The 55,782-nt window shown below is 72.1% G+C and carries 34 protein-coding genes (1 of these 34 running past the window's edge); 24 read left to right on the top strand and 10 right to left on the bottom strand.

Annotated features, from left to right (window positions below; translation table 11 throughout):
- Positions 1 to 74: 74 nt before the first annotated feature.
- Complete coding sequence (locus AB0I41_RS08415; protein ID WP_357103501.1) at positions 75 to 1,106, bottom strand: LacI family DNA-binding transcriptional regulator; 1,032 nt, start codon at positions 1,104 to 1,106, stop codon at positions 75 to 77.
- 324 nt (positions 1,107 to 1,430) lie between these two features.
- Here AB0I41_RS08415 and AB0I41_RS08410 point away from each other — a divergent pair, with 324 nt between their 5' ends.
- The 12 genes from AB0I41_RS08410 to AB0I41_RS08355 all read left to right on the top strand — a co-directional run bounded on the left by AB0I41_RS08410 (position 1,431) and on the right by AB0I41_RS08355 (position 14,318).
- Positions 1,431 to 2,954, top strand: a complete 1,524-nt coding sequence (locus AB0I41_RS08410; RefSeq protein WP_357103498.1) for a sugar ABC transporter ATP-binding protein — start codon at positions 1,431 to 1,433, stop codon at positions 2,952 to 2,954.
- Positions 2,951 to 4,012, top strand: a complete 1,062-nt coding sequence (locus tag AB0I41_RS08405; protein WP_357103495.1) for an ABC transporter permease — start codon at positions 2,951 to 2,953, stop codon at positions 4,010 to 4,012. The genes AB0I41_RS08410 and AB0I41_RS08405 overlap by 4 nt, the downstream gene beginning before the upstream one ends.
- Positions 4,002 to 5,063 (top strand): ABC transporter permease, encoded by a 1,062-nt coding sequence (locus tag AB0I41_RS08400; protein WP_357103492.1) that lies wholly within the window; start codon positions 4,002 to 4,004, stop codon positions 5,061 to 5,063. Before AB0I41_RS08405 ends, AB0I41_RS08400 begins: the two co-directional genes overlap by 11 nt.
- Before the next feature lie 38 nt (positions 5,064 to 5,101).
- Positions 5,102 to 6,184: a rhamnose ABC transporter substrate-binding protein gene (gene rhaS, locus AB0I41_RS08395; RefSeq protein WP_357103489.1), complete on the top strand. Its 1,083-nt coding sequence runs from the start codon at positions 5,102 to 5,104 to the stop codon at positions 6,182 to 6,184.
- Between the two features lie 70 nt (positions 6,185 to 6,254).
- Positions 6,255 to 6,608, top strand: a complete 354-nt coding sequence (locus AB0I41_RS08390; RefSeq protein ID WP_357103486.1) for an L-rhamnose mutarotase — start codon at positions 6,255 to 6,257, stop codon at positions 6,606 to 6,608.
- Positions 6,605 to 7,786: an L-rhamnose isomerase gene (gene rhaI, locus AB0I41_RS08385; RefSeq protein WP_357103483.1), complete on the top strand. Its 1,182-nt coding sequence runs from the start codon at positions 6,605 to 6,607 to the stop codon at positions 7,784 to 7,786. Before AB0I41_RS08390 ends, rhaI begins: the two co-directional genes overlap by 4 nt.
- A gap of 37 nt (positions 7,787 to 7,823) precedes the next feature.
- On the top strand, positions 7,824 to 9,857 hold the full coding sequence (locus AB0I41_RS08380) for a bifunctional aldolase/short-chain dehydrogenase (RefSeq protein ID WP_357103480.1): 2,034 nt from the start codon (positions 7,824 to 7,826) through the stop codon (positions 9,855 to 9,857).
- 28 nt (positions 9,858 to 9,885) lie between these two features.
- Positions 9,886 to 10,092 carry a LuxR C-terminal-related transcriptional regulator gene (locus tag AB0I41_RS08375; RefSeq protein WP_357103477.1) on the top strand — a complete coding sequence of 69 codons (207 nt, stop codon included), beginning with the start codon at positions 9,886 to 9,888 and terminating at the stop codon, positions 10,090 to 10,092.
- Positions 10,089 to 11,519, top strand: a complete 1,431-nt coding sequence (locus tag AB0I41_RS08370) for a rhamnulokinase family protein (RefSeq protein WP_357103474.1) — start codon at positions 10,089 to 10,091, stop codon at positions 11,517 to 11,519. The genes AB0I41_RS08375 and AB0I41_RS08370 overlap by 4 nt, the downstream gene beginning before the upstream one ends.
- A gap of 2 nt (positions 11,520 to 11,521) precedes the next feature.
- Positions 11,522 to 12,295, top strand: a complete 774-nt coding sequence (locus tag AB0I41_RS08365) for a (Fe-S)-binding protein (RefSeq protein ID WP_357103471.1) — start codon at positions 11,522 to 11,524, stop codon at positions 12,293 to 12,295.
- A 17-nt stretch (positions 12,296 to 12,312) separates the two neighbouring features.
- Complete coding sequence (locus AB0I41_RS08360; RefSeq protein ID WP_357103511.1) at positions 12,313 to 13,713, top strand: lactate utilization protein B; 1,401 nt, start codon at positions 12,313 to 12,315, stop codon at positions 13,711 to 13,713.
- Entirely contained in the window at positions 13,710 to 14,318 is a 609-nt protein-coding gene (locus tag AB0I41_RS08355; RefSeq protein WP_357103468.1) for an LUD domain-containing protein, read from the top strand. The genes AB0I41_RS08360 and AB0I41_RS08355 overlap by 4 nt, the downstream gene beginning before the upstream one ends.
- Positions 14,319 to 14,346: 28 nt before the next feature.
- Here AB0I41_RS08355 and AB0I41_RS08350 read toward each other — a convergent pair whose 3' ends face one another.
- A complete protein-coding gene (locus AB0I41_RS08350) occupies positions 14,347 to 16,749 on the bottom strand; it encodes a beta-galactosidase (protein ID WP_357103465.1) in 2,403 nt (800 codons plus the stop codon).
- Between the two features lie 118 nt (positions 16,750 to 16,867).
- Here AB0I41_RS08350 and AB0I41_RS08345 point away from each other — a divergent pair, with 118 nt between their 5' ends.
- The 5 genes from AB0I41_RS08345 to AB0I41_RS08325 are packed head-to-tail and all read left to right on the top strand — an operon-like array spanning position 16,868 to position 23,543.
- Positions 16,868 to 17,902: a LacI family DNA-binding transcriptional regulator gene (locus AB0I41_RS08345; protein WP_357103463.1), complete on the top strand. Its 1,035-nt coding sequence runs from the start codon at positions 16,868 to 16,870 to the stop codon at positions 17,900 to 17,902.
- Positions 17,899 to 19,569, top strand: a complete 1,671-nt coding sequence (locus tag AB0I41_RS08340) for an ABC transporter substrate-binding protein (protein WP_357103460.1) — start codon at positions 17,899 to 17,901, stop codon at positions 19,567 to 19,569. Before AB0I41_RS08345 ends, AB0I41_RS08340 begins: the two co-directional genes overlap by 4 nt.
- A gap of 58 nt (positions 19,570 to 19,627) precedes the next feature.
- Positions 19,628 to 20,623: an ABC transporter permease gene (locus tag AB0I41_RS08335; RefSeq protein ID WP_357103457.1), complete on the top strand. Its 996-nt coding sequence runs from the start codon at positions 19,628 to 19,630 to the stop codon at positions 20,621 to 20,623.
- Positions 20,620 to 21,582 carry an ABC transporter permease gene (locus AB0I41_RS08330; protein WP_357103454.1) on the top strand — a complete coding sequence of 321 codons (963 nt, stop codon included), beginning with the start codon at positions 20,620 to 20,622 and terminating at the stop codon, positions 21,580 to 21,582. The genes AB0I41_RS08335 and AB0I41_RS08330 overlap by 4 nt, the downstream gene beginning before the upstream one ends.
- A complete protein-coding gene (locus tag AB0I41_RS08325; RefSeq protein WP_357103451.1) occupies positions 21,582 to 23,543 on the top strand; it encodes an ABC transporter ATP-binding protein in 1,962 nt (653 codons plus the stop codon). Before AB0I41_RS08330 ends, AB0I41_RS08325 begins: the two co-directional genes overlap by 1 nt.
- A gap of 88 nt (positions 23,544 to 23,631) precedes the next feature.
- Here the strand turns inward: AB0I41_RS08325 and AB0I41_RS08320 are convergent, their stop codons facing one another.
- The 4 genes from AB0I41_RS08320 to AB0I41_RS08305 form a co-directional block, all read right to left on the bottom strand.
- Positions 23,632 to 25,185, bottom strand: coding sequence for an alpha-amylase family glycosyl hydrolase (locus tag AB0I41_RS08320; protein ID WP_357103448.1), 1,554 nt, complete (start codon positions 25,183 to 25,185; stop codon positions 23,632 to 23,634).
- Positions 25,182 to 27,086 carry a xylan 1,4-beta-xylosidase gene (locus AB0I41_RS08315; protein ID WP_357103446.1) on the bottom strand — a complete coding sequence of 635 codons (1,905 nt, stop codon included), beginning with the start codon at positions 27,084 to 27,086 and terminating at the stop codon, positions 25,182 to 25,184. The genes AB0I41_RS08320 and AB0I41_RS08315 overlap by 4 nt, the downstream gene beginning before the upstream one ends.
- A 3-nt stretch (positions 27,087 to 27,089) precedes the next feature.
- Complete coding sequence (locus tag AB0I41_RS08310; RefSeq protein ID WP_357103443.1) at positions 27,090 to 28,943, bottom strand: xylan 1,4-beta-xylosidase; 1,854 nt, start codon at positions 28,941 to 28,943, stop codon at positions 27,090 to 27,092.
- A 345-nt stretch (positions 28,944 to 29,288) separates the two neighbouring features.
- Positions 29,289 to 29,522, bottom strand: coding sequence for a hypothetical protein (locus tag AB0I41_RS08305; RefSeq protein ID WP_357103440.1), 234 nt, complete (start codon positions 29,520 to 29,522; stop codon positions 29,289 to 29,291).
- A 639-nt stretch (positions 29,523 to 30,161) separates the two neighbouring features.
- Here AB0I41_RS08305 and rph point away from each other — a divergent pair.
- Positions 30,162 to 32,759 (top strand): rifamycin-inactivating phosphotransferase, encoded by a 2,598-nt coding sequence (gene rph, locus AB0I41_RS08300; RefSeq protein ID WP_357103437.1) that lies wholly within the window; start codon positions 30,162 to 30,164, stop codon positions 32,757 to 32,759.
- Between the two features lie 182 nt (positions 32,760 to 32,941).
- The gene (locus tag AB0I41_RS08295) at positions 32,942 to 33,361 is read left to right on the top strand and encodes a DUF4241 domain-containing protein (RefSeq protein ID WP_357103434.1); all 420 of its coding nucleotides are present in this window, start codon (positions 32,942 to 32,944) and stop codon (positions 33,359 to 33,361) included.
- Between the two features lie 521 nt (positions 33,362 to 33,882).
- Here AB0I41_RS08295 and AB0I41_RS08290 read toward each other — a convergent pair.
- From AB0I41_RS08290 to AB0I41_RS08280, 3 genes are all read right to left on the bottom strand, one after another.
- Complete coding sequence (locus AB0I41_RS08290; RefSeq protein WP_357103510.1) at positions 33,883 to 35,769, bottom strand: ATP-binding cassette domain-containing protein; 1,887 nt, start codon at positions 35,767 to 35,769, stop codon at positions 33,883 to 33,885.
- A gap of 796 nt (positions 35,770 to 36,565) precedes the next feature.
- The gene (locus AB0I41_RS08285; protein WP_357103432.1) at positions 36,566 to 38,890 is read right to left on the bottom strand and encodes an isoamylase; all 2,325 of its coding nucleotides are present in this window, start codon (positions 38,888 to 38,890) and stop codon (positions 36,566 to 36,568) included.
- A gap of 11 nt (positions 38,891 to 38,901) precedes the next feature.
- Positions 38,902 to 40,554, bottom strand: coding sequence for a carbohydrate-binding module family 20 domain-containing protein (locus tag AB0I41_RS08280; RefSeq protein ID WP_357103429.1), 1,653 nt, complete (start codon positions 40,552 to 40,554; stop codon positions 38,902 to 38,904).
- Between the two features lie 1,017 nt (positions 40,555 to 41,571).
- On the opposite strand from AB0I41_RS08280, the gene AB0I41_RS08275 reads away from it, so the two are divergent.
- The 5 genes from AB0I41_RS08275 to AB0I41_RS08255 all read left to right on the top strand — a co-directional run bounded on the left by AB0I41_RS08275 (position 41,572) and on the right by AB0I41_RS08255 (position 54,602).
- Positions 41,572 to 42,429 carry a DUF4132 domain-containing protein gene (locus tag AB0I41_RS08275; protein WP_357103427.1) on the top strand — a complete coding sequence of 286 codons (858 nt, stop codon included), beginning with the start codon at positions 41,572 to 41,574 and terminating at the stop codon, positions 42,427 to 42,429.
- 5 nt (positions 42,430 to 42,434) lie between these two features.
- The gene (locus AB0I41_RS08270) at positions 42,435 to 47,507 is read left to right on the top strand and encodes a hypothetical protein (RefSeq protein ID WP_357103424.1); all 5,073 of its coding nucleotides are present in this window, start codon (positions 42,435 to 42,437) and stop codon (positions 47,505 to 47,507) included.
- A 119-nt stretch (positions 47,508 to 47,626) separates the two neighbouring features.
- On the top strand, positions 47,627 to 48,817 hold the full coding sequence (locus AB0I41_RS08265; protein WP_357103422.1) for an AAA family ATPase: 1,191 nt from the start codon (positions 47,627 to 47,629) through the stop codon (positions 48,815 to 48,817).
- Positions 48,814 to 52,632, top strand: coding sequence for a DUF5682 family protein (locus AB0I41_RS08260; RefSeq protein ID WP_357103419.1), 3,819 nt, complete (start codon positions 48,814 to 48,816; stop codon positions 52,630 to 52,632). Before AB0I41_RS08265 ends, AB0I41_RS08260 begins: the two co-directional genes overlap by 4 nt.
- Positions 52,629 to 54,602 (top strand): hypothetical protein, encoded by a 1,974-nt coding sequence (locus tag AB0I41_RS08255; RefSeq protein ID WP_357103416.1) that lies wholly within the window; start codon positions 52,629 to 52,631, stop codon positions 54,600 to 54,602. The genes AB0I41_RS08260 and AB0I41_RS08255 overlap by 4 nt, the downstream gene beginning before the upstream one ends.
- Before the next feature lie 904 nt (positions 54,603 to 55,506).
- Here AB0I41_RS08255 and AB0I41_RS08250 read toward each other — a convergent pair.
- On the bottom strand, positions 55,507 to 55,782 hold the 3' portion of the coding sequence (locus tag AB0I41_RS08250) for a hypothetical protein (protein WP_357103414.1). It continues 147 nt past the right edge of the window; 276 of the gene's 423 nt are visible here — the last part of the coding sequence; the start codon falls outside the window, past its right edge; it ends in the stop codon at positions 55,507 to 55,509.

Here is a 55,782-nt window from a genome sequence, read left to right as displayed (position 1 = left end):
GCGTCACTCCCGGCCGCGGCGGCGGGGGGGGGGCCCCGCGCCGGCGCCATCGCGCCTGTCCGCCCGCGCCGGGGTCAGCGCCGGTTTCGTCGCTGCTGGTCGCTGGAGCGGCGCACGACCAGCTCCGGCTGGAACACCACGTGCCGGTGCCGGTGCGTCTCGCCGGACGCGGCCTCCTCCAGCAGCAGTTGCGCCGCGGTGCGGCCGAGCTGCTCGCGGGGTTGACGCACCGACGACAGCGGCACCGCCGCCGCGCCGGCGAACTCGATGTCGTCGTAGCCGACGATGGCCATGTCGGCGGGCACCCGCATGCCCCGCGCGGTCACCTCCTGCAGCACGCCGAGCGCGATCAGGTCGTTGGCGCAGAAGACGGCGGTGGGACGTTGCCGGGCGGGCAGGGCCAGCAGGTCCTCGGCGGCGCGCCGCCCGGCGGCGACGGTCAGGCTGGTGGTCGTCGCGACCCGCAGTTCGGCGCCGTCGCCGCGTTCGTCCAGCGCGGCGGCGGCCCCGGCGTGCCGTTCGGCGACCTGGGCGATGGAGAACGGGCCACCGAGGTACGCGATGCGGCGGTGGCCCTGGTCGAGCAGGTGGTCCATGGCCAGCCGGCCGCCGAGCACGTCGTCGACGGCCACCGAGCAGCGGCTGGCCCGGCCCGAGCCCCGGTCGACGAGCACCACCGGAATACCGCGGTCGATCAGCTTGTCCAGGTTGGGTTGGGAGCCGTGACGGACCGGGGTGATGAGCACTCCACGGACCCGCTGCTCCTCCAGCAGATCCAGGTGCCGGCGTTCCCGGGCGCTGTCCTCGCCGCTGTTGCAGACGACGAGCATGGCGCCGGCCTCCTCGACCGCCTGTTCGGCGCCGCGCACCACGTCGGTGAAGAACGGGTTGGCCACGTCCAGCACGACGATGGCGATGGTGCGGCTCTGTCCGGCGCGCAGTTGGCGGGCGGAGTCGTTGCGGACGTAGCCGAGCTCGGTGATGGCCTCGAGCACCCGCTGGCGGGTGGCGGGGGCGACCGTGTCGGGCCGGTTGAGCACGTTGCTCACCGTGCCGAGGGAAACGCCGGCGTGCCGGGCCACCTCTTTGATGTTCGCCGCTGCCATGGCTCCTCGACGATTGGTGCGGTGGTTGATTGCGGCCCGCGGTCGGGCGCGGGCACCCGGTCGCGGTGTTTCCCGCTGCCGTACCGGCGGGTCGGGACGGGTCCGACCGGGTGACGACCGGCAGTCTATAGCGCCTAAAACGTTTCATCCAGCCGGCAGGCGGTACCGGCGCGCCCCGGGCGCAGGCCGTAGGAGCGGTTCCGGACCCGCCGTGGAGGTCCGCTCGGGCAACAGGCGAGAAATCGCCGGGAAACTCTTGACGGTCGCGAATGCCTGCCCCTACGGTCCATGGAACAACGAATGAAACGATTCAGGAGGGGTCGGATGAACCCCGGCGCACCGGGCGCGGACGGCGCTCCCCTGCTGGCACTGGACGGCGTGACGAAGTCCTTCGGGGCCGTCGCCGCGCTGCGTGGGGTGCACCTGGCGCTGCACTCCGGTGAGGCCCACGCCCTCGTCGGGGAGAACGGGGCCGGCAAGTCGACCCTGGTGAAGATCCTGGCTGGGGCGCACGCCCCGGACTCCGGCCGGATGACCCTCGACGGCCGCCTGCTGGAACTTCGCGGCCCCGCCGACGCTCGGGCCGCCGGTATCGCCGTCATCTACCAGGAGCCGACCCTGTTCCCGGACCTCTCGGTCGCGGAGAACATCTTCATGGGCCGGCAACCACTGCGCGGCCTGCGTCGCATCGACACCCGGGCGATGAACCGCGACGCCGAGCAGCTGTTCCAGCGGCTGGGTGTCCGGATCGACCCGAGCCGGCCCGCCCGCGGGCTCTCGATCGCCGACCAGCAGCTCGTCGAGATCGCCAAGGCGCTCTCCTTCGACGCCCGCGTCCTGATCATGGACGAGCCGACCGCCGCGCTCTCCGGGGTCGAGGTGGAGCGGCTCTTCGGCGTCGCCCGGTCGCTCTGCGAACGCGGCGCCGCGGTGCTGTTCATCTCGCACCGCTTCGACGAGGTGTTCGACCTCTGCCAGCGCATCACCGTGCTGCGCGACGGGGCCTGGGTCTCCAGCGACAGCGCCGCCGACCTCACCGTCGACGAGGTGGTGCGGCGCATGGTCGGCCGGGACGTCTCCTCGCTCTATCCGAAACAGGACGCACCGCTACGCGACACCCTGCTGGAGGTGCGGGGGCTCAGCCAGGCCGGCGTCTTCTCCGACGTGTCCTTCTCCGTCCGAGGCGGTGAGATCGTCGCCCTGGCCGGGCTGGTCGGCGCCGGCCGCAGCGAGGTCGCCCGCGCCGTCTTCGGTGTCGACCGCTACGACGCCGGGGAGGTACGCGTCGCCGGCCGGGCCCTGCCGCCGGGCAGCCCGCGCAAGGCGATCGCCGCCGGCATGGCGCTCGTGCCGGAGGACCGCCGGCAGCAGGGCCTGGTCATGGAGCTGTCGGTGGAGCGCAATGTCACCCTGGCCCGCCGGCGGGCGCTGAGCCGGCTCGGCATGCTCCTCGGCGCCGCCGAGCGGGCCGAGGCCCGGCGCTGGACCCGGCGGCTGCAGGTCAAGACGTCCCGCCTCGCCGCGCCGGTGGCGACCCTGTCCGGCGGCAACCAGCAGAAGGTCGTGCTCGCCAAGTGGCTCGCCACCGAGCCGCGGATCCTGATCATCGACGAACCGACCCGCGGCATCGATGTCGGCACCAAGGCCGAGGTCCACCGGCTGCTGTCCGAACTGGCCGGCGAGGGCCTCGCGATCCTGATGATCAGTAGCGAGCTGCCCGAGGTGCTCGGCATGGCGGACCGGGTCCTGGTCATGCACGAGGGGCGCGTGGTCCGCGAGCTGCCCCGGGCCGAGGCCGACGAGACCTCCGTGATGTTCGCCGCCACCGGTCAAGGAGCGACCGCATGAGCCTCACCGACACCGGCGCGTCCGAACGGGTCGCCGACCACCCGCCGCCCGGCCCCGGCCGGCAGCGCCGCGGTCTCACCGAGCGGCTGCTCGCCGTACGGGAGCTGAGCCTGCTGATCGCGCTGGGCGCGCTGATCCTTGTCACCACCGTGCGCAACGACCGGTTCCTGAGCGCGCAGAGCATCAAGGACCTCCTGCTGGGCTGCGCGATCCTGGTGATCCTCGCGGTCGGCCAGACCCTGGTCATCGTCACCCGCAACGTCGACCTCTCCGTGGGGTCGATCCTGGGGCTGGTCGCCTTCGCCGCCGGGGAGCTCTTCCTCGCCGCGCCCGGCACTCCCTGGCCGGTCGCGCTCCTGCTCGGCGTGGCGCTGGGTGCGCTGTGCGGGGCGGTCAACGGCGGGCTGATCGCGGTGGCCAAGGTCCCGGCGCTGGTCATCACCCTGGGCACCCTCTACGCGTTCCGGGGCGTCGACTACTACTGGGCCGCCGGCCGGCAGATCAACGCCGCCGACATGCCCCGGGCATTCCTCCGGCTGGGCAACCAGACGGTGCTCGGCGTACCCGTGCTCTTCCTGGTCGCGCTGTTCGTGGTCGCCGCCGTCGGTTTCTACCTGCGCTCCTACCGCAGCGGCCGGGAGCTCTACGCGATCGGCTCCGAGCCGGCCGCCGCCCGGCTGTCCGGCATTCCGGTCGGCCGGCGGGTCTTCGCCGTCTTCGTGGCCAACGGGGCGCTCGCCGGCCTCGCCGGCGTGCTCTACGCCGCCCGGTTCGGCACCCTCGACGCCGCCGCCGGCAGCGGCCTGGAACTGCAGGTCGTCGCCGCCGCGGTGGTCGGCGGGGTGGCGATCTTCGGCGGCAGCGGCAGCGCGTACGGCGCGGCGCTCGGCGCCGTCCTGCTCACCACGATCGGCAGCTCGCTGGCCGTCCTGCGCATCGACCCGTTCTGGCAGCAGGCCGTGGTCGGCGCGCTCATCCTCGCCGCCATCGGCCTGGACCGGCTCCTAGCCCTCCGGATGGCGGCCCGGCTCAGAGGGAGAAGCGCACATGGCGCATGACAGCCTGTACGCCGCGCCGCCGTCTGGCGCGGACACCGAGCGGGAGGCGGGCCGCCTGGCCGGTCTGCGCACCGCCGTCGGCTCCTGGGACGCGGCGATCGTGGCCGCCCTGGTGGTGGCCGTGCTGCTGGCGAGCTTGTTGGTGCAGAACTTCGCCTCCGGCCGCAACGTGCAGTTCCTGCTGCTCGACCTGGTGCCGCTGGCGCTGCCCGCGCTGCCCATGACGCTGATCGTGATCACCGGAGAGATCGACCTGTCGGTGGCCAGCATGGTCGGGCTGTGCAGCACCCTGATGGGTCAGATGTGGCTGTCCACCGGGCTGTCGCTGGAGCTGATCTGCGTGCTGGTCGTGGTGATCGGCGCGGCGCTGGGCGCGGTCAACGGCGTGTTCATCACCGGGTTCGGCCTGCCGTCGCTGGCCGTGACGATCGGCACCCTCGCCCTGTACCGAGGACTGTCCTTCGTCGTCCTCGGCGACCAGGCGGTGGCCGACTTCCCGGCCAGTTGGACCGCCGCCGCGGTGCAGAACCTGCCCGGCACGTCGATCCCCGCCGCAGTCGTCCCGGTGCTGCTGCTGGCGCTGGTGTTCGGCGTCGTCCTGCACGCCACGCCGGCCGGCCGGGCGCTGTACGCCATGGGCAACAACGACGAGGCGGCGACGTTCGCCGGCGTGTCGGTGGCCCGGACGAAGTTCTGGCTTTTCGTGGTCTCCGGGGCCGTCTGCGGGCTGGTCGGGATCTTCTGGACCCTGCGCTACGCCAGCGCCCGTGGTGACAACGCCACCGGTCTGGAGCTGACCGTGGTGACCGCGGTGCTGCTCGGGGGCGTGTCGATCTTCGGGGGCCGCGGCGGGCTGCTCGGCGTGGTGGCCGGCGTCCTGCTCCTGGGTGTCCTACGCAACGCGCTGCAGCTCGCGGACGTCGACGCCAATGCGCTGACGATCGTCACCGGAACCCTGCTCATCGCCTCCGTGGTACTCCCCAACGCCGTCGCGGACGTCCGCGCCCGGCTACACCGCCGACGGCAACGCGCGCACGCGACCGCGGCGTGACCGTCTCCGCTTCCCCCATCACCTCCGAAAGGATATCGATGTCCGCGTACAGAAGAGGGCTCAGCGTCGGGGCCACCGCCCTCACCCTCACCGCGCTGCTGCTCTCCGCCGCCTGTGGCGGCACCACCCGCGAGAACTCCGGCACCGACACCGGCGGCGGCGCGCAGGCCGGCGGCACCGCCAACCCGGACGCCCAGATCAAGGAAGGACTCAAGATCGCCTTCCTGCCGAAGCAGGTGAACAATCCCTACTTCACCACCTCGGACAACGGCGGCAAGGAGGCGGTGACCGGGTTCAAGGGGAACTTCAAGGAGGTCGGCCCCTCCGAGGCCAGCGCCTCGTCGCAGGTCAGCTACATCAACACGCTGTCGCAGCAGGGCATGGACGTCATCGTGACCTCGGCGAACGACCCCAACGCGATCTGCGGCGCGCTGAACCAGGCGAAGGCGGCTGGCGCGAAGATCGTGACCTTCGACTCCGACACCAAGCCGGAGTGCCGCCAGATCTTCGTCAACCAGGTGACCGCGCAGGGCATCGCGGAGAACCAGGTCAAGCTCATCTCGCAGCAGATCGGCGGCGAGGGCGAGATCGCCATCCTCTCCGCCACCGCCAACGCGACCAACCAGAACGCCTGGATCGCGCTGATGAAGGAAGAGCTGAAGAAGCCCGAGTACAGCAAGATCAAGCTGGTCACGGTGGCGTACGGCAACGACGACGACCAGAAGTCCTTCCAGGAGATGCAGGGTCTGCTGCAGTCGTACCCCAACCTGAAGGGCGTCATCTCCCCGACCACCGTCGGTGTCGCGGCTGCCGCCCGTTACCTCAGCGGCTCGCAGTACAAGGGCAAGGTCAAGCTGACCGGCCTGGGTACCCCGAACCAGATGCGTGAGTACATCAAGGACGGCAGCGTCGACGCGTTCGCCCTATGGAACCCGGCCGACCTCGGCTACCTCGCCGCGTACGCGGGCGCCGCGCTCGCCTCCGGCCAGATCACCGGTGCCGAGGGCGACAAGTTCAAGGCCGGCAAGCTCGGCGAGTTCAGCGTCGGCAAGGACGGCGTGGTCGTCCTCGGCCCGCCCACCGTGTTCGACAAGAGCAACATCGACCAGTTCCAGTTCTGACCGCCTCCCCCTGGCGGTGCCGGCGCCCGTCGCGCCGGCACCGCCAGGGCGAGGCACCGACGGGAGAACCATGCCCCGCGTCTGCTTCACCTTGCAGGTCGATCCCGCCCGCCTCCACGAGTACCGGGCCCGGCATGCGCGCGTGTGGCCGGAGATGCTCGCCGCCCTGGCCGAGAGCGGATGGCGCGATTACTCCCTCTTTCTCCGTGCAGACGGCCTGCTCGTGGGGTTCCTGGTGACCGACGACTTCGCGGCGGCCCAGGCCGCCATGCAGGCCCGCGACGTCAACGCCCGCTGGCAGGCGGAGATGGCGTCCTTCTTCCTCAACCTCGACCAGGGCACGGCCGACCGTGCCATGCGGCCACTGGACGAGGTCTTCAACCTCGAGGCGCAGCTCGCCGCCCAGACGGGAGAAACACCATGACCCAGAACGACGCGCCGACCGACGAGGGAGTCAAGCAGGCCCTGCGCGCGCAGCGCATCGAAACCCCGTCCTGGGCGTACGCGAACTCCGGCACCCGCTTCAGGGTCTTCCCTCAGGACGGTGTGCCCCGCAACCCGTACGAGAAGATCGCCGACGCCGCGACGGTGCACCGGCTGACCGGGGTGGCACCCACGGTGGCCCTGCACATTCCGTGGGACCAGGTCGACGACTACGCCGCGCTGGCGAAGCACGCGACGGACCTGGGGGTAGCGCTCGGCGCGATCAACTCGAACGTGTTCCAGGACCCGGACTACATGCTTGGCAGCGTCACCAACCCGGACCCGCGGGTGCGACGCAAGGCGACCGACCATCTCCTCAAGTGCGTCGACGTCATGGACGCCACCGGTTCGCGCGATCTGAAACTGTGGTTCTCCGACGGCACCAACTACCCTGGCCAGGACGACATCCGCGCCCGGCAGGACCGCCTCGCCGCCGCACTGCGGGAGGTGTACGGCCGACTCGGTCCGAATCAGCGGATGCTGTTGGAGTACAAGCTGTTCGAGCCCGCCTTCTACACCACAGACGTGCCGGACTGGGGCACCGCCTACGCGCACTGCCTGGAGCTCGGGCCGAAGGCGCAGGTCGTCATCGATACCGGACACCACGCGCCGGGCACGAACATCGAGTTCATCGTGGCGTTCCTGCTGCGTGCCGGAAAGCTCGGCGCCTTCGACTTCAACTCCCGGTTCTACGCCGACGACGACCTGATGGTCGGCGCGGCGGACCCGTTCCAGCTTTTCCGCATCATGCACGAGATCGTCCGCGGCGACGCCCTGCGCCCGGAGGCCGGCATCGCGTTCATGCTCGACCAGTGCCACAACATCGAGCCGAAGATCCCCGCGATCATCCGCTCGGTGCTCAACGTGCAGGAGGCCACCGCGAAGGCATTGCTCGTCGACGCCGACGCGCTCGCCGCCGCACAGCAGGCGGGTGACGTTCTCGGCGCCAACGCGGTCCTGATGGACGCCTACAACACCGACGTGCGGCCGCTGCTCGCCGAGCAGCGCGCCGAGATGGGCCTAGACCCCGACCCGATCGCCGCCTACGTCCGATCCGGCTACTTCGAGCGCATCCGCGCCGAACGGGCCGGCGGGCAGCAGGCCGGCTGGGGCGCCTGACCACCACCCGAGAACGCATACAGGAGGCGTGAGGACGATGCATCCCGAGGTACAGGCGCTCATCGCGCGGAGCAACCGGCTCGGCGCCGACCCGACCACCACCAATTACGCCGGCGGCAACACCTCCGCCAAGGGCGAGGCCACCGATCCGGTGACCGGTGGCCCCGTCGAGCTGGTCTGGGTCAAGGGCTCGGGCGGCGACCTGGGCACGCTAACCGAGGCCGGCCTGGCCGTGCTCCGGCTCGACCGCCTCCGGGCCCTCGTCGAGGTCTACCCGGGCGTCGAGCGGGAGGACGAGATGGTCGCCGCGTTCGACTACTGCCTGCACGGGCGGGGTGGGGCTGCGCCGTCGATCGACACGGCCATGCACGGGCTGGTCGACGCCGCACATGTCGACCACCTGCACCCCGACGCCGGCATCGCGATCGCCACCGCCGCCGACGGGCCCGAGTTGACCAAGGAGATCTTCGGCGACCGGGTGCTGTGGGTGCCGTGGCGGCGGCCCGGTTTCCAGCTCGGCCTCGACATCGCCGCCGTCGCGCAGGCCAACCCGCAGGCGATCGGCGTCATCCTCGGCGGGCACGGCATCACCGCCTGGGGGGCGACCAGCGAGGAGTGCGAGCGCAACTCGCGGGAGATCATCCGCTGCGCGCAGGCGTACCTGGACGAGCGGGGCCGGCCCGAGCCGTTCGGCCCGGTGATCCCCGGCTACGAGCCGCTGCCGCCCGACGAGCGGCACGTCCGGGCGGCGGCGCTGGCGCCGGTCATCCGGGGTCTGGCGTCGACGGACCGCGCCCAGGTCGGGCATTTCACCGACAGCGACGCGGTGCTCGACTTCGTCGCCCGCGAACGGCACCCCGCGCTCGCCGCGCTCGGCACCTCCTGCCCGGACCACTTCCTGCGTACCAAGGTCCGCCCGATGGTGCTCGACCTGCCGGCGAGAGCCCCGCTCGACGAGGCGGTCGCCCGGCTCAAGGAACTGCACGCCGCCTACCGCGACGACTACCGCGCCTACTACGAGCGGCACGCCACTCCGGACAGCCCGCCGATGCGCGGCGCCGACCCGGCCATCGTCCTCGTGCCCGGAGTGGGCATGTTCAGCTTCGGGGCCAACAAGCAGACCGCCCGGGTCGCCGGCGAGTTCTACGTCAACGCCATCAACGTCATGCGCGGCGCCGAGGTGGTGTCCAGCTACGCGCCCATCGACGAGGCCGAGAAGTTCCGCATCGAGTACTGGGCTCTCGAAGAGGCCAAGCTGACCCGCATGCCCAAGCCGAAACCCCTCGCCACCCGGATCGCCCTGGTCACCGGCGCCGGCTCCGGCATCGGCCGGGCCATCGCCCACCGCCTCGCCGCCGAGGGCGCCTGTGTGGTCGTCACCGACCGGGACACCGCCGCAGCCGAAAGGGTCGCCGGTGAGCTGGGCGGGCCGGACGTCGCGGTGGCCGTACCGGTGGACGTCACCGACGCCGAGGCGGTGGCCGTCGCGGTCCGCGCGGCGGTGCTCGCCTACGGCGGCCTGGACCTGGTGGTCAACAACGCCGGGCTGTCGCTGTCCAAGTCGCTGCTGGAGACGACCGAGGCGGACTGGGACGTGCAGCACGACGTGATGGCCAAGGGCTCCTTCCTGGTCTCGCGGGAGGCCGCCCGGGTCCTCATCGATCAGGGGATGGGCGGCGACATCGTCTACATCTCCAGCAAGAACTCGCTGTTCGCCGGCCCGAACAACGTCGCCTACGGCGCCGCCAAGGCCGACCAGGCGCACCAGGTCCGCCTGCTCGCCGCCGAACTCGGCGGCCACGGCATCCGGGTCAACGGCGTGAACCCCGACGGGGTGGTGCGCGGCTCCGGCATCTTCGCCGGCGGATGGGGCGCCCAGCGCGCCGCCGTCTACGGGGTGCCGGAGGAGAAGCTGGGCGAGTTCTACGCCCAGCGCACGCTGCTCAAGCGGGAGGTACTGCCCGAGCACGTGGCCAACGCCGTCTTCACGCTCACCGGCGGCGACCTGTCCCACACGACGGGTCTGCACATCCCCGTGGACGCCGGCGTCGCCGCGGCCTTCCTCCGCTGACCCGGCCTGATGCGGGATGAGGGCGACGATGCTCGTGGAGAATCCGGTGCTCGACGAGGAGGACCTTCGGCTGCTGCGGTTGCTGGCGACGGGGGTGCCGCTGGAGACGGTGGCGCGCCGGTCGGGGATGTCCGAACGGACCGTGCGCCGACGGATACGGGCCATCTGCGACCGGCTCGGCGTGACCGCCTCGATTCAGGCGGTCGTGTGGGCAGCTCGGCGGGGGATGCTGTGAGCAGCGTCCACCTCGCCGCCGTGGACCTGGGCGCGTCCAGCGGCCGGGTCATGCTCGCCCGCGTCGGACCAGGCCACCTGGAGCTGGCCGAGGTGCACCGAGTTCCCAACGAACCCGTGCGGGTCGGGAACACCTTGCACTGGGACATCCTCGCCCTCTATCGGGGCATCCTCGACGGCCTGCGCGCCGCCGGGCCGGTGACCAGCATCGGCGTCGACTCCTGGGCCGTCGACTACGGGCTGCTCGACGCCTCCGGCGCGCTGCTCGGCAACCCGGTGCACTACCGGGACAGCCGCACCGACGGGGTGGCCGAACGGATCGCCGAACAGCTGGGCGAGGAACGGCTCTACACGACCACCGGCCTGCAGCAACTGCCGTTCAACACGCTCTACCAGCTCGCCGCCGCGGCCAGCACGCCGCAGCTGGACATCGCCCGCCGGCTGCTGCTGATCCCGGACCTCATCGCGTACTGGCTCACCGGTCAGCTCGGCGCCGAGATCACCAACGCCTCGACGACCCAGCTGTACGACCTGCGCCGGCGGGCCTGGGCCACCGGCCTGATGGCCGACGCGGGCATCCGCAGCGAGCTGTTCCCGCCGCTGCGCGAGCCGGGCACCCGGATCGGCCCGGTCCTGCCCGACCTGGGTCTGCCCGGCTCGCCGCAGGTGGTGGCCGTGGGTTCGCACGACACCGCCTCGGCGGTGGTGGGCGTGCCGGCGGCGGGGGACCACTTCGCCTACATCTCCTGCGGCACCTGGTCCCTGGTGGGAGTCGAACTCGACGCCCCGGTGCTCACCGAGGCGAGCCGGCAGGCCAACTTCACCAACGAATCCGGCGTCGACGGCACGATCCGCTACCTGCGCAACGTGATGGGTCTGTGGCTGCTGCAGGAATCGCTGCGTACCTGGGGTAGCCCCGACCTGCCCGATCTGCTGCGGCGGGCGGCCCTCGAACCGGCCTTCCGCTCCGTCGTGGACCCGGACGACCCGACGTTCCTGCCGCCCGGCGACATGCCCGCGGGCATCGCCGACGCGTGCCGGCGTGCCGGCGAATCGGTACCCGCCACCCCGGCCGCCACCGTCCGCTGCATCATCGACAGCCTCGCCCTGGCGCACCGGCGGGCCGTCCGCCAGGCGCAGCAGCTCTCCGGCCGGCATGTCGACGCCGTGCACATCGTCGGCGGCGGCGCCCGTAACGAACTGCTGTGCCAGCTCACCGCCGACGCCTGCGGACTGCCGGTGCTCGCCGGGCCGGTCGAGGCCACCGCGCTCGGCAACGTTCTGGTACAGGCCCGCGCCGCCGGTGTCATCGGCGCCGACCTGGCCGCCCTGCGGGCCGTGCTGCGCGAGACCCAGCACATCGTGCGGTACGAGCCGCGCGGCGACGAGGCGGTCTGGCGGGCCGCCGAGACCAGGATGGGTGGGTGAACATGCGCATCGCCCTGTTCGTGACCTGCCTCGCCGACACTCTCTTTCCCGAGGCGGCGAAGGCGACGGTGCGGTTGTTGGAGCGTCTGGGGCATGAGGTGGTGTTCCCGGCCGATCAGACGTGCTGCGGGCAGATGCACGTGAACACCGGTTACCCGGACGAGGCGTTGCGGCTGGTGCGCCGGCATGTGCGGGTGTTCGCCCCGTATGACGTGGTGGTCGTCCCGTCCGGCTCCTGCGTCGCTTCGGTGCGGCACCAGCACGCGATGGTGGCCCGCCGGGCCGGCGACGAGCGGTTGGCCGTTCGGGCGGAGGAGGTTGGCCGGCGCACGTACGAGTTGTCGGAGTTGCTGGTCGACGTGTTGGGGGTGACGGATGTGGGGGCGTACTACCCGCATCGGGTGACCTATCACCCGACCTGTCATTCGTTGCGGATGCTGCGGGTGGGGGATCGGCCGTTGCGGTTGCTGCGTGCGGTGCGGGGTTTGGATCTGGTGGACCTGCCGCAGGCGGAGCAGTGTTGCGGGTTCGGTGGGACGTTCGCGGTGAAGAACGCGGACACCTCCACGGCGATGCTGGCGGACAAGATGCGTCATGTGTTGGCGACGCGGGCTGATGTGTGTACGGCGGGGGATGCGTCGTGCCTGATGCACATCGGTGGTGGCCTGTCCCGGCTGAGGGCGGGGGTGCGTACGGTGCATCTGGCGGAGATCCTGGCCAGCACGGAGGGCTCGGAGACGGCGGGGGAGCGGGACCGGTTGGAGGTGCGATCGTGAGCCGCACGTTTCTGGGCATGCCGGCGACGGCGCCGCGCGGGGTGGGGCACCTGCGTGGCGACGAGCCGTTCCCCGTGGCGGCCCGGCGGGCGTTGGGTGACGCGCAGCTGCGCCGCAACCTGCGCCACGCCACCACCACCATCCGAGCCAGGTCGGGGGCGGTGATCGACGAGGTGCCGGACTGGGCGGAGCTGCGTGCCGCCGGATCGGCGATCAAGGCCGACACCATGGCCCGTCTGCCGGAGCTGCTCGAACAGTTGGAGGCGGCGGTCACCGCGGCCGGTGGCACCGTGCACTGGGCGGCCGACGCGGTCGAGGCGAACCGGATCGTGACCGAGCTGGTGGCCGCGACCGGCAGCGACCGGGTCATCAAGGTCAAATCGATGGCGACCCAGGAGATCGGCCTCAACGAGGCGCTGGAGGCGGCCGGGATCGAACCGGTGGAGACCGACCTGGCCGAGCTGATCGTGCAGCTCGGCCGGGACCGGCCCAGCCACATCCTGGTGCCGGCGATCCACCGCAACCGGGCGGAGATCCGGGAGATCTTCCGGCGGGAGATGCCCGACGTCGACCCCGGGCTGACCAACGAGCCGGCGGCCCTGGCCGCCGCCGCCCGCCGCTACCTGCGCCGGATTTTCCTGAGCAGCCGGGTAGCCGTGTCCGGGGCGAACTTCGGTGTCGCCGAGACCGGCACCCTTGCGGTGGTGGAGTCCGAGGGCAACGGACGGATGTGTCTCACCCTCCCGGAGACCCTGATCACCGTGATGGGCATCGAGAAGGTCATCCCCAGCTGGGCGGACCTCGGGGTGTTCCTGCAACTGCTGCCGAGGGCGTCGACCGGGGAACGGATGAACCCGTACACCTCGATGTGGACCGGGGTCACCCCCGGCGACGGGCCGCAGCAGGTGCACCTGGTACTGCTGGACAACGGCCGCAGCGCGGTGCTCGCCGACGAGGTCGGCCGGCAGGCGCTGCACTGCATCCGCTGCTCCGCCTGCCTCAACGTCTGCCCGGTCTACGAGCGCACCGGCGGGCACGCCTACGGGTCGGTCTACCCGGGGCCGATCGGGGCGGTGCTGTCCCCCCAGCTGACCGGGGTCGCCGACAACGCCTCCCTGCCGTATGCCTCATCGCTCTGCGGCGCCTGCTACGACGCCTGCCCCGTGATGATCAACATTCCGGAACTGCTGGTCCACCTGCGCAGCCAAGCCCCCCACCCACGCGCCGAAGCGGCGGTGATGGCCGCGGCCGCGTACACGATGGACCACCCGGCGCTGTACGCGGCCGCGCAGCGGGCCGCGGGCCTGGCCCGGGTCGCCGGCCGCGCCCTGCCCCCACCGCTGAACGGCTGGACCAGCAGCCGCGACCTGCCGCAGCCGCCATCGCAGACCTTCCGCCAGTGGTGGGCCGAGCGGTGAACTCACGCCAGCTTGTCCTCGGCCGGATCCGCGCCGCCCTCGGCGACACCCCGGCGACACCGGTCGATGTCCCACGCGAGTACCGGCCCGCCGGCTCCGCCGCCGTCGACCTCGACCTGCTGGTCCACCGGCTGACCGACTACCGGGCCACCGTCCACCGGTGTGCCGACGGCGAGGTCGCACAGGTGATCGACCGGTTCCTCGGCGGCCGGCGCATCGTGATCCCGCCCGGACTGCCCCGGCACTGGCTGCCCGACACCGTTGCCGCGGTGATCGACGAGAACCTCACCGCGGAGCAGATCGCCGCCGTCGACGGGGTCGTCACGGCGGCCGCCGTGGCCGTCGCCGAAACCGGCACCATCGTCCTCGACGCCGACCCGGACCAGGGCCGCCGGATCATCAGCCTGCTGCCCGACGTGCACGTCTGCGTGTTGCGGGCCGACCAGGTCGTCGCCAGTGTGCCGGACGCCCTCGCCCGGGTTGCTCCGCACCGGCCGCTGACCTGGATCAGCGGGCCCTCCGCCACCAGTGACATCGAACTCAACCGGGTCGAGGGCGTCCACGGGCCCCGACAGCTGCACGTCGTGATACTTCCCCCCGCTTAGTAGATCGATGGGGAAAGGGGAGCCGCGGTCAGCCGATGCTGACCCGGACCGGTTCGCCGTCCGGGGCCCGGACGGTCAGGGTGGCCCGACCGTCGGCGACGGTCACCTCGCCCCGGTCGGCGCGTACCGGCCGGTTGGTGGCGAAGACCGCGACATCCTCGGCCTGGGTCGGCCGGAGCAGCACCTCCGAGCCGTTCCGGGCGACCAGTTCGCAGCTGCTCTCCAGCAGCGTGGCCGGCCCGACGCGGACCCCGGCGGGCAGCATCAGTCCGGCGCGGGCGCCGATCCGCAGCCGCCGGCCGGACAGTACGGGCTCGCCCCGGTGCCACAGGCCGAACTCGATCGCCGACGGCGCGACGTTGACCAGGTGCAGCAGCCGCTGGCCGGAGCGGTCCACGGTCGAGGTGAGCAACAGCCCGGTTTCGCCTGCGTCGTGCCGGAGCCGGGGCCGTACCCCGAGCCGGTCCAGCGCCGCTCGCCAGAAGTCCAGGTGGCACGGGTAGTCGGTGGCGATCACCACGGCCAGGCCGGCGCCCACGGTCACCTCGGCGCCGCACGCCCGGCCGGAGCCGACCTCGGTGAGCAGCCGTTCACCGGACCCGGTGAGCAGTTGGGCGTAGCCGACCCGGACTTCGGCAGGGCCGGCTGCCCAGTCGCGGCCCACCACCGACGGGAAGTAGTGCGGGCCGCCCTCCAGCCAGCCGTCCGCCCGCAGCCCGAGTGCGTCGGCCAGCAGGGTGCACGGCGTGCCGTCGTGGTCGCGGGTTGGCAGCGGTCCGTGCAGCAGCAGCCGGCCGCCGGCCCGCAGATGGTCGACCAGCCGCTGCTGGACGTCCGAACCGAGGGTGGGGGCGGTGGCCAGCACCAGCACCGGCGGGGCGCCGCCCGGCGCCGGAGCCTGCAGGTCCACCGCGGGGAACGAGTAGCCGGCGAGCAGCAGCGCCCGTGCCAGCACGTCCCGCGAGCCCATGCCGCGGAACCGTTCCAGCTCGGCGACCTGCTCCGCCCGGTTGGTGGACGCCGGGTGGTGGTACTCGGTCAGGTAGTGGTCGGGAACGAAGCCGAGGGCGAACCCGTCGTGTTCCTCGTCGCCGTCGGCGAGCAGGTCGGCCACCCCGCGTACGGCGTGCAGCGCCCGTCGGGCCGCGGGGTACGTCGGGTTGAGGCGGCCATCCGGGTCAACCGGGGCGGCGAAGCCGTGCCGCTCACCGGTGAACGCGATCCGGTCGTTGCCGTCGCCGACCGGCTCGGCCAGCAGCGGGTTGTGGCCGCCGGCGAACAGGTAGAGGTTGAGCAGCCGGTTGCCCTGCGCCACGCACAGCCGGGTCTTCAGGTCAATCGCCTCGGGCGGGTACAGCGTCGACAGGTCCTCACCGTAGTCGCCGTTGCCGGCCTCGAACTCCAGGCAGGTCAACGGCTGATCGCCGTCGTGCGCGGCGGCCAGGAACGCGTTGGACACGTACAGGTCGGCGACGTTGGTGACGGTGAGGTCGCCGAGGTAGTAGTCCGAGCCGGAGGTGAGCTGCGGCTGCCCACGGTACGACTCCATGAGCTGGCTGATCCCGATCGGGAAGGTGCGCCCCCGCCCGCCGCCGGTGCCGTGCACGTTGACCAGGAACGGCACCCCGGTCACCCCGTACCGCTCAGCGCCGGCCCGCAGCGCCGTCACGTACCGGCGGTAGCGGTCCCGCATGTAGCGGCCCAGGTCGTCGTGCAGCGCCAGGGACCGCTCCTCGCCCGGGGTACGCAGGGCGGCGGCCCACGCCGGCGGATCGGTCGGGTCGGCGCCGATGCGCGCCGCGGCGGCGTCCTTGCCGTACCGCTCGACGGCCCACCGGGCCAGGTCGGCGCAGAGCCCGTCGGTGAGGTCGGGGGAGTTGGTCACCCAGGACAGCATCCCGATCTCGTTGTCCAGCTGGACCGCCACCACCGGGCCGCCGCGTGGCGCGAGGCGCTCCGCGATCAGCGGCATCACCTGCGCGTACCAGCCGTCGGCCGCGGCGAGGAACTCCGGCGCCAGATAGTCGATGGTGCGGGTACTGGTCGGCGCGCCGTCCCAGGTGGTCGGCAGCAGGTGCGGGTGCTCGTCGTACACCCGATAGGGAATGCCCTCGTTCTTGACCTCCGCCATGATGAACGGCCCGGGACGCACCACCGCCCGCAGCCCGCGCTGGTGCGCGAGGTCGAGGAAGCCGGCCAGGTCGCGTTGCTCGTGGGTGCGCCCAGTCAGGTCGACCGAGCCGTTCGGCAGTTCGTGCCACAGCCACGGCACGTACGTGGCGACGGTGTCGCCGCCGCAGTCGCGGAGCCGGTCGAGCCGGTCCGCCCAATCGGCCCGGGCGAGGCGGAAGTAGTGCACCTCACCGGCGAGCAGCAGTTCGGGGCGGCCGTCGACGAGGATCCTGCGATCCCGGAGTAGCACTTCTGACATATGGGGCAGAGCTCCTCACGCCGGAGATTGTGGATCTGAGACTTGTGAACTTCGTCTCGGCTGCCTATGGTCGCTGAAACCGGTTTCTGTTAACCGCACGTTACGGATCGAGGGAGCGATGAGCAACAGCCGCATGACGGTTCGCGAGATCGCCAAGCTCGCCGGCGTCTCCGTGGCCACCGTCTCCCGGGTCTCCAACGGCACCGGTCAGGTCTCCGACGAGATGCGCTGCCGGGTGCTGGAGGCGATCGAAAAGCACGGATACCGTCCGGGCCATCTCGGCCGCGCCCTGGCCGCCGGCCGGCACGGCGCCCTCGGCCTGGTCTTCCCCGGCCTGTCCGGCCCGTACTTCACCGAACTGATCCAGGGCTTCGAGTCCGAGGCGGTGCCGTCCCGGGCCAGCGTGCACATCCTCTGCACGCACCTGCGCTCCGACTCGGACGACCAGGTGCTGGAGATGGGCCGCCGGGTGGACGGCGTGGCCGTCATCGGCGGCACCATCTCCGACGACGCGCTGCTCCGGCTCGCCGAGATGGTCCCGGTGGTGGTGGTCGCCGGCGAGGGACCGGGCGACATCGCCTCGGTACGCGCCGAGAACCCCGGTAGCATGGCGGCGCTCACCCGGCACCTGCTCGCCGACCACGACCTGCGCGACCTGGTCTTCGTCGGCAACCCGGAGGGCTCGCCCGACGTCAGCGAGCGCTGGGCCGGCTTCCGGCAGGCGCACCACGACCTGGGCATCGCCCCGCCCAACGAGCCGGTCGCGATCGGCCTGCAACAGGCCGACGGGGTGCTCGCCGCCGAGCGGCTGCTGGGCGGCGACAACCCGCGGCCCGGCGGGGTGGTCTGCGCCAACGACGAGGCCGCCCTCGGCGTACTGGTCGGCGCCCTCGGCCGGGGCCTGCGGGTGCCGCAGGATCTGGTCATCACCGGCTTCGACGACGTGCCGGCGGCCGCCATCGTCACCCCCGCCCTGACCACCGTCCGGCAACCCGTCCGCGAGTTGGCCGCCGAGGCGGCCCGGCTGATCCTGCGTGCCGTTGACCAGCCCGGCAGTACCCCCGAGGGCAGCCTCGTGCTGCCCACCGAACTCGCCCTGCGCAGCAGTTGCGGCTGCCCGGCGAACCCCCTGACTGGAGGTACCCGCAAGTGAGAAGATCCACGATCATCCGCGCCGTCGCGCTCGCCACGGCCGCCACCCTGGCGGTTGGGGGGTGCACCGGCACCGAGCAGCAGTCCTCCGGAGGCACCGACGGCCGCGTCGCCTTCCTCGACTACGGCGATTTCGGCGGCGGCAGCAACCCGCAGGCCAACTACAACCCGTACCTCGACGCCACCCGACTCGGCGCGACGGATTACGTCTTCGAGCAGCTCATCGTGTACGACAAGTTCGCCTGCGAGGCGAAGCCGTGGTTGGCCACCGAGTACGCGTGGAAGGACCCCAAGACGCTGGTCTGGACGCTGCGCGATGGGGTGAAGTGGAACGACGGCAAGCCGTTCACCGCCGACGACGTGGTGTTCACCTACGAGCTGCTCAAGCAGCACAAGGCGCTGGACACCACGGGAATCTGGCGCTACCTCGGCGCGGTCCAGGCCACCGACCCGAAGACCGTCACGATGACCTTCACCGAGCCGGGCGCCGCCGCGTTCACCCTGTTCGGCGAGATCAAGATCGTGCCCAAGCATGTCTGGTCCGGTGTGCCCGATCCGGTGACCTTCACCAACGCCGAGAAGCCGGTGGGGACCGGGCCGTTCACCGTCAAGGCGTTCAACCCGCAGCAGCTCACCCTGGGCCGCAACCCGGACTACTGGCAGGCCGACAAGGTGCGGGTCGACGAGATCCGGTTCCACAAGGCCGACGGCGGCGGCCAGGTCGACCAGCTCAAGCTCAGCCGTGGCGAGTACGACCACAACGCGATGTTCGTGCCGGACATCAAGAAGGCCTACGTGGACCGGGACCCGGAGCACAACCACTACTGGTACCCGCCGGGCGGCTCGATCAGCTTCTACATGAACCTCACCAAGGTGCCGTTCAACGACACCGCCTTCCGCAAGGCGCTGCTGACCGCGTTCAACCGGCAGGAGATCGCCGACAAGGCCCAGCTCGGGTACGTCAAGCCGGCCAGCCAGACCGGGCTCGTGGTGCCCGGCCAGGCCGACTGGATCTCCAAGGACATCCCGGACCAGGGCGTCCTGGGCTTCGACGCGGCCAAGGCCGACGCGGCGCTGGCGGCCGCCGGCTACCGCAAGAACGGCCAGGGCAAGCGGCTCGGCAAGGACGGCAAGCCGATCGCCTTCACGTTCCGGACCCCGGGTGAGTGGACCGACTGGGTGCAGGCCGGCAAGATCATCGTCGGTAACCTGACCGCGCTCGGCTTCGACGTGCGCCAGGAAGGCCCGACGCCCGAGACGTACGAGGCCGACCGGGCCGCCGGCAACTACGACACCCTGCTCGGCGTACACGGTGGAAGCTGCAACATGTTCCGCAACTTCCAGGAGCCGCTGGCCAGCGACCAGTCCGCGCCGATCGGCCAGAAGGCGGCGAGCAACTTCGTCCGGTGGAACGACCCGCGTACCGACCAGCTCATCGACACGCTGCGTACCGCAACCGACGAGTCCGCGCAGAAGGCCGCAGTCGCCGACCTGACCAAGGTGATGGTCGACGAGGTGCCGATGATCCCGCTCTGGTACGGCGCCAAGTGGTTCCAGTACCGCACCGCTCGGGCGGTGGGCTGGCCCAGCGAGGAGAACCCGTACGCCGCGCCGGGCGACAACCTGCTGATCATCACGAACCTCAAGCCCGCGACCGCAGCTAAGTAACTCCCCGGCCGGCCGGCGCCACCCCGCGCCGGCCGGCCCCCGCACCAGGGAGGACCCGGTGGCCTACTTCGCCAGGCGTTTCGCCTTCTTCCTCGCCACCCTGTGGGCGGCGGTGACGCTCAACTTCCTCATCCCCCGACTGCAACCCGGCGACCCGGCCGAAGCCATCGTGTCTCGGATCAGCGGCAAGGGCCAGACAGTCGACCCGGCCCAGCTCGAGGCCGTCCGGACCATGCTCGGGGTGCCCGGCGGCAACCTTCTCGAGCAGTACGTGCGGTACCTCGGCGCGGTGTTCAGCGGCGACTTCGGGGTCTCCTACAGCTACTTCCCGTACTCGGTGACCCACATGATCGGCCAGGCGCTGCCGTGGACGCTGGTGCTGGTCGGGGTGACCCAGATCCTGTCGTTCGTCATCGGCACGCTGCTCGGCACCTGGGCCGCGTACCGGCGCAACACCCGGGTCGACTCGGTGATCACGCTCGGCTCCACGTTCGTCGGCACCCTGCCGTTCTTCTGGATCGCCCTGCTGCTGATCTACGTCTTCGCGATCACCCTGCGGTGGTTCCCCGAGCGCGGCGGCTACGGCGGCGGCAGCAGTCCCGGCTGGGACTGGCTGTTCATCTCGGACGCCTTCCAGCACAGCGTGCTGCCCGGCCTGGCGTTGCTGATCACCGGCCCGATCGGGTGGATCATCGGGATGCGCAACAACATGGTGCAGAGCCTCGGCGAGGACCACGCCCGGCTGGCCGTCGCCCGCGGCCTGCCGGAGCGCCGCATCGCGATCACCTACGGCGCGCGCATCGCGATCCTGCCCAACGTCACCGGCTTCGCCATCGCGCTGGGCAGCATCCTCGGCGGCACCGTGCTGGTGGAGACGGTGTTCAACTATCCCGGCATGGGCCGGCTGCTGCTCGAGTCCGTGTCCAACAAGGACTTCCCGCTGATGCAGGCGATCTTCCTGTTCACCACGATCGGGGTGCTGGTCGCCAACTTCCTGGCCGACATCCTGTACGGCTTCCTCGACCCCCGCGTGCGGAAGGCGGAAAAGTCATGAGCACCCCCGCTCCCGCCGTACCCACCCCCGGCCGGGACACCGAGTCCCTCCAGGTCGCCGCAGTCGAGCTGGGCCGGCGTAGCGGGACGCCCGGCCGGCTACCGGGCCGCCTGGGCCGGCCGCCCGGCTGGTTCGTCATCCTCTGGCGCAACCGCAAATGCCGGATCGGCCTCCTCATCCTGGCCGGATTCGTCCTGGTGGCCCTCTTCGCCCCGGTGCTGGCGCCATACGACCCCCGGGCCGACGAGTATCCGACCTCGCTCGGCCCAACCAGCGACCACTGGCTGGGCACCACCGTCCAGGGCGAGGACGTCTTCTCGCAGCTCGTCGTGGGCGCCCGCACCTCACTCATCGTCGGCCTGGCGGCCGGCCTGCTCTCCACGCTGATCGGGCTGGTGATCGGGCTGACCGCCGGCTACCTGGGCGGCTGGGTCGACGAGATCCTCTCGTTCCTGATCAATCTCGGTCTGGTGGTGCCCGCGCTGCCGCTGATGGTCACCCTCGCCGCGTACTCTCCGGTGCACGGCCTGTGGCTGATCATCTTCGTGATCAGCGTGACCGGCTGGGCGTACGGCGCCCGGATCAAGCGCTCGCAGATCATCACCCTGCGCACCCGCGACTACATCACCGCGGCCCGGTTCGCCGGCGACGGCACCGCCCGGATCATCGCCCGGGAGATCGTGCCGAACATGACCTCGCTGATCGTGGTCGGTTTCATGGGCGCCGCCCTGGCCGCCATCGGCGGCGAGGCCGGCCTGGCCTTCCTCGGCCTCGGCGACCCGCTCACGGTCAGCTGGGGGACCATGCTCAACCAGGCCAGCCTGGGCGGCGCCATGATCACCGGGCAGTGGGCCTGGCTGATCGCCCCCGGTCTGGCACTGGCCCTGCTCATCACGTCGTTCACCCTGATCAACTTTGGGATCGACGCGCTCAGCAACCCTCACCTTCGGGAGGACTAGTGGCTGACCTGCTCGAGGTAGACCAGCTGTCGGTGACGTACACACCGCGGGACCAGCCGGCCGTGCGGGCGGTCCGGGACCTCTCGTTCACCATCGCCGACGGCGAGTTCGTGGGGCTGCTCGGCGAGTCCGGCTGCGGCAAGTCCACACTGGGCAACGCGCTGCTGCGGCTGCTGTCGCCGCCCGCTCGAATCAGCGGCGGGCGGGTGCTGTTCGACGGCGCCGACCTGGCCACCCTGGACAGCCGCCGGCTCCGCGAGCTGCGCTGGACCAACCTGTCCACGGTGTTCCAGAGCAGCATGAACTCGCTCAATCCGGTGATCCGGGTACGCGAGCAGTTCGCCGACACGTTCGCCGCGCACCGGGTCACCGACGACCTGGACACCCGGGCCTCGGAGCTGATGGAGCTGGTCTCCCTGGACCGGCGGGTGCTGCGCGCCTTCCCGCACGAACTCTCCGGCGGCATGAAGCAGCGCGTCGCGCTGGCCCTCGCGCTGGCGCTGCGGCCGAAGCTGGTGCTGCTCGATGAGCCGACCACCGGGCTGGACGTCGTGGTGCAGCGCAGCATCCTCGACCGGCTCGCCGAGCTGCGCCGGGAACTCGGCTTCGCGGTGCTGTTCATCAGCCACGACCTGGGCGCCGTGCTGCAGATGGCGGACCGGGTGCTGGTGATGTACGCGGGTGAGCTCGTCGAGGACCGGCCGGCCGGCGAGCTGCGCAGTGACCCGCGGCATCCGTACACTCGCGGGCTGCTCGGATCGTACGCCGATCCGCGGCTGCCCGAGGTGCGGATCACCTCCATCCCGGGCCGGCCGCCGGACCTGTCCGTGGAACACTCCGGCTGCCTGTTCACCCCCCGCTGCCCGTACGCCGAGGACACCTGCGCGGGCACCCATCCCGCCCTGCTGCCCGACCACGGCGGCCTGGTTCGCTGTCTGGTGGCGCAGGGCGACCGGCTGCCCGCGACACCGCCCGGACCGCTCACCGGCGCGACCGTCGATCCGGCCTTCCTGGCCACTGGCGGTTCCGAGGTGGCCAGCGTGCCCCCCGGTGCCGTGGGCGCGACCGGTGTCGGGTCGCCCGGCGCCGCCGATGCCGAGTCGGCCGTCGGGACGTCGAGTGCTGTCGATGGCGGGTTACCCGGTGCCGGCGAGACGGGCCCGGTGCTGGTGGTCGACGACGTACACAAGCGCTACACCACCCGCAAGGGGCTGCGCACCAGCACCGTCAACGCGGTCAGCGGGGTGTCCCTGGCGCTGCGCCGCGGCCGGGTCACCGCGCTGGTCGGGCAGAGTGGCAGCGGCAAGACCACCATCGCCCGGCTGGTCACCGGCATCGAGCGGCCCACCACCGGTACGGTGCGGTTCACCGGCGGTGGGAACGGGGACGGCGACCCGATTCGGGTGGACCGGTTGCGTGGCCGGGCGCTGCGCGACTACCGCCGGCACGTGCAGATGGTGTTCCAGGACCCGTTCGCCGCGCTCAATCCCACCCGGACGGTGGCGTACGCGTTGTCCCGACCGCTGGTCAACTACGCCGGCCTGCGCGGCGGCGCGGTGCGCGAGCGGGCGGCGGAGCTGCTGGAAAACGTCGGACTTTTCCCGGCCGGGCAGTTCCTCGACAAGCTGCCGCACCAGCTCTCCGGCGGCCAGCGGCAGCGGGTGGTCATCGCCCGGGCGCTCGCCCCGGATCCGGAAATCCTGATCGCCGACGAGCCGATCTCCATGCTCGACGTGTCGATCCGCGCGGAGATCCTGGAGCTGCTCGCCGACCTGGTCCGTACCCGCCGGCTGGCCATGCTCTACATCACCCACGACCTGCTCAGCGCCCGACTGCTCGCCGACGAGGTGCTGGTACTCAATCGGGGTGAGCTGGTGGAGCGCGGCCCCACCGCCGAGGTGATCGGAGCCCCCCGCGACGACTACACCAAACTCCTGCTCGACTCGATCCCCCGGGTGTAGGACGGCACACGGCGTCCGGCTGCGGCCGTACGTGTCAGCTGCGGTCGTACCCCTCAGGCCGAGTGGCAAGCCACCGGTCGCGGAGGCGTCAGCGGAGCCAGGCCGTGCAGCGCGGCGGCAGCCATCCGTCGCTGAGCGGGGCGCTGGCCAGCAGCACCCGATCCCCGTACCGGCGCCACGGCACCGGCCGGTCACCCAGGTTGGCCAGGCACACTGGACCGTCCGGGCCGCGCCGGAAGGCCAACACCCCGTCCGGTCCGTGCCCGCCGCCGTCCGAGCCAGCCAACCAGCACAGCTCCGCGGGCCGGCCGCGCCATTCGGCGGTACGCAGCCGCAGTGCCGCCCGGGTCAGCGCCAGCGTCGAGGCCGGATCGGCCGCCTGCCGGTCCACCGCGTACCCGCCCCAGCCGTCCGGCTGCGGCAGCCAGGGCTCCACCCTCGGCGGCGCGAACCCGTACGGCGGTGGCCCGTCGGTCCACGGCAGCGGCACCCGGGCGCCGTCCCGCCCCCGGTCCGCCCCGCCGGAGCGGCGGAACACCGGGTCGCGGATGGCATCGTCGGGCAGCTCCACCTCGGGCAGCCCGAGCTCGTCCCCGGCGTACAGGTAGACCGAGCCGGGCAGGGCGAGCATCAGCAGCAGCACGGCCCGGGAACCGCCCGCGCCCCACCGGCTCGCCGCCCGGCGTACGTCGTGGCTGCCGTGCACCCAGGTCGGCAGCCGGCCGTGCCGGAGCGTCGCGGCCAGCAGCGCGTCCACCCCGACCCGCCACGTCGCCGCGTCCAGCGGCCAGAACAGCGGATCCATGGCGAACGCCTGCCCCAACTCGTCCGGGCGCAGGTACGGGCCCAGCACCTCCGGCCCACCCCAGGTCTCGGCCACCCCGAGCCGGTCACCGGGATACCTGGCGAGCACCCGGGCCCAGCGCCGGTAGATCGCGTGCACCCCGTCCCGGTCGCTGTACGGCGCCGGATCGCCGGATCGCCACCCGGCCGGCAGGTCCGGATATTCGGCATCCTTGACCAGCGACCCGGCCGCGTCGAACCGTACCCCGTCCACCCCGCGGTCCAGCCAGAACCGCAGCGTCGCCTCGGCGTCGGCGGCCACCTCCGGATGGTCGTGCCGCAGGTCGGGCTGCTGCGCGTCGAACAGGTGCAGGTACCACTCGCCGTCGCCGAACGGGCTCCACGCCGGACCGCCGAAGATGGACGGCCAGTTGGTCGGTGGACGCTCGCCGGCCGGTCCGCGTCCCGGGCGGACATGGAACCGGTGGCGCTCGGCCGAGCCGGGGCCGGCGGCACGCGCCGCCCGGAACCACGGATGCCCGGCCGACACGTGGTTGAGCACCAGATCCACCACGACCCGCAGTCCCAGCGCGTGCGCCTCGGCGAGCAGCCCGTGGACGTCGGCGAGGGTGCCGAACCGGGAGTCGACGGCCCGGTGGTCGAGCACGTCGTACCCGGCGTCGTGATCGGGGGACGGGTAGAACGGCGTGAGCCACACCGCGTCCACCCCGAGGTCGCGCGGGTATTCCAGCCGGGACCGGGCGCCCGGCAGGTCACCCAGCCCGTCGCCGGTGCCGTCGGCGTACGAGCGCAGGTAGATCTCGTACGTCACCGCTTCCCGCCACCAAAGTCCGGTCATGCTGGTATCAGCTCCAGCAGCGAGATTGCCGGCAGCGGCAGGTCGACCAGCAGCACCGCCTCGCCGCCGCAGGGGGACACCTCGACCGGCCCGGGCAGTTCGGCCAGCCGGTCGGCGGCCCGCAGAGCGCGCCACTGCGCCTCGTCCGGCCAGCCGGTGACGCCGAGCCGGCGGGCGGTGGCGACCAGGTTGGACGTGGCGTCGTCGAGCCGACGGTGGCGCAGCCGGTAGCGGCGGGCGGTCAGTCCGGCCAGCCGGACGGTGACCTGCCGGCGCAGCCGGGCCCGCAGGGCCGGCCGGTCCAGCACCCCCTGGTCCAGGGTGCCGTTCCACACCACCACGGCCACCCGGCCGGTGTCCGGGTCAGCCGACGGCCACGCCTGGACCAGCGAGCCGGCCCCGTCGCCGGTCAACTCGGCGGCCACCTCGGTGCCGGCCAGCCGTTCCAGCATCCACAGTGCCCAGAACCGGGGCTTGGCGAGCGTGCCGACGGACAGCAGGCCGAATCCGCCGTGCAGCAACGCCGGTGGCCGGCCGAGTTCCTCGAAGTGGTCGCTGGCCACCCAGCAGGCCAGCGCGTCGAGCCGGCCGGCCGCAGAGCGCATCCCGGTGGCGACGAACGTCGCGCCCAGCACCGAGTCGTTGACCGGGGCGAAGTGGGTGGGGGAGGGGCCCCACTCGGTCCAGAGCAGCGGCGTACCGGCCCGCCCGTGGGCGGCCAGCAGCGGCCGCAGGTCCAGCGGCGGGCTGCCGTACACGTGGGTGGAGAGGAAGTCCAGCGGCGCGCCGGTAGCGGCAACGTGCCGCAGGAACGGCGCGATCCACCGGGTGGCCGCGGTGGCCGGGCCGCCGACCGGCAGGTCCGGGCACGCGGCCTTGACCGCGTACGCCGTCACCTCGTACATCCGCAGGTAGTCAGCCTGGCTGCCGGTCCAGAAGCACTCCAGGTCCGGTTCGTTCCACACCTCCACGGCCCAGCGGCGCAGCTCGGTGTCGCCGACCCGGCGGCGCAGGTGCCGGATCAGGTCGCCGACCAGGCCCGCCCACCGGTTCCAGTCCTTCGGCGGGCTGGACGCCCCGGCGGCGGTGACCACTCTGGACGGATCGCGGGCCAGCGCCCGGGGGACGAACGACAGTTCCAACACCGGCCGCAGCCCGGTCGGCGCGAGCCGGTCCAGCACCGCGTCGATGCCGGCGAAGTCGTGCACCGGTGCCCCGTCGACCTCCCGGTAGACGCCCAGGTCATCGCCGAGGATGCCGTGCGCGCGGACCCGGGACACGCCCAGCTCGGTGTGGACCCGGCGCAGCGCGGTGGCCAGCCCGACGCCCATCTCCTCGCCGCCGACCCGGTCCCGGTTGAGCAGCAGGCTGAGGTGTTCGGAACCCGTCATGTCCCGCCACGGCCGGTGTACCGGCCCGACCGGGTGGTCGACGCGTACCAGCAACTCCACCCGGCCCACTGCGGCGCCGCCGGGACCAACGGCGCCGGGCCCGCCGTCCCCGCCGGGTTGGCCATCCCCGCCGGGCCTGGCGGCGCCACCGCCGCCGAGCCGGCCGGACCGGCCGTCCGCCCAGTCCCGACGGGGCGGCGGCCGCCCGTCGAGCGCGGCGACCGGCGCGGACAGCGGCCCGAGCGGGCCGTCCGACGGCCGGTCCGGGTCCGGCACCGGCCGGATCGCGTAGCGCACTGGCCGTCCCGGTGCCACCGTGGTGTCCGCGTACGGCGGGCCGGGCACCGCCAGCAGGTCACCGCCGCGGTGGTCGACGGTACGCGGCGGCGCGTCGCCGTCGGCGCGGCAGACCAGGTACCCGGCGACTCCGGGAACCGGATCCCAGTCGACGGTGACCTGGCCGAGTCCGGGGTGAAGCCGGGGCGCCCCGACCGGTTCGGTGGGCGGCACGCCTCAGGCCCCGGTGACCTCGACCAGCACCGCCCCGGGCTGCGGCAGGTCCAGCTCGATCACCGCGGCCCCGGCCTCGGTGACCGGCTGCACCTTCTCCACCGGGAGCTGGTCGGCGGCGCGCAGCGCGGCCCACTGCGCGTCGGTCGGCCAGTCGGCGACGCCCAGCCGGTCTGCGAGGGTGGTGATGTCGCCGTGCTCCCGGTCGAGCCGGGAGACCAGGGCGGGCCGGTCGGCCGCGCCGTCGATGACCAGCCGGATCCGCCGGGCCAGCGCCGGATCACCGTCCCGCTTGTCCTGGTCGAGGGTCGCTGCCCAGACCAGGATCGCGAGGCTGCCATCGGCGCGCCGGCTGGCCCAGGTCTGCACCAGGCCGTCGGCGCCGTCGCCGGCGGCCCGTACCGGCAGCTCGGTCTCGCCGAGCTGGGCGAGCATGCGCAGGGCGTGGTAGCGCGGCTTGGCGATGCCGCCGACGGTGAGCAGGCCGAACCCGCCGTGCAGCAGCCTCGGCGGCCGGCCCAGTTCCTCGAAGTGGTCGCTGGCTACCCAGTAGGACAGCGCGTCGACCCGGCCGGCGGCCGACCGCATGCCGGTGAGTAGGAAGGTGGCGGCCGAGGTGCCGTCGTTGACCGGGTGGAAGTGGGTGGGGGTGACGCCCCACTCGGTCCACAGGATCCGCGCGTCGGGGAAGCCGAGGCGGACCAGGGTGGGCCGCAGGTCCAGCGGCGGGCTGCCGTACGTGTGGGTGGAGACGAAGTCCACCGGCGCCCCCGACCGGGCGGCGTGCTCCAGCAGCGCGTCCACCCAGCCGGCGGCGGCCGACGAGGGTCCGCCCACCGGGATCCGCGGGTCGACGTCCTTGACCGCGCGGGCGGTCACGTCGTACAGCCGCATCCACTCCGCCCGGCTGCCGGACCAGAAGACCTCCAGGTTGGCCTCGTTCCACACCTCGAAGTCCCAACCGAGAACCTGCTCGCCGTACCGGTCCAGCAGATGGGCCACCAGCGTCCGGACCAGGTCCGCCCACCGGTCCCAGTCCCGGGGTGGGGAGATGATGCCCCCGTATTCGAAGACCGTGCGGTCCGGGTCGCTGGCCAGGTCGCGGGGCATGAACCCGATCTCCACCACCGGCATCATGCCGATGCCCAGGAGCAGGTCGTAGACCTGGTCCACCCGGCTGAAGTCGTACACCGGCTCGCCGTCGACCTCGCGGTAGACGCCGAGGTCGTCGTGCAGGATCGAGTGCGCCCGCACGGTGGTCACGCCGATCTCGTCGCGTATCCGGCGGAGCGCGGCCAGCAGTTCGGTGCCGATCTCCCGGCCGCCGGAGCGGTCCCGGCAGAGCAGTTGGGACAGCCGCTCGCTGCCGATCATCGGCTGCCAGGGCCGATGCAGGGTGGTGCCCACGGCGTCCGCGTCGAGGTGCAGCGTGATCGTGGGCGGTTCACCGGCGGCCGGCAGGGCGGCCGCCGGGACCGGGTCGCTCAGCGCGCCGGTCACGGTCACCTCGGGTACGGCGGCCACCGCGTACGCGTACCGCTCGCCCGGGGTGCCGGTGGTGTCGACGTACCAGCTGTCGGGCACGGAGAGCACGTCACCGCCGAGGTGGTCCACCGGGGTGAACGGCCCGGACAACAGGTCGCCGTCCAGCGTTGCACGGTGCACCAGGTAGCCGACCGCGCCGTCGACGGGCTGCCAGGAGAGGCGGACATGTCCGCGCCCGGGGGTGGCAGTGAGCCCGGCCGGCGGTGGTAGGTCGGGTAGCGCGGCCGTGCCGCCTTCATCGCTGCGACGGGCGATGCGGGTTTCCCAATCGGTCCGGGCGTCGGACGGCTGGGGTCCGCTGGCGTTCGTCACCGGGTACCTCCTGGCGGTCGTGGTTGATCCGGTCCGGGCACTGTAACCGGTTACCGTCGGACGGGCGATCCGGTTACCGCCTACCCCACCGGTGCTGGCACGGCCAGCCGATCACCACGACGAACATGCCCTCCAACACCGCGGCTACGGCCGTCGTGTCTTGCAACGCCCGCGACTGCAACCGATGTGCAAGCGACCGGTCTCCGAGCAGGGTCGCATGCCAGAAATGGCCCTGCAGCCGTGGTCAATCCGCTTGCCCGCCCCGTCGCCATGCCCGCAGAATACGACCAGCCACAAAGGTGCCTTGAGGTGCAGCGACGACCTCATCCAGCCGCTGATGGCGCGTCACGTTCGGTGACTGGTTCGCGATGCGCTCAGCTCCTTGTACTGTCGATGAGCGGATGTGCGGTCAGGTAGGACCGGTGATCTTTGCCATTGCCGGGTCGCTCGGAACGGCGCTGGGGTGAAGCGCAGGAGGCTGGCGCTGAGCACGAACCACAGCATGTCCCAGCCCCCGATGGTCCAGAGCACCAGCGGCGCTGGCGGGCCGCCCGAGGCGATCATCACCGGAATCAGCACGAGGATGGTGTACAGGCCGAGCGTGAGCGGCAGGAACCGGGACGGCCGGGCCCAGACTCCCGCTCGGCCGCGGCGATGATGAGCTGACCGACGATCGCGCTGGCCAAGCCCACCCGGGCGACGCGGCCGTGGCCACCGGCGTCTGAGAGTGCCAGGGCGCTGCGGCGGTCGTGGGGGCCCGGCACCCGCCGGAGGTACCCGGCACGGCTCCAGGCGGTCGAAGGATCTCAGCCCGCGGCGGACGACAAAGGCAAAGGCAAGAAGATCTCACTCCTTGCCACTTCTAACGTATAGCGCACTGGGGGGCTTGCGGCAAGACCCGGGTCTTGCCGCAGAATCGGCGGCCGGACACAGCACCGACGAGGAAATGGGGGGGCACGACGTGGGTGTGTTGTCGATGTACGGGGGACGCGGCGACCTCGAACCGCTGACGAGATTGGCGGTGCAGTTGCGGGCGCTTGACGCGGAGGCGCGGGGGAGCGCGCCGCCCGACCGGGCGCAGCGGCCGGCCGACTCGTCAGAGGGAAGCCAACCAGAGATGAGGACGTGCCCAACAAGAGGTTCGACACAGCTCGAGGCGCCGGTGATTCGATCGGCCAGTGCAGTGCGACGGAGCACGGCTGCCTCGGAGGTGTCGCAGTGATCGAGCAGTACGTGTTGGATCTTCAAGAGGTTGACGAGACGCAGGTCGCGGTCGTTGGCGGCAAGGGCGCGCACCTGGGCGGGCTGTCGCGGATCGAAGGCATCCGCGTGCCGGCCGGGTTTTGCGTGACGACGGACGCCTTCCGGCGGATCATGGCGGAAGCGCCGTCGATCGACGATCGGCTCGATCAGCTGTCGCGCCTGAACCCGGACGACCGGGAGGCGATCCGCACGCTCAGCGCGGAGATCCGCCGGATCATCGAAGGGATCGCCATCCCGGGCGATCTCGCGGCGGCGATCACCCGCGCGTTCGCCCAGTTCGGCGAGCAAGCCGCCTACGCCGTGCGATCCAGCGCGACGGCAGAGGACCTGCCGACGGCCTCCTTCGCCGGCCAGCAGGACACGTACCTGAACGTCGTGGGGCCGGCGGCGATCCTCCAGCACGTCAGCCGGTGCTGGGCGTCGCTGTTCACCGAGCGGGCCGTGACCTACCGCCAGCGCAACGGCATCGACCACCGTACGGTCCACATGGCCGTGGTCGTGCAGCAGATGGTCTTCCCGTACGCGGCCGGCATCCTGTTCACGGCCGACCCCGTCACGGGCAACCGGAAGGTCGCCACCGTGGACGCGAGCTTCGGCCTCGGCGAGGCCCTGGTCTCCGGCCTGGTGAACCCGGACGTCTTCAAGGTGCGCGACGGCGGGATCGTCGCCGAGGCGGTCGCCGCCAAACAGCTCGCCATCCACGCGCTGCCGGCGGGCGGGACGCAGGAAGTGGCGATCGACCCGCAGCGGCAGGAGCAGCCGGCGCTGACGGATGCGCAGGTCGTGCGGCTCGTGCAGCTCGGGCGGCGGATCGAAGCGCATTTCGGCCGCCCGCAGGACATCGAATGGTGCCTGGTCGACGAAGACTTCCAGATCGTCCAGAGCCGGCCAATCACCACGCTGTTCCCCATCCCCGCGGCCCGCGACGCAGAGAACCACGTCTACGTCTCCGTCGGCCACCAGCAGATGATGACCGACCCCATGAAGCCACTGGGGGTCTCCGTGTGGCAGCTGACGGCCATGGCGCCGATGCACGAGGCCGGCGGGAGGCTGTTCGTCGACGTCACCCGGCGCCTGGCCTCGCCCGCGAGCCGCGCCGGCCTCCTGGAGATGGCGGGGAGGGGCGATCCGCTGATCAGGGACGCGCTGGAGACCGTCCTCGACCGCGGCGACTTCATCCCGACGCTCCCGGACGCGGGTCCCGGCGGGCCGCCGGCCAGCGGCGTGTCCGCCCCGATCGAGACCGATCCGGCCATCGTCACCGAGCTGATCGAGCGCAGCCAGGCCTCCATCGCCGCCCTGCGGCGCGACATCCGGACGAAGACCGGACCGGCGCTGTTCGACTTCCTGCTGGAGGCCTTTCAGGAGCACAAACGAGTCCTCGGCGATCCGCTGAGCATGCAGGCGATCATGGCGGGGATGGAAGCCACCTGGTGGCTCAACGACCAGCTGCGGGAATGGCTGGGCGAGAAGAACGCGGCCGACACCCTCACGCTGTCCGCCCCCGGCAACGTCACGTCGGAGATGGGACTGGCGCTGCTCGACGTCGCCGACGTGATCCGCCCGCATCCGGAGGTGGTGGCGTTCCTGCAGGGCGTCGAGGACGACGGCTTCCTGGACGAGCTGCCGAAGTTCGCGGGCGGGACCGAAGCGCGCGACGCCATCGAGGCCTACCTCGACCGGTACGGCATGCGCTGCGTCGGCGAGATCGACATCACGAGGCCGCGTTGGCGCGAACGCCCCACCACGCTCGTGCCCGTGATCCTCGACAACATCAAGCTCTTCGATCCGGGCGCCGCCGAGCGGCGCTTCGAGCAAGGACGGCAGGAGGCGCAGAAGAAGGAACAGGACGTGCTGTCATGCTTGCGGGCCCTGCCGGACGGGGAGCAGAAAGCCGACGAGGCCAAGCGGATGATCGACCGGGTCCGGACCTTCATCGGCTACCGGGAGTACCCGAAGTACGGCATCGTCAGCCGCTACTTCGTCTACAAACAGGCCCTGCTGGAAGAGGCCGAGCGCCTCGTGCGGGCCAACGTGCTCGCTGAGAAGGAGGACATCTTCTACCTCACGTTCCAGGAGCTCCACGACGTCGTGCGCTCGAACCAGGTGGATGACAAGCTCATCCAGCAGCGCAAGGACGCGTTCCGGTCGTACCACGCGCTCACGCCGCCCCGGGTGCTGACATCGGATGGCGAGGCCATCGCCGGGGCGTACCGACGCGACGACGTGCCGACCGGTGCCCTGATCGGCCTACCGGTCTCCGCCGGGACCATCGAAGGGCGCGCCCGCGTCATCCTGGACATGGCCCAGGCTGATCTCGAACCGGGTGACATCCTCGTCACGGCCCACACGGACCCGAGCTGGACGCCCCTCTTCGTCGCCATCACAGGCCTGGTGACGGAGGTCGGAGGATTGATGACACACGGCGCAGTGATCGCACGGGAGTACGGCCTGCCGGCTGTCGTCGGTGTGGTAGATGCCACCCGGCTGATTCCCGATGGGCAGCGGATCCGCGTGCACGGAAGCGACGGGTACGTCGAGATTCTGCCTTGACGGACCACTCACCGAGAAGGCCTGTCTGCCTTGCCAACGTGCCGGATCTTGATTTGGTGTTGACCGCCGGGTACCGCGTCGAGAGTGATGGGATCGCCTACCGTGTCGAGCCGTACGAGCTTGGGCCGGTGGTGCTGCCGTCCGGGAAGGTCGTGGGGTGCGATCCGCTGGTGGCGCACGCCATGCCGTTCGTCGACGCGGTGGCGCCGGGCCGGTACCAGCTGCGGGCTTGGGTGGCGGTGTTGCACAAGGACGGCCGCGAATGGCAGCGACGGATTGCCGCCGTGCAGTTGATGGTGGTGGACGAGCCGGTCGCGGCGTGGAGCATGGCGCTGCTTCCGGGCCAGGACACGGCCTCACTCGGCGACGAGGACTTCTTCGGTTACGCGGTCGACACGGGTACCGGGACGCTGGCCGACCAGGTCGCCATCGAGGCACTGAATGAGTGGGACTACGAAAGGGTCGACGAGCTCTTCATCCCGGCGCAGATCCCGGACGACCCGATCGACGCCGTCGTCGCCGGCGTGGTGGAGGGAGCGGACCGGGGCCAACGTGTACGTCGTCGGCTCGGGATGGGGCGACGGCGTGTGCCACCTACGTAGGCCACCTCCCGGACGGCGACCGGCCCGGCCGGGTGTCCGGTGCCTCATCCGGCTCCACGGCGACGGCCGGCGGCTGCCAGACAACGCTGACGTACCAGTACCGCGGCGAGTGGGTCGACCGCGCCTCGGACTGGTACAGCGTCACGCTTCCCCCGGCGCCGTCCCGCCACAGCGTGTACCGGACGGTGCCGTCGGCTCCACTCCGGCTCGTCCGGGTGGCGAATCTGGGAGATCTCCGCCACCGCGGCCTGCAGCGCGACACGGGCCACGACCGGGTCGGTCGCGTCGTAGACGGCGAGCGCGACTCCGGAGGAGTTCTCTGCGACGTATACGGCGAGCGCTGGTTCATCGGGATGCGGCACGTCGGCGTCAGCCCGCACCTAACGCTGCACTGCGACCGTCTGCCGACGGGCCGCCCTCAGGCGAGGGCTTGATCTTCCACCAGAATTCCGCAGGTTCTGATATCCGGCTGTCCCAATATCGCTCGTGCCGGTCGGGATGATCTCCATCATCGGTGTCCTTCAGGCCGACGCCGCTTGGCGGGGCAGCGGCGCGGGGGTCGCTGCGGTGGTGTCGTAGCCGGCGGCCTGGAGAGTGAACAACTCCGCGTACCGGCCGCCGGCGGCCATCAGCTCGTCGTGGCTGCCGGCCTCGACGAGCCGGCCTTGGTGCAGGACGTAGATCCGGTCGGCGTGGCGGACGTTGGCGAGCCGGTGGGTGATGAGGATGGTGGTGGCGCGGCCTTGCCGGTCGCGGATGGCTTGGAAGAGGGCGTCCTCGGCGCGGGGGTCGAGGGCGGAGGACGGTTCGTCCATGATCAGTAGTTCGGCGTCGCGGAGGAAGCCGCGGGCGGCGGTGATGCGTTGCCACTGTCCGCCGGAGAGGTCCTGGCCGTTGGCGAAGGTGCGGTCGAGCAGTGTCTCGTACCCGTGCGGCAGTTCGGCGATCATGTCGTGGGCGACGGCCCGGGCGGCGGCGGCCTCAATGCGGTTTTGGCAGGGCTCGGCGGCGATGTCGCCGATGGCGATGTTCGTCGCGGCGGTGAAAGGCCACTTGTGGTACTCCTGGGTGACGACGGCGATGCGGGCGCGTAGCGCGTCGACGTCCCAGTCGGACAGCGGCTGGCCGTTCCAGCGGATGGTCCCCGCGGTGGGAGTCCGGAGCATGGCGATCATCGCGGCGAGGGTTGACTTGCCGGATCCGTTCTCGCCGACGAACGCCACTGTCTGCCCCGCCTCGATGGTCAGAGCCACCTGGTCCACGGCGGGCGTGTCTCGGTCGGGGTAGCACAGGCTCACGTCCTCGACACTCAGCTCGCGCAGCCGGTCCGGGGCCGCGCTCGCGGTCCGGTTGGTCTGGTCGGGTAGGTAGGCGACGGCGCGGGTCATGAACCCGGTGTAGTCGCGGAAGTGCTGGCCCTCGGTGTAGACGCGGTCGACCTGGAAGGTGACAACGGCCAGCGAACGCTGCGCTGACTGCACCGCCACCACGCAGGTCGCGGCGGCGGCGAGGGGGATCTGCCCGTCGACCAGCAGTAGCCCGAGCAGCACGTAGACCACGGTGGTGGCCACCCCCGCGATCATCGACCCCACGGTGGTGGTCGTGGTGACCCGCCGGGCCAGGGCGAGCTGGATGCCGGTCTCCACGCCCATGACCCGGTCGTACTGGTCCAGCAGAAAGCGCCGTAGCCCGTAGGAGCGCAGCTCGGGCGCGGAGTCCCGTTCGGCCATCAGCCGGTGCAGCAGCCACAACCGGCGCCGGCGTACCGAGCCGGCCGCGTAGGTCTGGTAGCGCAGGTGCCCGGCACGCAGTGACGCCCAGGCGTTCGGCACCGTGGCCACCAGCAGCGCCGCCAGCAGCAGCGGGTGGATCACGACCACGGCGACGGCCACGGCGAGCAGCCCGGCCAGCCCGGCGAGGAGGTTCATCGACGACTGCACCAGCGACGTGGTGGAGTCCGCGCCGCGGGAGGCGCGTTCCATGTCGTCGGCGAACGCGTCGGCGTCGAACGCCTCCAGCCGCACGGCGGTGGTCACCTCGAACAGGCCACGCTCGACGTCCCGGTCCACCTTCGGATTCAGGCCGTTCTGGGCGTATCCCATGGTGGTGGCCATGCCAGCGCGCAGTGCCGTCACCACGGCCAGCGCTGCCAGCGCCGGCAGCGCCGCGACCACCTTGTCCGCGGTCGGTCCCCCCGCGAACAACTCTACGAGCACCCGCTGCGTAGCGAGGAGCCCGAACGCTGCCATCACCCCCGCGCCGACCGTGGTGGCCGCTACCACGAGCGTGCGGACGCGGTCGGCGCGCCAGCTGACCTGTAGAGCGGCCCAGACCAGCCGGGGTAGCTCGGCGAACACAGCAAACAGGCCTGCCTGCGCCCGTGCCCGGACCCCCGTCTCCCACCACATCGCCCGCAGCTCCGGCAACACCGACTCCACCGACGAAGAACCTGGTCGTTCAGCGGCAGTGTCTCGCACGGTCGTGGTCGCGGTCTCTGCCATGGACGTACCTCCCAGGGATAGCGGACTCACTGTGGCGGCGAGGTGGCCAGCGACTGGCGACCGACACCCACGCTGGTGGCTCCCAGTATTTGCCCCAGCACCGACAGTCAACGTCATGGACGTGGCGACGGGCGACCACCTGAAGGGCGACGGAGGCCGGTGGCGAGGCATGCCGGCGGTGAGGTCAAGGCATCCGGAGGGCATGAGTGGACCGTAGGACCCCTGGAGTCCGACACGCCCGCGACACCGCGCGCCGACATTGTCGGCAGACGCCGACACCAACTCCGACAAACTTTGGCACCGTCCGCACTCCACCGGGGTGGAGTCGGCGATGCGGACCGGGTGCTGCCACAGGTCGGTGTCCAAGGTCAGCAGCCGGATGAAGTGGGTGATCTGCGAGGTCAGGGTCCGCAGTCGCTTGTTGTATCCGGGCTGTTGGGGCAGGTCGGAAGACAGGTGCCGCGACAGCGTTCGCGCAGGCGCCCAGCCTGCGGCGCGAGAGATAACATGCAGCGCTCTGCCCTGTCGCATCCGCTGTCCTTCCCGGTGCCCACCGGGACTGTCGGAGTTGACCTGCCAGTCCCGTCTGGTGCGGCCGCGTAGGTCAGGCCGTGTCCCGTCAGGAAGGCCCCGGGTGATGGCAGCCCGGAGGTCCTGACGGGACACGGCGTGCTGGCCGGCGGAAGGTGACCGGCGGACCGGCTTACTTGGCTATCAGCAGGAGCAGTCCGCGGGCCCGCAGCACGTACGTGGTGGAGGTGCCACCGATGAGGGCCTCGCTGCCCGGGTTGGCTACCTGGTTGGGTCCTTCGGCCCAGGTGGAGGTGTCGGTGACCCGGTACCACTGTTTGCCTGCGGGTGGTGTGGGCAGGGTGAAGGGGACGTCGCCGGACCAGCCGTTGTAGGCGACGTAGACCCCTGACGCGCTGTCGCCGAACTCGCTGCCGTCGACGCGCCAGGCCAACGCGTGGTTGTTCGCGTTGCCCCAGTATGTGGAGTCGGGTGTCGTGCCCGCCGGGGTGAACCATTCGAGCTGGCCGAGCCCGTTGCCGTTGGTGTCGGCGGCGGTGTAGAAGTTCGCCGGCCGCAGGGCGGGGTGCGCTTTGCGGAAGGCGAGCAGCCGGTTGGTGAACGTGAAGAAGTTCGTCTGATTCGTGTCGGGGGTCCAGCTCAGCCAGTTGGTGCTGGAGTCGAGGTTGTACGGGTTGTTGTTGCAGTTGATGGTGCGCAGGTATTCGTCGCCGCCGGTCATCATGGGGGTGCCGGCCGACAGCATGAGGAACGCTTGTCCGTTGCGTGCGGCTGTGCGCTGGTCGGTGGTCACGCCGCCCTGGTTCCAGGAGATGTTGTCGTCGGAACCGCCGTCGGACGGCCCGTACGGCCAGGGTTGGCTGTTGTTCTTGCTGTTGCAGGAGTACAGGTCCTTCAGGGTGAAACCGTCGTGGGCGACCATGAAGTTGACCGAGTTCCACGGCCGCCTGCCGTCGTCGCCGTAGAGGTCGGACGAGCCGGCGAAGCGGTTGGCGAGGTCGGCCGGGGTGACCACGTCGATGCCCATCTTGTTCTGGTCTCGGCGCAGGGTGTCGCGGTAGATGCCGTTCCACTCCGACCAGCCGGCGGGGAAGTTGCCGACCTGGTAGCTGTTGCCGCCGATGGCCCACGGTTCGGCGATCCAGTCGACGCCGGAGCCGCCGCCGGCGGGGCGGGCGGCCATCTCGGCGACGAGGCGGTTGAGGGCGGTGCCGGAGTTGGTCCGGCTGTAGTTGAAGCATCCGTGCTGGCAGGTGTTGCCCAGGACGGATGCCAGGTCGAACCGGAACCCGTCGACGCCGAGGGTGTTCTTCCAGTAGGCGACGGAGTCGACGATGAGGTTCTGCGCGACGGGGTTGAAGGTGTTGTAGTTGCCGCCGACGCCGGTGTTGTCCCACGGGCTCTGCCGGTCGCTGGTCAGCGAGTAGTAGGTGGGGTTGTCCAGGCCGCGCCAGGAGAGCAGGTTGTAGGTGTTCTTGTCGCCCTGCAGTCCGTCCTCGCCGGTGTGGTTGTACACCACGTCGACGAGCACCTTGATGCCGGCGTCGTGGAAGGCCTTGACCATGGCCTTGAACTCGACAGTCGGCCCGCCGGGGGACTTGTCGTAGGCGTAGCGCCGGTCTGGTGCGAAGTAGTTGAGCGTCATGTACCCCCAGTAGTTGTCGCCGGCGGTGCCGGTGGGGTCGACGTCGTTGGTGTCGTTCTGCGTCTCCTGCACGGGGAGGAACTCCACCGCGGTGACTCCCAGCGAGGCGAGGTAGGGGGCTTTGAGGCCGGCGCCCTTGTAGGTGCCGCGGTACGCCGATGTGATCGTGGTGTCGTTCTTCGTCAGCCCGCGCACGTGCACCTCGTACACGATGTCGTCCTTGAACGCTCGGGTGGGTTTCGTGCCGAACCCGCCGGCCGCCGGGGTGAAGACGATGCCCTTGGGGGCGAACGTGCCGGTGTCAGCCGCGCGGTTGGCGCCGGAGCGGTAGCCCGTCATGTCAGTGTGGCTCGGTGTCTGGGGGTCATGGCTGATCTCCCGCGCGTACGGGTCGAGCAGCAGCTTGTTGGGGTTGAACCGGTTGCCGGCCGAATCGATGTCGGAGATGAAGCCGACCGTCGACCCCTTCGTCCAACCGGCGTTGTAAGGCCAGTTCGAGCCCCAGGCGCGGTAGCCGTAGAAGACCGTGCCGGTGATGCCGTAGCTATTCAACTCGGCCACGCTCACCGTGTGGGCGAAGAGGTCGTTGGTCTCCGTCAGCACGTAGCTGACCTTCTCCTGCGCGCCAGTGGAAGCGCTGTAGAGGTAGACGGCGATGCGGGTCGCCTGCGACGAGTAGACGCGGAACGTGATGGTGGAGGCGGTGCCGTCGTAGCGTGCGCCGAGGCTCTGCGTATCGATGCCGGCCTGCGCCGGCGGGGCCGTCAACGGGTTGGCGGCGAAGATGCCGGTCAAGGTGAACAGCATGGTGATGGTGAGGGCGACGCGCGCCCAGATCGGGTATGTCTTCACGGCAGGCTCCTTCAGCTGCGCCAGACGTCGTTGAAGGTGGCGGTGCATGAGCCGTTCGTGGAGCGCACCCGGTTCGCGCCGGATTCCCAGACCACGTAGCCCGATTCGTTCTTCTTGATGTACTTGTATTCGAAGGTGATGTCGTGCGGGAGCTGCACGGTGCCCCGCCAGATGGGGTACGTGGCCGCGGACAGAGCCACGCCGCTGTTGGTGTTCCAGTTGCCGAGTTCCGGCCGGTTGCCGACGACGAAGATGTTCTCGCCCCAGACGGTCTGCGCGTCGACCGTGGAGGTCACCGCGACCGTGCTGCAGCCGCCCCCACCTCCGGCCACCCGCGCGGGGATGTGCAGGGCGAGCATCGCGCCGGCCGGCACGCTCGCGGTGAACCGGCCGGAGGCGTCGACGATGTATGCGGCGCCGGTGCAGGTGCCACCGCTGACGTCGCCGTTGGCGATGTCGCAGTAGGTGCCGGCGGGCAGGCTGGTCTGGAAGGTCCTGGTCAGCGGGCCGCCGTCGCGGTTGAAGACGACGTACCCCTTGCCGTCACGGCCGAATGCGAGCTGGCTCGAGCCGTTGCTCCACCAGTTGCTCACGCCCGTGCCGGCGACGGAGTTACGGAAGCCGACCATGTTTGCCGTGGTGCGCCAACGGTGCTCGCACACCCAGCCGGTGCCGCAGCTGGCCTGGTTGGTGATGCCGCTGCCGTTGGCGGGCGGCCCCCGATCGCTGCTGCTGAACGTGAAGCTGGACATGACCTGCGGTACGCCGTACGGCCAGGCCGGCATGAATGCCTCGGCGAGGGCATAGGTGGAGCCGTACTTGTAGGTGAGCCGGGCACGCCCGTTGCGCTGGGTGTCATGGTTGTCGACGAATGCGACCGCCTGGGCGGAGCTCAGCAGCATCGAGTTGGCGAGGTTGTTGAGGTTCGCCAGGTTGCCGTCGCGGAAGGCGTTACCGACCGCGTCGCCGTAGCGGAACTCGGTGACGTCACCGATGCCGGTGTACTCGGTCGGGCTGATCTCGCCCGGGCCGCCCTCGATGACCTCGTGGTAGACGTACGGGCTGCCGCTGACCGCGGTCAAGATGGCCTGCAGGTCGCTGACCGGCAGGTGCTTCGCGGCGTCGATGCGGAATCCGTCGACGCCGAGGCCGCGCAGGTCGTTGAGGTAGGCGGTGAGCTTTCCTCGCACGTAGGCCGACTCGGTCTTGAGGTCCGCCAGGTCCAGCAGTTCGCAGTTCTGGACCTCCCACCGGTCGGTCCAGCTGCGGATGTCGTCGTCGCCGTTGCGACCGCAGTGGTGGAAGTCGGCGTTGGCGTTTGGCACGGCGGGGTAGCTGTACTGCGTGTAGCTGGAGCCAGCGCTGCCCGGGCCGGTGGACGTCCCGCCGGCCATGTGGTTGACGACCGCGTCGACGTACACCTTGACGCCGGCGTTGTGGCAGGTCTGCACCATAGCGGCGAAGGCCGCCCGGTCGCCGCGTCGGGACACCAGCTGGTAGCTGACAGGTTGGTAGTCCTGCCACCACGGGTAGTTCCGGGCGGGTAGGACGACGTGCTCCTGCGGTGGGGAGACCTGGACCCCGCCGAAGCCCTTGGGGCCCAGTACGTTGGTGCATTCGCTGGCGACTGATGCCACCAGTGTGGAGCGGATCCGACGGCGCATCGTGATGACCTCCTCGCGAGGGACGGGGGAGTGGTGCGAGGGGTGCCGAGCAGGCCGGGCCCTGCCTGTTCGGCCTTGTCGATCAATGCAAGGCCTTGCAATGTTTTCGACAAGCTAGCATCTTGTTGCATCGAGGTGAAGACGTTGACAAATACATGAACCCCCGCTCATCGACGTCTGGTAGGCCCGGACGGCGGCGCTGGGAAGGGAAAACGTCAACAGCGAACACCGAGCGGGGTCGACGGGATGGTCATGGGGGCGATGCTGGTTCCTTGCAGGAGCCACCGCCACCGTGCGGGTGACACTGAGGGCTGCTCTCACATCTTGCATGCATCTTCCAACGCTGTTATGTTGGCGCGCACTCGTCCAGCGAAGGGTATAAATATGCGAGTGCTGGCCAGGGCTGCCGCGGCGGCCACGGCGGTGGGCATCGTGCTGGCCGCGCCTCCCGCCGCTCAGGCCCAGGTGGTGCCGCGCGAGCTGGGCCACAGCCCGTGTCCGTCGCACCGGGACCAGTCCACCATGAGCCGGCCGGCTGTCGATTCCTCGCCTTCTGGCAGTGGCAGTACGCCCCGCACTGGCGCGCCGCAACCGCCGCGGTGATCCATTTGCCGCGGAACCCGCCCAACAGCACGCCGGGACCGATGCCCGTAAACCGAAGTCTGCTGGACCGCCTTGATCGGGCTGGGCTCGGCTGACAATCCGGGACGGTTCGGTCAACGGCCGCCGCCCTTGGCGGCGGGACCCTGGCCACCTAACCGCTGACCGTCCTGATGTGACCTAGGTCACCACCTCGCCTCCCATCGGGCCACGCCTGACCATTCAAAGTGCACTCGGACTGGCCGGACCTGCGACTCCCGCAGGCCCCATCTTTCTCGTCCCCTCGGCCCTGGCCCCGGTACCCACGCCGATGGGTCCCTGTCGTGTCGGTCACTACTGTTAGCGTGCCCTGCGTTGTCGATCGCAGCCGATTCCTCACGAAATCTGGCTAATTTGCCACTGCGGAGGGTGTTCCTGATGGGCTGGCTACCGGTGGGAGACTCGTACGAGATCTCTCTCATGGACGGAAAGGTGGTGGCCCGGTCCAGCGGCCCGCGGGCCACCGGCCGTCCACTGAAGACTCTGCCGAAGGCGTTGCGGAACAACCCCGAGGTGGACCGATTGCGCCAGCTTGCCCAGTGGCTTGACCGGCACAGCGCCGAATGCCTGGCCCGGGTTGACGCCTGGGTGGTGTCCTCGCTGCCGGTGCCGACCGGGCTGCTGGCCCGGGTCTGGCCGGACCCGGCCTGGCGGGACGCGCTGTGCGACCTCGTGGTGCTCGGGGACGACCCGGCCGAGCCGGGCTTCCTGCGGGACGTCACCGACACCGGTGACCTGCGCGTGGTCAACCTCGACGGGGACACCGTCCGGCTCTCGCCGGCCACCGCCACACTGCCCCACCCGGTGCGCCTGCCCGACCTGCCCGACCTGACCGAGTTTGCCGACGAACTGGACGTTACTCAGCGGATCGAGCAACTGCACCGGGGCACCTGGGGCAAACCCGCCAGCCTGAAGGACCGTGACACCACGATCACCGACTTCCGCGGCACCACGGTCCCCAACCGGCTGGCCGCCCGGGCCGCCACGCTCGGCTTCCGGGTCTCCGGCTCGCAGGTCAAGTGCCGGGTCTGGGAGGCCGGCCACACGGTCGAGGCTGCCATGTGGTTCGACGAGGACTACTGGGACTCCGAGGCGACCCTGGGCACCCTCTCCTGGTCGGTCGTGGACGGACCCACGCTGCGGTTGACCGAGGTCGGGCCGGTGGCCTGGTCGGAAGGAATGCGAATGGCGACGGCCCTGTCCGGCGCCGTGACTGGAACGGGGAAGAAGGCGTGACCGGGATGACGACCATGTCGGGCGAGGATTCGGCCGAGAGCCTGCTGACCGCCGGCGCGGTGCTGCCGACCGACACCGCCGGGGCCGGCGACCGGGCGGTGCCCCTCACCGCCCGCACCTACCGGCACCCGGCCCTCGACGACCGGCTGGTGGTCCGCCTGGTCGACGCCGCTCTGGGCGAGGGCGAGGACATCGCCGTCGGATTCCTCGGCCTGGCAACGGGTGCCGAGCCGGCCGTCGTCGGGCTGGGCCCGCGTCGCCCGTTGGCCTTCCCGGAGTGGGTGCTGGTACACCACCCGGCGGACGGCCCGCACGCGTTGGCGGTGGTGCCGGAGTTGCAGAAGCTGGCCAAGCAGGTACGGTCGCGGCCGAAGGCCGCCCTGGACGGGCACCAGACCGTCGCCGACCGGTTCGCCCGTGCGCTGCCGCACTTCCTGCCGACGTTTTTCGAGCAGGCGGCGCGGGTGTTCCTGGCCGCCGGGCAGGACACCTACGCGACGCAGCTGTTCAACAAGGCGCGCAAGGCGGAGGCACAGCACGGCCTGCCGGTCGACCTGAACCGGCTGGACGAGGTCTACGTGGAGTTCGCGTCGGCCAAGGTGGTGTCCGCGACCGCGCTGGCCGGTTACGCGAAAGAGCTTTCCGCCCAGTTGCCGGCCGACGAGGCGCTGGACCGGTTCTGCCGGCTGGCGCTGCGGGCCGCGGCCGCCGGCGTGGTTCCGTCCACCCAGTCGGCCAACGCGGTGAACCGGCTGGTCCGGACCGCCACCAAGGCCGCTGGCAAGGGCGGCGCCGCCGCCGTTGCCGACCGTGAGGCGGCCTACCTGACCGGGCTGCTCCGGCTGCCGGTGGCCGCCGAGGCGCCGGCCGGCTGGTGGAAGGCGCACCTGCCGGCGGTGTCGGCGCTGGCCGGACACGACCCGGCGATCCGCGGCAGCCTGCTCGACCTGATGCCCGCCGACCGGGACAACCTGGTCACGTGGCTGACCCTGTTGACCGACACCGGTGCGCTCGCCGGACTGTTCGACCCGGACGTGCCGGACACGGCCCGCCCGCAGGACGGCTCCGTCGGCTGGCTGCGCCGCTTCGTGAGCCGGGTCAACTCCGGCCACCGCCGCCGCCGGCTGCCGGAGCTGTACCCACTCGTCGAGCGGATGGCCGACCGGCTGCGCGCCGAACTGGCCGACAGCGGTGAGACCCTCACCGCCGACGGCGACCTGGACCTGCTCGACCTGCTGCTCGCCCGCAACCTGCCGGTGGCCCCGCCGACGGAGCGCGACACGCTGGACCTGGCGCAGTGGGTCACGGTTGGGGGAGAGCGGGATCTGCTCGCCGTGGCCGGCGACGACCGGTTCACCGGGGCCCTGCGCCGGGGCCTGGACCAGCTCGACGGTCAGCAGCCCGCCCTGCGCCGGATGGCCGCGACGCCGGGCATCCGGCCGTTGCTGACCGACTGGCTGCGGGCCCGGATCCGCGACCGGTTCGCCGCCGGACTGCCGTACCTGCCGGAGTCGGTGAACTGGTTGGGCAGCCTCCCGGTCGAGGCGCTGCGCCTGGTGTCCGACGACCTCGACCGGCCCGGTGAACCCGGCCCGGGCGGCGACCTCGGCCAGGTCCTCGGCGTGGACCTCACCGAGCAGGTCGCCCGCAGCCTGCGCGGCGGGATCATCGAGGAGCTGGGCTGGCCGGACTGGGAGCTTGCCTGGCAGGAGGTGACCGGCGGCGACCACCGGGTCGAGCTGACCCGGCAGGAAGCCTGGCCGTACGTGATCCTGGGCGGGCCGACCACGGTGCGCGTGCTCGGCGCCGAGGGCATCGTGCTCCGCCACGACCTGCGCATCCCGGCCGGCGACATGTGGGGCCAGCCCGGCTACCACTACGTCGACGGCCAACTGCTGGTCTACTGGCGTTCCCAGGCGCTCGGCTACGACCTGCGCGGCTACTGGCACTCGTCGCCCGGCGAGCCGCAGCCCATCCATGGCTATCGCCACGGCAGCCAGCCGCGCACGAATAACATCACCCTGCCGTTGGCCGGCGGCGGGCGGACCACCGGCGACGGCGTGCTGCACGTCGGTGACACCGCTGTCCCGGCGGAGCTGCCGGTCATCACCGACGGCACCTCCCACTGGGTCTACCGCTCCAGCGAGGAGGACGGCAACTACGGCTGGCGCGAGTACGACCCGGCCAGCAACACCCACGGCCGGCGCAGCCTGCCCCGGTTCCTGGCCGACCTCCCGGTCGGCGGAAGCCACCTCCAGGAGTCGGGCAGCTGGTTGCGGCCAGCCCTGTCCGACCGGGCCACCCCGGCCGCCGTTCCGGTGGACGGTCTGCTCGGCTGGCGGGTGCTCACCCTGCCGGACGGCTCGGTACGCGGCGAGGACCTGGCTGGTCGTACCGTCACCGTGGCCCCGGGACAGGAGCCGATCGCGGCGCTGGTGCTGCCCGGCGACGACCGGCCGCGGGCCGTCCTCAAGGGTTTCGTCCTGGTCGACCCGGACGGGGTGGTGTCGGCCGCCAGCGGACCGCCGTCCAGCCGGAACTACACCCCCGACGCGGTCCCGCTGCCGGGACAGAAGTTCCTCGGCAACATGCTGCCCCGGGACCCGGCCGGGTCCACCGCCCTGCGCCGGATGGACCGGGACACCGCCGCCGCGCTGCTCAAGGCAGCCCTCGACGAACGCCACGCCGCCCTGGCCGAAAAGGCCGCGCGGGCCGCAGCCCAGGCGGCGACCCGATCCGGGTTGACCGCAGCCACGCAGGCCATCACCGGCCTTCCCGTCGCCGTCCCGGCGTCCATGGTCGGCGCACCGGCCGGCGCCTCCGGCTCCGGACCATCCACCACCGGCACCACCGTCGGCGAGGACGACCAGGACGCGCTGGTCGAGCTGGTCCGCTCGACGTTGCCGGCGGTCAGCCACGACGCGGTGCTGGCCGGGGTGGCCGGGGTGCTGCGGCTGGCCGCCCGGACGCGCACCGACCTGGACGCGGTGACCGAGCGGCTCAGCAGGTCGTTGTCCGCCCCGAAGGCGGTGGCGCCGGTGGCCACCGCGACCGGACCCACCGACCAGCAGCTCAACCTGGCGCTGGACGGTCTGCGTGGCTCGGCCTACCGGGTGAGCAGCTCGACCCACGCCTTCACCCAGTTCCAGGCGTTCGCCGCCCAGCGGTCCGCCACCACCGGGAGCGAACCCGCCGTACGGCTGCACCTCGACGGACCGTCGCTGCCGAACGCTCTGGACTGGTGGCCCCTGCTCGGCGGTGTCGCCGCCGTCGCCTACCGGGCCGTCGCGGCGGTCACCCCCGACGAACACCGGGAGACGCTGCGTGCCCTGCTCACCGAGCTGGACCGGCTCGACCTGAGCGCGGCGGCCGAACCGAGCCGGTGGCACCGGTTCACGTTGCACCTGCTGGACGACGACCTGAACAACCCCGACGGCACGCGCCGGTACCCCAGGCCGGGCATTCTGCCGTTGCCCGACGGGGCGTTCATCGCCGTCCTCAACTCCAGCGGCACGGCCACCGGCTACCTCTTCGACGCGCTGTACCACGATCCGGCCGGCGTGTTCGCCGGGTCCGAGCCGTACACAGTGCAGTCCTCGGCGCCGGTCGGTGACGAACGGCCGGGTGGCTGGCTTGCCGGCTTCCTCACCGAGTGGGCCGCGCGCGGCCCGCTGCCCTGGCGGCCGGAAGCGGCCGAGCAGTTCGCCGAGCTGACCGGCGTCACCCCCACCGCCGCGAAGCTGGTGCTGGCCGGCCTGCCGTACGCGGACTCGGCGCACACCGTGCCGACCGAGCTGCGCAAGGCGCTCGGGGTCAAGCAGGTCGGCGAGGCCAAGCTGGCCTTCGGGATGCTGAACGAGGCCAGCCCGGAGGTCCGGCGGGCCGTGATCTCGGCGCTGCTGCCGGACGACCCGGCCCGGCTGTGGACCGACGGTCCGGACGTGGCCGCCGCCGCAGCGGTCTGGAACGCCGCCCTGGGGCGCCGGGTGGTGGTGCCCGAACAACTGCTCGCCGAAGCGGTGCGCGCGATCCGAACCGGCTGGGGACCCGCGAAGGCGTTGCCGGCGCTGCTCGACCCGGCCCGTTCGGTCGAGCTGAGCACCGACCTGGCCTTCCAGATCAGGGGCGACCGGGCCCGGCCGGTCGACGGCCGGGCAGCGGGCTTCACCGGTGAGGTGCTGCGCTCCACGGTTGCCCTGGCAGCCTGGGTCGCCCACAACACGCCGGCTGGCGACCCGTGCCGGGTCGCGCTGCCGGCCGCGCTGGCCGTGATCCGGGACCGGCTGGCCAACCCCGACCTGCTGCTCGACCTCGACCAGTACGTCTCCCTGCCCGCGTTCCGCCAGGTGGCGGGCAACCCGTCGGAGACCGGCCCGGGCTGGGAACGGTACGGCGCCATCGTCCTGGCCACCCACGACAGCCAGCCGTCGCCCGCGCTGCGGCCCGACCTGCTCGACCCCGACGGGACGGACCCGTACCTGCCGGCGCTGCGGGAGGACGCGGCCAAGCCGTACCCGACGGAGGTGGCGCTGCGCCTGATCCGCGACCCGCGGTTCGCGGCGCTGCTCGACGATCTGCGGGAGCCGGGCGGCGGCGAGCGGGCGGCGGACGGGACCTGGTGGCCGCAGGATCCGACCCGGTCGGTGCCCGACCTGGTCGCCGAGGTGGCCGGGGAACACGGCCTGGGCGCCGACACGGCGGCGGTGTACCTGATGCTGCTGGCCATGCCGGACCCGACCGACCGCAACACGGCGAAGTGGACCGGCTGGAAGCCGGTCCGGCTGAAGGCGGCCCGTGCCGAACTGGCCGGCACCGACCTGGTCATCGAGGCCAGCCGGTCCCGGGCCGGCCGGTCGCTGTTCCTGCCCGGCCCGTGGTTGGAGCGTGGCAGCGGGCAGGCACCGATCGAGGGCTGGAAGGCCGCCCTGTTCGACCTCGCACCCGACGGTACGGCCGGCCTCGGCGTGACCGTGCCGTTCGAACCGGCCGCCGACCTCTACCGGCGGGCCTGGCAACGCCTCCGCGACGGCGGCCGGCCCCGGTTCGACAACCTGCCCACCCGCGGCACCCACCGCTGACCCCCGACCCCGGAGGGCGGTTGTGTCGGCGACGACCGCCCTGGCCGTCGCGGCACCGGCCCGCCGCCGACCCCCGTGCCGAACACCCATCCGAACCAGAGAGAGATCGAGGAACATCAGTGACTGTGACGGAACAGGTCCGCCCCACCGCGGCACCGGAGATCGCCGCCCAGGTCCTCTCCGCCGAACAGCGGTACGCCGACGAGCTGGCCTTCCTGGCCGCGTACGACGACGGGGCCCGGCCACCGGGCTGGGCGCTGACCCCGCGCGCCGTGGTCACCTTCATCCAGGGCAGCAACGGCGAGGCGTTGAAGGTGCCCGCCGACCGGCGCACCGGTCCGGACGGCACCGAACTGCCGGCCAGCATGACCATCCCGCCGAAGTTCGTCGGTGAGCGGAGCCTGGTCGAGCGGTGCGTGGTCACCCTGGCCGGTGAGCGGGGCCTGCTGCTGGTCGGCGAGCCCGGTACCGCCAAGTCGATGCTGTCCGAGCTGCTGGCCGCCGCGGTCTGCGGCACCAGCGCGCTGACCGTGCAGGGCACCGCCGGCACCACCGAGGATGCCTTCCGGTACGGCTGGAACTACGCCCTGCTGCTCGCTCAGGGCCCGACCCCGCAGGCGCTGGTCGACTCGCCGGTGCTGACCGCGATGCGCACCGGCCGGGTGGTCCGGATCGAGGAGGTCACCCGCTGCCTGCCCGAGGTGCAGGACGCGCTGGTGTCCATCCTGTCCGACCGGCGGATGAACGTGCCGGAGCTGGCCGGCACCGAGGGCGGCCTGATCCGCGCGGTGCCCGGGTTCACCGTGATCGCCACCGCCAACCTGCGGGACCGGGGCGTGTCGGAGATGTCCTCGGCCCTCAAGCGCCGGTTCAACTTCGAGACCATCCACCCGATCTCGGACGCGGACACCGAGACCGATCTGGTCCGCCGGCAGGCCACCGCCGCCGTGCAGCGCGCCGGCGCGGCGTACACGGTGGACGACGCGGTGCTGGACGCCCTGGTCAGCGTGTTCCGCGACCTGCGTTCCGGCCGGTCGGGCGAGGGCTGGGACGTGGAACGGCCCGGCACGGCGATGTCCACCGCCGAGGCGGTGCAGGTGGCGGTGTCGCTCGGCTTGGCCGCCGCGTACCTGCCCGGCGGGGACGCGCTCGACCTGGTGCCCGGGCACCTGCTCGGCGTCGTCCGCAAGGACGACCAGAACGACCACGCCCGGCTGCTCGGCTACTGGGACGGCCCGGTCCGCCGCCGCGCCGAGGACGGCTCGGCGATGTGGCGCCGGCTCTGGGACCTGCGGGAGAGCCTGCGATGACGACCCTCTCCAGCACGTCGACCGGTGCGGCCCCGCCGACCGCCGACCCGGTGGCGGCCGGCCCGTCGACGGCCGGCCCGCGAGCCGTGGTCGACGCGCTCGCCGGTTCGGTCCGGCCGTACCTGATCGGGGTGCGGCATCACAGCCCGGCCGTCGCGGCGGCGGTCCCGGCACTGCTGGACGCCGCCGGGGCCGAGGTGGTCTGTATCGAGCTGCCGGCCGACTTCCAGCGCTGGCTGCCGTACCTGTCCGACCCGGCCGCCCGGGCCCCGCTGGCCCTGGTCGGCAGCCACGGCGCGGACGGGCCGATGGGCTTCTACCCGTTCGCCGACTTCTCCCCGGAACTGGCCGCGATCCGCTGGGCCCGGCAGCGCGGCGTCGAGGTGCTCTGCTGCGACCTACCACTGGCCGACCCCGGCTGGACCGCCGGCACCACCGACCCGGCCACCGACTCCGGCCCGACTGCTGGTTGCGAGCCGACCGCCGATGGCGATCCCGCCCCGGACGCCGGTGAGCCGGTGCCCGGCCCGCGCCGGTCCGGCTACGCCGCCGCGCTCAGCGCCAGCGGCACCGGCCGGGACGGCGACGACCTGTGGGACCGGGTGGTCGAGGTGCGTGCCCCGGGCTGCCCGCCCGAGGCGGTCCGCCGGGCCGCCCTCGGCGTCGGCTGGGCGATGCGTACCGACAGCGCCAGCGGCGACGGCGTACCGGCCCGGGACCTGGCCCGCGAGCGGCACATGCGCCAGGTGCTGGCCGAGGCCGGCGCGGACGGCCGGCGGGTCGCCGCCATCATCGGCGCCTTCCATGCCCCGGCTCTGCTCGCCGCCCCGTCGACCGACGCCGACGCTGGCGACGGCCCGGCCCGGACGGCCAGCACGGCCGGCGGTGCCACCCCGGAGTCCGCTGCGGATGACGGCAAGGATCTGACGCCCGGCCCGGTCGGCGGCGATCCGGCGTCGACCGCCGATGTCGCCGCCGCGTCCACCCGGCCCGTCGCCGCCCCGACCGGTCCGGTCCGGTCCGTGACGACCCAGCCCGGGCCGGCCACCACCACCAACGGCGGCGGCACGGCGATCACCTCGCTGGTGCCGTACGCGTTCGACCTGCTCGACTCCCGGTCCGGCTACCCGGCCGGGATCCGCGACCCGCGCTGGCAGCAGTCCGTCTTCACCGCCGCCGGCGACCCGGAACGGATCCGGGCCGCCGCGGCCCGGGCCGTCACCGACCTGTGCCGGGAACTCCGCTCGGCCGGTCACACCGCCGGTACCGGCGAGGCCGCCGAGACGGTACGGCTGGCCGGCGACCTGGCCCGGCTGCGGGACCTGCCCGCCCCCGGTCGGGGCGAGGTGCTGGAGGCGGTGACCACCGTGCTCGGCCAGGGTGAACTGCTCGGCCGCGGCCGAGCGCTGGCCAAGGCGCTGGAGACCGTGCTGGTCGGCGCCGAGCGGGGCCGGATCGCCCCCGGTACGCCGCGGTCCGGGCTCGGCCCCGCGGTCGAGGCGGAACTCACCGCGCTGCGGTTGCCCAACCCGGACGGCCCGAAGTCCCGCGAGGTCCGGCTGGACCCGCTGCGCACCGAGCTGGACGAGCGGCGGGAGATCCTGCTGCAACGCCTCCAGGTCTGCGGCGTCGGCTACGGCGAGCCGATCGCGGTGTCCGGCACCGGCGATGGTGCCGCCCTGACCACCCGCTGGCAACTGTCCTGGACGCCGTCAGTGGCAGCCCGGCTGGACCTGGTCGGCGTACGCGGGGTGACCGCGGCGCTGGCCGCGGCCGGCACCCTGCGGGAGCGGTTGCGCCGGGAGGTCGCCGACGGCGGCCCCACCGCCGCGCAGCTGCTCACCGGGCTACGCGACGCCGCCCGGTGCGACCTGCCCGAGCTGGTCACCGACCGGCTCGAGCTGGCCGCCGCGGTGCTGCCGGGAACCGGCACGCTGCCCGAGCTGCTGGCCGCACTGGACCTGCTGGAGGCGCTGCGCCGGGAACACCTGCCCGGCACCACCGCCGGCGGCCGAGCCCGGGCGGCCGAGCTGGCCGTCGCGCTGCTGGACGCGGCGGTCCGCGGGCTGCCCGGCCTGGCCGGCAGCGACGCCGCGGCCGACGCTGCCGCGTTGGTCGACCTCGCCGTCCGGGCCGGCGAGGACCGGATCGGCCTGCGCCTGAACGAGGCCCTCGGCTACCTGGCCCGGGCCGGTTCGTCGCTGATCCAGGGCGCCGCCCTGGCCGCCCGGGTGCTCCTCGACCTGACCGATCTGGAGATCCTGGGCACCCGGGTGGCCGGCTGGATCGACGCGGCGACCGGACCGGACACCCGGCGGCACCTGCACCGGGTGCTCGGTGGTCTGCTCACTGCGGCGCACCCGCTGCTGCAGTCCGCCCCGGCCGCGCTGGACCCGCTGCTGGAGCGGATCGAGCGGCTCACCGACACCGAGTTCCTGGACCGGCTGCCGGCGCTGCGTGGCGGGTTCGACGTGCTCACCCCGGCGGCCCGGGATCGGCTGCTGCACACCGTCGCCGAACGGCTAGGCGACCGGCTCGATCTGGCCTTGTCCGCCCCGCCCGAGCTGCTGGCCCGCTGGGCCGCCGCCGACGCGGCCGGCCGGGCCGCCCTGGTCGCCCGCGACATCCCGATCCCGGGCACGCCGACCGGCTCCGCCGACGCCCCCGCCGGCGCCGAACCCGGGCCGGACACGCCGGCCGCCGGGCTCACCCCCACGGACCGGTGGCGGCTGCTGCTCGGCCGCCAACCCGACCGGTTGCCGGCCGACGCCCGCCGCTACGCCCGCGCCTTGGACGAGCTGTACGGGGCGGGTCAGGGCGAGGGCGTCACCGATCTCGGCCAGGCGGCCGGCGGCGGCCAGGAAGCATCCTTCCCGACCGCGCGCGAGTGGGCCGACGAACTCGAGGCGCTGTTCGGCACCGCGGTACGCGAGGAGGTCATCGCCCGGGCGGCCGAGAGCGGCCGTACCGATGTGCTCACCGAGCTCGACCCGGCCGCGGTACGCCCCTCGATGGAGCTGCTGACCTCGGTGCTGTCGCTGGCCGGTGGCCTGCCCGAGGGGCAGCTGGCCAAGCTACGACCACTGGTCCGGCGGTTGGTCGAGGAGCTGACCAAGCAGTTGACCACTCGCGTGCGTCCGGCGCTGACCGGGCTGACCAACCCGCGTCCGTCCCGCCGTCCCGGCGGCCGGATCAACCTCGCCCGTACGCTTCGGGCGAACCTGGCGCACACCCAGCGGCTCGGCGACGGCCGGACGGTGGTGGTGCCGGAACGCCCTGTCTTCAACACCCGGACCCGCAAGGAGGCCGACTGGCGGCTGGTGCTGGTGGTCGACGTGTCCGGCTCGATGGAGGCGTCGGTGGTGTGGTCGGCGTTGACCGCCGCCGTACTGGCCGGGGTGCCTACCCTGTCCACCCACTTCCTTGCCTTCTCCACCGAGGTGGTCGACCTGACCGACCGGGTCGACGACCCGCTGTCGCTGCTGCTGGAGGTGCGCGTCGGCGGCGGTACACACATCGCCGCCGGGCTGGCCCACGCCCGCTCGCTGGTGACCGTGCCGAGCCGCACCATCGTCGCGGTGGTCAGCGACTTCGAGGAGGGCTACCCGCTGGCCGGGCTGCTCGGCGAGGTCCGCACGCTGGCCAGCTCCGGCGTGCATCTGCTCGGCTGCGCCGCGCTGAGCGACAGGGGAGTGCCCTGCTACTCGGTACCGGTCGCCGAGCAGCTCGTCGCGGCCGGGATGCCGGTCGCTGCTCTCAGCCCGCTCGAACTCGCCCGCTGGGTGGGCGACCGCATCCGCGGAGGATCACGTTGACGGACCGCACACCCACCGCCGCGGACATCGACCGGTTGCCGCCGGTGCTGCCGGGGGTCGCCGCTGCGGCGGTGGTGGCCCTGCCACCCCGGCTGCACAAGCGGCTGGACGTCACCGTCGAACGGCTGGCCGGTGTACCGGTCGGCCGGGTCGACGGCGGCGTGTCGGTCGACTGCGGCGCCGAGGCACTGGTCACCCTGACGCCCGGACCGACCGGCGCGGTCACCGACCCGCACCAGGCGCGGTGCAGCTGCCTGCTGGCGCCCCGCTGCCTGCACCGGACCGCGGTCCTGGTCGCCTGCCCGGTCGCCGACCCGGCCACCCATCCCGATCCGGCGTCGACCACCACCGCATCGTCCACTTCGGACAGCACTGGCGCGGCCACCGGCCGGACCGGGCGTACCGGCAGGATCGGGCGTACCGGAAAATCGGCTGGCGCGGCTGGCGCGGCGGGCGCGGCGGGCGCGGCCGCCGGTCGTACCGGCCGGAACACGGCACCGACGAAGGCGCAACGGGCCGCCGCCGGCGCGCTGTGGCGGGCAGCCGCCGCGGTGCTCGCGGCCGGCGTGCCGGCCGCCGGCGCGGTCCCCCAGGCCGAACTGCTGCGGGCCGCCCACAGCGCCCGGCTGGCCGGCCTGCCGCGGGCCGAGAGCGCCGCGCTGCGCACGGTACGTGGCCTGCGCGCACACCGGGGACGACAGACCGGCCACCGGCTGGCCGAACTGGTCGAGGTGCTGCACGACCTGCTGTACGTGGCCGGCCGGCTGGCAGCCGGCGATCCCGCCCCCGCGCTGGTCGGCATCCTCCGGCGGGCCTACCAGCCGGACGGCACGCTGGAGGTGTACGGCGTCTGCCGGGAACCGGTGATCGGCGCGACAGGTTACGCCGGGGTGGTCACTCACCTGGTCGCCGCCGATGGGCGCCGGCTCTCCTTCGGCGACGTGAAACCGGGCGGCCCGGACCGGGCACGGGACTGCGCCCGGGCGGTCACCGAGATGGGCGCGGTCGCGGTCAACCACGCGGTGCTGGCCCGCGGCGGCCTGCGGATCACCGGCGCCACCGTCTCCCCGGACGGCCGGCTCGGTGCCGGCAAGGGGGTCCGGGCCACCCCGCTCACCGGGACCGACTGGTCCACTGGACCGCTGGCGGAACTGTTCGCCCGCCCGCTCGCCGAGGTGGTGACCGCCCAACTCGCCGCTGACGATCCGGAGGACCCGGCCCGGGCCGGGACCGCGCTGGTCGGCTGTGACCTGATGGTGGTAGGTGCCGTCGGTGACCAGGTGCTGGCCCGCGAGCTAGCCCCCGCCACCGAGGCCGGACCGGACCGTGCTTCGGTGCCGGATGGGCCGGTGATCCGGCTGGTGCCGGTCAACTCTCACCCGATGCTGGCCCATGTGGCCAACCTGCGGCGGCTCGCCTCCTGGCCGGGCCTGCGGATCCGGGTGGTCGGCCGGCTGGACCCGGACCGGGCCAGCACGCTGCACCCGCTCGCGGTCGGCCCGGTGCCCGGTGCCGCCGCGACGCTCCGGCTGCCGGCAGACTGGCACGGCCGGGCGGACCTCGGCTACGACGAGATCCAGGGCAGCCACCTACCGCCGCGCGACCCGGCCGCGATGACCGAACCGGTTCTCGCCGTCGGTGCCGACGCGGTTGCTGAGTCCCCGCTGTGGCGGGCCCGCCGGCTGGTGGAGCTGGCCGTCTCCGGCGGTCGCCGCGCCGTCGCCGAGGCGGCCCGCGGCGAGGGCGCCGGGCTGGCTGGTCCGCTGCGCCGCGCCGGCTTCACCACCGCCGCCGCGGTGGCCGCCGCGCTCGCTGACGAGTCCGACCGGCGCGGCCGGGACGCGTTCGGCCGGCTTACCGATCCCGATCCGGACCGGTACGCCTGGGCCTGGCTCGCCGCGACCGCCCACCTCGCCGCCACCGAGCGGGAGCTGATCCGGTCCTCCTGGACCGCCCCGCCCGTCGGCTGACCTGCCGGAATCCGGGGGCGATCGAGCTCCCGGGGCGGCGGGTGGCAGGCCAGGTCATCGCAAACGTGACGCGGACAACCGGGGCCCCGGCGCCCGCCCGAACCCCGGGCGGGCGCCGACACCCGGCGACAGGACCTACGAGTATGGCGACGGCGAGCACCACGGCCGGCTCCGGGCCCCGGCAAACGGCTGGGCCGCGCGGCTAGGACGCGCGTGGCGTAAGGGAAGCGGACGACCCTCGAACCGCTCTGCCGCGGCTGCGCCCGGCCACCCGAGCCGGGCGAGATGCTCTCCGCGATGACCGCCACCAAGCCTCGGACTGACCTCGATGGTGCACAACCCGGTCTCGCTCACCGCCGCCGTGGTGCTCATCGTAGTGATCCATTGACAGATCCAAACGGTCGAGGAGACCTGCCTGCCAATCAGGCAGGGCGCGCGGGCAACGCCTCCAACGTCGCTGCCACGCCCGGCGGTCGGACTTCGTTGATCTCGCTGATCCTGGCGGCGCCAGCTAGCCCCATCATCGTTGACCCATAGCGCGACGCCGAACCGCCGAAACGGTTACCGCAGGCCCGTGAGCTGCTGGTTATCACATTTGCCGCCGTGAGGCCATCGTTCGCGGTGACGCCCGGATGCCGCTGCGCGGGGCGTGGGTAGCGTGCCTATGCCGCCCTCGTTGAGGTGGTCCCCAGCAACCGTCAGGCGCAACACCAGGGCGCAAACGGAATGCACGTCCGCGCTCCCGCGTCCGGGGCGGCCGGACACTTGCCTGGCCGGGGCGCGTTGTTCGGTTGATGCTGCCGGGTGTCCGAGCGTTCCTCTTTCGAGAGCTATATCGTCGAGGCGACCCTGCGCGAGCGTCGCGTAACGCGTAACCCCTTCGCTGCGTCCACTGGGTCTCGGCTCAGATCTGGAATCGGGAAGGGGCGGGGATACCGCGCCGCCGGCGCAGCTCGGCAGCTCGCTTCTCCTTACGAATGCTGGTGAGGCCGATCCAGGACAGTCCTGCCCAGACGATCGCGAGCGGGAGCGCACCCCAGAACGGCCGACCCTGCGTCGCGGAGACGATGAACACCGCGACGAATGCCAGGCTGAACCCAGCCAGCACCCAGACACCGACCCACAGCCCGCGCACCGTCCGGACCGCATAGGCAGGCCCGCCACGAACGAACCCGATCTC

The sequence above is a fragment of the Micromonospora sp. NPDC050200 genome, from assembly GCF_040656135.1.
In the GTDB taxonomy this organism is placed as follows: domain Bacteria; phylum Actinomycetota; class Actinomycetes; order Mycobacteriales; family Micromonosporaceae; genus Micromonospora.
This window is presented reverse-complemented; position numbering and strand designations above follow the sequence as displayed.

Excerpts from the sequence above, each read along its gene's own strand:
- AB0I41_RS08415 (WP_357103501.1), bottom strand. The coding sequence starts at position 1,106 with ATGGCAGCGGCGAACATCAAAGAGGTGGCCCGGCACGCCGGCGTTTCC.
- AB0I41_RS08410 (WP_357103498.1), top strand. The coding sequence starts at position 1,431 with ATGAACCCCGGCGCACCGGGCGCGGACGGCGCTCCCCTGCTGGCACTG.
- AB0I41_RS08405 (WP_357103495.1), top strand. The coding sequence starts at position 2,951 with ATGAGCCTCACCGACACCGGCGCGTCCGAACGGGTCGCCGACCACCCG.
- AB0I41_RS08400 (WP_357103492.1), top strand. The coding sequence starts at position 4,002 with ATGGCGCATGACAGCCTGTACGCCGCGCCGCCGTCTGGCGCGGACACC.
- rhaS (WP_357103489.1), top strand. The coding sequence starts at position 5,102 with ATGTCCGCGTACAGAAGAGGGCTCAGCGTCGGGGCCACCGCCCTCACC.
- AB0I41_RS08390 (WP_357103486.1), top strand. The coding sequence starts at position 6,255 with ATGCCCCGCGTCTGCTTCACCTTGCAGGTCGATCCCGCCCGCCTCCAC.
- rhaI (WP_357103483.1), top strand. The coding sequence starts at position 6,605 with ATGACCCAGAACGACGCGCCGACCGACGAGGGAGTCAAGCAGGCCCTG.
- AB0I41_RS08380 (WP_357103480.1), top strand. The coding sequence starts at position 7,824 with ATGCATCCCGAGGTACAGGCGCTCATCGCGCGGAGCAACCGGCTCGGC.
- AB0I41_RS08375 (WP_357103477.1), top strand. The coding sequence starts at position 9,886 with ATGCTCGTGGAGAATCCGGTGCTCGACGAGGAGGACCTTCGGCTGCTG.
- AB0I41_RS08365 (WP_357103471.1), top strand. The coding sequence starts at position 11,522 with ATGCGCATCGCCCTGTTCGTGACCTGCCTCGCCGACACTCTCTTTCCC.
- AB0I41_RS08360 (WP_357103511.1), top strand. The coding sequence starts at position 12,313 with ATGCCGGCGACGGCGCCGCGCGGGGTGGGGCACCTGCGTGGCGACGAG.
- AB0I41_RS08350 (WP_357103465.1), bottom strand. The coding sequence starts at position 16,749 with ATGTCAGAAGTGCTACTCCGGGATCGCAGGATCCTCGTCGACGGCCGC.
- AB0I41_RS08345 (WP_357103463.1), top strand. The coding sequence starts at position 16,868 with ATGAGCAACAGCCGCATGACGGTTCGCGAGATCGCCAAGCTCGCCGGC.
- AB0I41_RS08330 (WP_357103454.1), top strand. The coding sequence starts at position 20,620 with ATGAGCACCCCCGCTCCCGCCGTACCCACCCCCGGCCGGGACACCGAG.
- AB0I41_RS08320 (WP_357103448.1), bottom strand. The coding sequence starts at position 25,185 with ATGACCGGACTTTGGTGGCGGGAAGCGGTGACGTACGAGATCTACCTG.
- AB0I41_RS08295 (WP_357103434.1), top strand. The coding sequence starts at position 32,942 with ATGCCGTTCGTCGACGCGGTGGCGCCGGGCCGGTACCAGCTGCGGGCT.
- AB0I41_RS08290 (WP_357103510.1), bottom strand. The coding sequence starts at position 35,769 with ATGTGGTGGGAGACGGGGGTCCGGGCACGGGCGCAGGCAGGCCTGTTT.
- AB0I41_RS08280 (WP_357103429.1), bottom strand. The coding sequence starts at position 40,554 with ATGCGCCGTCGGATCCGCTCCACACTGGTGGCATCAGTCGCCAGCGAA.
- AB0I41_RS08275 (WP_357103427.1), top strand. The coding sequence starts at position 41,572 with ATGGGCTGGCTACCGGTGGGAGACTCGTACGAGATCTCTCTCATGGAC.
- AB0I41_RS08270 (WP_357103424.1), top strand. The coding sequence starts at position 42,435 with ATGACGACCATGTCGGGCGAGGATTCGGCCGAGAGCCTGCTGACCGCC.
- AB0I41_RS08260 (WP_357103419.1), top strand. The coding sequence starts at position 48,814 with ATGACGACCCTCTCCAGCACGTCGACCGGTGCGGCCCCGCCGACCGCC.